This window comes from Curtobacterium sp. MCBA15_012, from assembly GCF_001864935.2.
Taxonomy (GTDB): Bacteria; Actinomycetota; Actinomycetes; order Actinomycetales; family Microbacteriaceae; genus Curtobacterium.
The window spans coordinates 1,949,555-2,007,225 of the sequence record NZ_CP126267.1; the positions used below are offsets into that span (position 1 = coordinate 1,949,555).

49 protein-coding genes and 1 pseudogene (2 of these 50 running past the window's edge) are annotated in these 57,671 nt (G+C 72.9%); 12 read left to right on the forward strand and 38 right to left on the reverse strand.

Features of this window, described 5'->3' with window-relative positions:
• The 3 genes from QOL15_RS08965 to QOL15_RS08975 all read right to left on the reverse strand — a co-directional run.
• Positions 1-485 carry the beginning of a GAF domain-containing protein gene (locus QOL15_RS08965; protein WP_175473869.1) on the reverse strand. Its footprint begins 721 nt before the window's first position, so only the first 485 of its 1,206 coding nucleotides appear in the window; its start codon is at positions 483-485; its stop codon lies off the left edge, out of view.
• A 207-nt stretch (positions 486-692) separates the two neighbouring features.
• Positions 693-2,186 carry an NAD(P)/FAD-dependent oxidoreductase gene (locus QOL15_RS08970; RefSeq protein WP_305404232.1) on the reverse strand — a complete coding sequence of 498 codons (1,494 nt, stop codon included), beginning with the start codon at positions 2,184-2,186 and terminating at the stop codon, positions 693-695.
• Positions 2,183-3,079 (reverse strand): UbiA family prenyltransferase, encoded by an 897-nt coding sequence (locus QOL15_RS08975; protein WP_254780294.1) that lies wholly within the window; start codon positions 3,077-3,079, stop codon positions 2,183-2,185. The genes QOL15_RS08970 and QOL15_RS08975 overlap by 4 nt, the downstream gene beginning before the upstream one ends.
• 62 nt (positions 3,080-3,141) lie before the next feature.
• On the opposite strand from QOL15_RS08975, the gene QOL15_RS08980 reads away from it, so the two are divergent.
• Positions 3,142-4,407 (forward strand): glycosyltransferase, encoded by a 1,266-nt coding sequence (locus tag QOL15_RS08980; RefSeq protein ID WP_083394119.1) that lies wholly within the window; start codon positions 3,142-3,144, stop codon positions 4,405-4,407.
• Between the two features lie 224 nt (positions 4,408-4,631).
• Here QOL15_RS08980 and QOL15_RS08985 read toward each other — a convergent pair.
• Both QOL15_RS08985 and QOL15_RS08990 read right to left on the reverse strand, forming a co-directional pair.
• Positions 4,632-5,066 (reverse strand): annotated as a pseudogene (locus QOL15_RS08985) (DUF779 domain-containing protein); the annotation flags it as partial.
• Positions 5,066-6,607 (reverse strand): aldehyde dehydrogenase family protein, encoded by a 1,542-nt coding sequence (locus QOL15_RS08990; RefSeq protein WP_071249288.1) that lies wholly within the window; start codon positions 6,605-6,607, stop codon positions 5,066-5,068. The pseudogene QOL15_RS08985 and the gene QOL15_RS08990, both read right to left, overlap by 1 nt.
• A 130-nt stretch (positions 6,608-6,737) precedes the next feature.
• Between QOL15_RS08990 and QOL15_RS08995 the strand changes: the two genes are divergently transcribed.
• The 3 genes from QOL15_RS08995 (at position 6,738) to QOL15_RS09005 (ending at position 8,769) form a co-directional block, all read left to right on the forward strand.
• Positions 6,738-7,823: a DUF6177 family protein gene (locus tag QOL15_RS08995; RefSeq protein ID WP_071249286.1), complete on the forward strand. Its 1,086-nt coding sequence runs from the start codon at positions 6,738-6,740 to the stop codon at positions 7,821-7,823.
• Between the two features lies 1 nt (position 7,824).
• Entirely contained in the window at positions 7,825-8,211 is a 387-nt protein-coding gene (locus QOL15_RS09000) for a hypothetical protein (RefSeq protein ID WP_071249284.1), read from the forward strand.
• Between the two features lie 156 nt (positions 8,212-8,367).
• Complete coding sequence (locus QOL15_RS09005; RefSeq protein ID WP_305404239.1) at positions 8,368-8,769, forward strand: hypothetical protein; 402 nt, start codon at positions 8,368-8,370, stop codon at positions 8,767-8,769.
• 33 nt (positions 8,770-8,802) lie between these two features.
• Here QOL15_RS09005 and QOL15_RS09010 read toward each other — a convergent pair whose 3' ends face one another.
• The 6 genes from QOL15_RS09010 to QOL15_RS09035 form a co-directional block, all read right to left on the reverse strand.
• A complete protein-coding gene (locus QOL15_RS09010; protein ID WP_071249280.1) occupies positions 8,803-9,666 on the reverse strand; it encodes an SseB family protein in 864 nt (287 codons plus the stop codon).
• Positions 9,667-9,671: 5 nt separating this feature from the next.
• Positions 9,672-10,274, reverse strand: a complete 603-nt coding sequence (locus tag QOL15_RS09015) for a hypothetical protein (protein ID WP_139266458.1) — start codon at positions 10,272-10,274, stop codon at positions 9,672-9,674.
• A 264-nt stretch (positions 10,275-10,538) separates the two neighbouring features.
• Positions 10,539-13,142, reverse strand: coding sequence for a DNA/RNA non-specific endonuclease (locus QOL15_RS09020; protein WP_305404243.1), 2,604 nt, complete (start codon positions 13,140-13,142; stop codon positions 10,539-10,541).
• On the reverse strand, positions 13,139-13,483 hold the full coding sequence (locus tag QOL15_RS09025) for a DUF6507 family protein (RefSeq protein WP_139197247.1): 345 nt from the start codon (positions 13,481-13,483) through the stop codon (positions 13,139-13,141). Before QOL15_RS09025 ends, QOL15_RS09020 begins: the two co-directional genes overlap by 4 nt.
• A gap of 155 nt (positions 13,484-13,638) precedes the next feature.
• Positions 13,639-13,953, reverse strand: coding sequence for a pore-forming ESAT-6 family protein (locus QOL15_RS09030; protein WP_065959111.1), 315 nt, complete (start codon positions 13,951-13,953; stop codon positions 13,639-13,641).
• A 16-nt stretch (positions 13,954-13,969) separates the two neighbouring features.
• Complete coding sequence (locus QOL15_RS09035; protein ID WP_058742546.1) at positions 13,970-14,305, reverse strand: hypothetical protein; 336 nt, start codon at positions 14,303-14,305, stop codon at positions 13,970-13,972.
• A 215-nt stretch (positions 14,306-14,520) separates the two neighbouring features.
• Here QOL15_RS09035 and QOL15_RS09040 point away from each other — a divergent pair, with 215 nt between their 5' ends.
• Genes QOL15_RS09040 through QOL15_RS09070 form a run of 7 tightly spaced genes read left to right on the forward strand, consistent with a single transcriptional unit; the run spans position 14,521 to position 23,270 of the window.
• Positions 14,521-15,591, forward strand: a complete 1,071-nt coding sequence (locus QOL15_RS09040) for an FHA domain-containing protein (protein ID WP_071245396.1) — start codon at positions 14,521-14,523, stop codon at positions 15,589-15,591.
• Positions 15,584-15,961 (forward strand): hypothetical protein, encoded by a 378-nt coding sequence (locus QOL15_RS09045; protein WP_071245397.1) that lies wholly within the window; start codon positions 15,584-15,586, stop codon positions 15,959-15,961. Before QOL15_RS09040 ends, QOL15_RS09045 begins: the two co-directional genes overlap by 8 nt.
• Positions 15,958-17,286: an EsaB/YukD family protein gene (locus tag QOL15_RS09050; protein ID WP_065959115.1), complete on the forward strand. Its 1,329-nt coding sequence runs from the start codon at positions 15,958-15,960 to the stop codon at positions 17,284-17,286. The genes QOL15_RS09045 and QOL15_RS09050 overlap by 4 nt, the downstream gene beginning before the upstream one ends.
• Positions 17,286-18,140: a hypothetical protein gene (locus QOL15_RS09055; RefSeq protein WP_065959117.1), complete on the forward strand. Its 855-nt coding sequence runs from the start codon at positions 17,286-17,288 to the stop codon at positions 18,138-18,140. The genes QOL15_RS09050 and QOL15_RS09055 overlap by 1 nt, the downstream gene beginning before the upstream one ends.
• A complete protein-coding gene (gene eccCa / locus QOL15_RS09060) occupies positions 18,137-22,087 on the forward strand; it encodes a type VII secretion protein EccCa (protein ID WP_071245398.1) in 3,951 nt (1,316 codons plus the stop codon). The genes QOL15_RS09055 and eccCa overlap by 4 nt, the downstream gene beginning before the upstream one ends.
• Positions 22,084-22,701 carry a hypothetical protein gene (locus QOL15_RS09065; RefSeq protein WP_071245400.1) on the forward strand — a complete coding sequence of 206 codons (618 nt, stop codon included), beginning with the start codon at positions 22,084-22,086 and terminating at the stop codon, positions 22,699-22,701. The genes eccCa and QOL15_RS09065 overlap by 4 nt, the downstream gene beginning before the upstream one ends.
• Positions 22,702-22,730: 29 nt before the next feature.
• The gene (locus tag QOL15_RS09070) at positions 22,731-23,270 is read left to right on the forward strand and encodes an HdeD family acid-resistance protein (protein WP_139197249.1); all 540 of its coding nucleotides are present in this window, start codon (positions 22,731-22,733) and stop codon (positions 23,268-23,270) included.
• 177 nt (positions 23,271-23,447) lie between these two features.
• Here QOL15_RS09070 and QOL15_RS09075 read toward each other — a convergent pair whose 3' ends face one another.
• The 19 genes from QOL15_RS09075 to QOL15_RS09165 form a co-directional block, all read right to left on the reverse strand.
• Positions 23,448-24,545: a VIT1/CCC1 transporter family protein gene (locus tag QOL15_RS09075; protein ID WP_071245404.1), complete on the reverse strand. Its 1,098-nt coding sequence runs from the start codon at positions 24,543-24,545 to the stop codon at positions 23,448-23,450.
• 405 nt (positions 24,546-24,950) lie between these two features.
• Positions 24,951-26,396 (reverse strand): pyruvate kinase, encoded by a 1,446-nt coding sequence (gene pyk, locus QOL15_RS09080; RefSeq protein ID WP_065959125.1) that lies wholly within the window; start codon positions 26,394-26,396, stop codon positions 24,951-24,953.
• Positions 26,397-26,535: 139 nt separating this feature from the next.
• Positions 26,536-27,993, reverse strand: a complete 1,458-nt coding sequence (locus QOL15_RS09085; RefSeq protein WP_071245406.1) for a glutamate synthase subunit beta — start codon at positions 27,991-27,993, stop codon at positions 26,536-26,538.
• Positions 27,986-32,593 (reverse strand): glutamate synthase large subunit, encoded by a 4,608-nt coding sequence (gene gltB, locus QOL15_RS09090; protein WP_139197251.1) that lies wholly within the window; start codon positions 32,591-32,593, stop codon positions 27,986-27,988. The genes QOL15_RS09085 and gltB overlap by 8 nt, the downstream gene beginning before the upstream one ends.
• Before the next feature lie 208 nt (positions 32,594-32,801).
• Positions 32,802-33,794, reverse strand: a complete 993-nt coding sequence (gene lgt, locus QOL15_RS09095; RefSeq protein WP_083393800.1) for a prolipoprotein diacylglyceryl transferase — start codon at positions 33,792-33,794, stop codon at positions 32,802-32,804.
• 274 nt (positions 33,795-34,068) lie between these two features.
• Positions 34,069-34,872, reverse strand: a complete 804-nt coding sequence (trpA, locus tag QOL15_RS09100) for a tryptophan synthase subunit alpha (RefSeq protein WP_071245408.1) — start codon at positions 34,870-34,872, stop codon at positions 34,069-34,071.
• On the reverse strand, positions 34,869-36,083 hold the full coding sequence (trpB, locus tag QOL15_RS09105; RefSeq protein ID WP_065959130.1) for a tryptophan synthase subunit beta: 1,215 nt from the start codon (positions 36,081-36,083) through the stop codon (positions 34,869-34,871). The genes trpA and trpB overlap by 4 nt, the downstream gene beginning before the upstream one ends.
• Before the next feature lie 65 nt (positions 36,084-36,148).
• Positions 36,149-36,949, reverse strand: coding sequence for an indole-3-glycerol phosphate synthase TrpC (gene trpC, locus QOL15_RS09110; RefSeq protein ID WP_065959303.1), 801 nt, complete (start codon positions 36,947-36,949; stop codon positions 36,149-36,151).
• Positions 36,950-36,962: 13 nt separating this feature from the next.
• Complete coding sequence (locus QOL15_RS09115; RefSeq protein WP_065959132.1) at positions 36,963-37,202, reverse strand: HGxxPAAW family protein; 240 nt, start codon at positions 37,200-37,202, stop codon at positions 36,963-36,965.
• A complete protein-coding gene (locus QOL15_RS09120; RefSeq protein ID WP_071245410.1) occupies positions 37,199-37,933 on the reverse strand; it encodes a Trp biosynthesis-associated membrane protein in 735 nt (244 codons plus the stop codon). The genes QOL15_RS09115 and QOL15_RS09120 overlap by 4 nt, the downstream gene beginning before the upstream one ends.
• Positions 37,930-39,480 (reverse strand): anthranilate synthase component I, encoded by a 1,551-nt coding sequence (locus tag QOL15_RS09125; RefSeq protein WP_065959137.1) that lies wholly within the window; start codon positions 39,478-39,480, stop codon positions 37,930-37,932. Before QOL15_RS09125 ends, QOL15_RS09120 begins: the two co-directional genes overlap by 4 nt.
• Positions 39,477-39,929, reverse strand: a complete 453-nt coding sequence (gene hisI, locus QOL15_RS09130; RefSeq protein WP_065959139.1) for a phosphoribosyl-AMP cyclohydrolase — start codon at positions 39,927-39,929, stop codon at positions 39,477-39,479. Before hisI ends, QOL15_RS09125 begins: the two co-directional genes overlap by 4 nt.
• A gap of 149 nt (positions 39,930-40,078) precedes the next feature.
• Complete coding sequence (gene hisF, locus QOL15_RS09135; RefSeq protein ID WP_071245424.1) at positions 40,079-40,864, reverse strand: imidazole glycerol phosphate synthase subunit HisF; 786 nt, start codon at positions 40,862-40,864, stop codon at positions 40,079-40,081.
• A gap of 20 nt (positions 40,865-40,884) precedes the next feature.
• On the reverse strand, positions 40,885-41,724 hold the full coding sequence (gene hisG / locus QOL15_RS09140) for an ATP phosphoribosyltransferase (RefSeq protein WP_071245412.1): 840 nt from the start codon (positions 41,722-41,724) through the stop codon (positions 40,885-40,887).
• Between the two features lie 70 nt (positions 41,725-41,794).
• Complete coding sequence (locus QOL15_RS09145; RefSeq protein ID WP_058742152.1) at positions 41,795-42,058, reverse strand: phosphoribosyl-ATP diphosphatase; 264 nt, start codon at positions 42,056-42,058, stop codon at positions 41,795-41,797.
• Between the two features lie 164 nt (positions 42,059-42,222).
• A complete protein-coding gene (gene rpe, locus QOL15_RS09150; RefSeq protein WP_065959142.1) occupies positions 42,223-42,882 on the reverse strand; it encodes a ribulose-phosphate 3-epimerase in 660 nt (219 codons plus the stop codon).
• Positions 42,879-43,658: an Abi family protein gene (locus tag QOL15_RS09155; RefSeq protein WP_071245414.1), complete on the reverse strand. Its 780-nt coding sequence runs from the start codon at positions 43,656-43,658 to the stop codon at positions 42,879-42,881. Before QOL15_RS09155 ends, rpe begins: the two co-directional genes overlap by 4 nt.
• Positions 43,659-43,848: 190 nt before the next feature.
• Positions 43,849-45,474: an RsmB/NOP family class I SAM-dependent RNA methyltransferase gene (locus QOL15_RS09160; RefSeq protein WP_083393801.1), complete on the reverse strand. Its 1,626-nt coding sequence runs from the start codon at positions 45,472-45,474 to the stop codon at positions 43,849-43,851.
• Positions 45,471-46,406: a methionyl-tRNA formyltransferase gene (locus tag QOL15_RS09165; RefSeq protein ID WP_071245416.1), complete on the reverse strand. Its 936-nt coding sequence runs from the start codon at positions 46,404-46,406 to the stop codon at positions 45,471-45,473. Before QOL15_RS09165 ends, QOL15_RS09160 begins: the two co-directional genes overlap by 4 nt.
• Positions 46,407-46,574: 168 nt before the next feature.
• On the opposite strand from QOL15_RS09165, the gene QOL15_RS09170 reads away from it, so the two are divergent.
• Positions 46,575-47,030: a DUF4383 domain-containing protein gene (locus QOL15_RS09170; RefSeq protein WP_071245418.1), complete on the forward strand. Its 456-nt coding sequence runs from the start codon at positions 46,575-46,577 to the stop codon at positions 47,028-47,030.
• A 161-nt stretch (positions 47,031-47,191) separates the two neighbouring features.
• Here the strand turns inward: QOL15_RS09170 and QOL15_RS09175 are convergent, their stop codons facing one another.
• From QOL15_RS09175 to QOL15_RS09210, 8 genes are all read right to left on the reverse strand, one after another.
• On the reverse strand, positions 47,192-49,411 hold the full coding sequence (locus QOL15_RS09175) for a hypothetical protein (RefSeq protein ID WP_071249550.1): 2,220 nt from the start codon (positions 49,409-49,411) through the stop codon (positions 47,192-47,194).
• Positions 49,412-49,450: 39 nt separating this feature from the next.
• The gene (gene metK / locus QOL15_RS09180) at positions 49,451-50,665 is read right to left on the reverse strand and encodes a methionine adenosyltransferase (RefSeq protein ID WP_065959153.1); all 1,215 of its coding nucleotides are present in this window, start codon (positions 50,663-50,665) and stop codon (positions 49,451-49,453) included.
• Between the two features lie 5 nt (positions 50,666-50,670).
• A complete protein-coding gene (rpoZ, locus tag QOL15_RS09185; RefSeq protein ID WP_071249552.1) occupies positions 50,671-50,934 on the reverse strand; it encodes a DNA-directed RNA polymerase subunit omega in 264 nt (87 codons plus the stop codon).
• A 103-nt stretch (positions 50,935-51,037) separates the two neighbouring features.
• The gene (gmk, locus tag QOL15_RS09190; RefSeq protein WP_253181516.1) at positions 51,038-51,952 is read right to left on the reverse strand and encodes a guanylate kinase; all 915 of its coding nucleotides are present in this window, start codon (positions 51,950-51,952) and stop codon (positions 51,038-51,040) included.
• Positions 51,949-52,842 (reverse strand): orotidine-5'-phosphate decarboxylase, encoded by an 894-nt coding sequence (pyrF, locus tag QOL15_RS09195; protein WP_370692355.1) that lies wholly within the window; start codon positions 52,840-52,842, stop codon positions 51,949-51,951. The genes gmk and pyrF overlap by 4 nt, the downstream gene beginning before the upstream one ends.
• 2 nt (positions 52,843-52,844) lie before the next feature.
• Positions 52,845-56,123: a carbamoyl-phosphate synthase large subunit gene (gene carB / locus QOL15_RS09200; RefSeq protein WP_071249554.1), complete on the reverse strand. Its 3,279-nt coding sequence runs from the start codon at positions 56,121-56,123 to the stop codon at positions 52,845-52,847.
• On the reverse strand, positions 56,123-57,322 hold the full coding sequence (gene carA, locus QOL15_RS09205; RefSeq protein ID WP_071249555.1) for a glutamine-hydrolyzing carbamoyl-phosphate synthase small subunit: 1,200 nt from the start codon (positions 57,320-57,322) through the stop codon (positions 56,123-56,125). Before carA ends, carB begins: the two co-directional genes overlap by 1 nt.
• On the reverse strand, positions 57,322-57,671 hold the 3' portion of the coding sequence (locus QOL15_RS09210) for a hypothetical protein (RefSeq protein ID WP_083394159.1). 193 nt of this gene lie beyond the right edge of the window; only the last 350 of its 543 coding nucleotides appear in the window; the start codon falls outside the window, past its right edge; its stop codon occupies positions 57,322-57,324. Before QOL15_RS09210 ends, carA begins: the two co-directional genes overlap by 1 nt.

Below are 57,671 nucleotides of genomic sequence, written 5' to 3' on the forward strand. Positions count from 1 at the left end.
ACGGCCCGGTCGTCGCCGGTGATGTCGAGGGCGCCCACGACCGAGCCGTCGGCCGCGTGGAGCGGGACCGCCGTGCACGAGAACGCCTTGACGGCGGTGGCGTAGTGCTCCTCCGACCGGATCTGCACGCCGCGGCCGAGTCGGAGGGCCGTCCCCGGGGCGCTCGTGCCGACGTGGTCCTCCGCCCAGTCGGCGCCCGCGGTGAAGCCCATGTCCTCCGCGGCGCGTCGAGCGCGGCGGGCACCGTCGACCCAGACGATGCAGCCCGTCGCGTCGGTCACCGCGACCACGCAGCCCGCGGCGCGCACCTCGTCGAGGAGCAGCCGGCGGACCACCGGCAGGGCGGTCCCGATCGGACCCTCGGCGCGGAGGGCGTCGAGCTGGTCGTCGTCGAGGGCGAGGGCCGGAGTGCCGTCCGGGTCGACCCGGGACGAGCGACGCCACGACGCGGCGACGAGCGGGCGGAGACCGGCGGGGACGGACACGTCGCCTCCCCTCGCAGGTCGCGGCCGCGTCGTCGCGGTCGGTGGGGTCAGCCTACGTCGGCCGAGGGGCGGGGGCCAGGGGGCGGGGGTCGGCCGTGGCTCGGGCGGTCGGGCGCGGTGCTGGCGGTCCGGCACCGGTCCGGCACCGGTCCGGCACCGGTCCGGCGCAGGTCGGGCGAGGTCCGGGCGGGCGGTCGGTCGAGTCGGTCAGGCGCGGTTCGCGCGCAGCAGTCGGTCCACCGCGATCATCGCGCCGCCGACCACCGCGGGGATGCCGCCGCCGGGGTGCACCGACGCACCGACGCGCCACAGCCACGGCCGCCACCGGTCGTTGTACGACGGCCGGTGGAACGGCCCGCTCTGCCACGGCGGTCGCGCCGCACCGTACAGTGCGCCGTGCGGTTCGCCGAGGGTGCCGTAGTGCTGCGGGTCGAGCACGGTCTGTTCGTCGAGCAGGTCCGTGAGGGGTCCGTCGAGCCCCATCGCCCGGGACACACGGTCCACCTCGCGGCGCACGAAGGGGTGATCGACCGAGTAGTGGCCGCCGTCGGCGGGTGCGGTGAGCAGGATGCCGAGGGTGCCGCGCGCGTTCGGGTAGACCTCGCCCGGGCGGTACTGGTTGACGAACACCATCGTGTCGGCCGGCTCGTCGCCCGCCTCCAGGCTGCGGTGGAGCGCGGCCGGCTTCGTCGGCAGCACCACGCTGTGGGTGGCGATCTCCGCCGGGAGTTCCTCGCGCAGCACGCCGTACAGGGCGACGGCCGAGCAGGACAGCGTGCGCGGGCGCAGTCGGGGCAGTGCCGGGATCCGCGACGGGCCGGTCAACTGTGCGAGCCGGTCGGCGTCGAGCGCACTGACGACGAGGTCCGCGCGGTGGTGACCGAGGTCGGTGGTGACCGAACCGCGCTCGATGCGGGTGACGACCTCGCCGGTGCGCACCTCGCACCCGGCGGCCTCGGCCAGGCGCGTCAGCGCGAGCACGATCTCGTACACGCCCCCGCGCGGGACCCACGCCCCGGTCTCCGCCATGATCGCGGGCATGCTCGCGTACAGGGCCGGGGTGCGCGCAGGCGAGACACCGGCGTTCAGCGTGTGGATCGCGATGATCTCGCGCAATCCGTCGGGCAGCCAGGGCAGGCCGTCGAGGTAGGCGCGCGTCGTGAGGCGTGAGCCGTAGACGGCGAGCAGCCGGCGGACGGCCGGGAGCGCCGCACGGTCGAGCGGGTCGGCGAGCAGCAGTCGGGTGACGTCGTCGGCCAGCGGCGCGTGCAGCTCGGAGAACCGCCGCCACGCGGGGTACCAGGGGTGGTCCGGTGCCACCGGTAGGGAGGTCTCCTCGCCGGCGTGGTAGTACCGGCCCACCTCGGGCATGCGGACGAGGTCGAGGTCGGCGTCGACCCGGTCGAGTGCGGCTCCGCCGTCGGCGCGCGACCGGTCGAGTTCGGCTCCGCCGTCGGCGCGCGACCGGTCGAGTTCGGCTCCGCGGTCGCCGAGGCGCCGCAGCAGTTCGTCCCACACGGCGGGGAAGGTCACGAGCGAGGGCCCGGTGTCGATGCGCTCGTCGCCGAGCTGGATGCGGCGGCTCTTGCCGCCCAGCTCGCCGGACGCCTCCAGCAGGGTGACCCGGTGACCGGCACGGGCGAGCAGCGCGGCGGCGGTGAGGCCGCCGATCCCCCCGCCGACGACGACGACGCGGCTCACCGGGTCCCCCCGAGCACGATCGAGACCAGGAGCAGCACCCCGGCGAACGTCCCGGCGATGTACGGGAACGCCACGGACAGCCGGTACAGACGGTGGCCGGTCGCCGGCGTCGGATCGCGGAACAGGCACACCACGAGCACACCCGCGATGAGGAGGTCGACGACGGCGACGGGCACGCTCACCACCGCGAAGAGCGCCACGGACACGAGCCACCAGGCGCCGCTCCAGAGCGCGGTCCCGCGTGGGCCGAGGAGCACGGCGGTCGTGGTGATGCCCGCATCCCGGTCCTCCCCGATGTCCTGCACCGCGTCGAACGCGTGCTTCGCGACGCTCCACGCCATGAGCCCGAGGGCGGCCGGCCAGACCGGCGTCTCCGCGAGGGCCGCTGGGACGATGACCAACGGCAGCGCGTAGGCCGCGTTGCTCAGGGAGTCGAGGAACGGACGCGCCTTGAACCGCAGCGGCGGCGCCGAGTAGAAGACGAAGACGCCGACGTACAGCAGGATCGCGGCGTTCGCGAGCGGCGGCAGTGCGACGAGGAAGTACACCAGGAACGGGACGTTCGTGACCGCGACCGCCCAGGCGATGAGCCGGACCTCGGACTGGCGGATCCGGGCACCCTCGATCGATCCCTTGCGCGGGTTGGTGGCGTCGGTGTCCTGGTCGTACACGTCGTTGACGCCGTAGATGAGCAGATTGAACGGCAGGGTGAGCCACAGGAGCACCGGCAGGGCGCGGACGTCGAACAGCGCGCCGGTGAGCCAGACGCCGACGAGACCGGAGCCGATCGTGTTGATCCACAGCACCGGCCGCGAGATGTGCACGAGTCGGCGCACGGCCGTGGCGGTCCCCGAGGGGGTGGTGCGCAGCATCCACTCACTCCCGTCGGTCACAGGGCCGAGGCTACCCGGTGCACCTCGACAACCGGCGGAGGCGCCCCCGCCACACTGGTCGGATGCGCATCATGCTGCTCACCGCCGGCACCCGCGGTGACGTCGAGCCGTTCGCGGCGCTGGCACGGCACGCCGTCGCGCGGGGTCACGAGGTCCGGTTGGCGCTGCCCGACGACGCCGCGGCGCCCGACGGGGTCGACTCCGTGCCGCTCGGTCTGGACGTGCAGCGGATGCTCACGCCGCGCGGCCGGACCCCGCTCGCACTCGCTCGTCACCTGCGCGTCGAGGTCCGCCCGGCGATGCAGCGGATGCTCGCCGCAGCCGTGCGGGAGAGCATCGCCTTCGCGCCGGACGTGGTGGTGCACCACCCGCTGGTGCTCAGCGCGCCGATGGTGGCGGACGCGCTCGGCGTGCCGCGGGTGCTCGTCGAGTTCGCCCCGGTCGCCACGGCGAGCGAGCGGATCCCCGCGGCCGGAGGGCCCACCGCGACCCGCGACCTCGGTGCGGCCAACCGGTTCACCTACGCCGTCCCGCGAGCCGCGGCACGGCTCTTCGACACCGACGTGGCCCGTGCCGCAGCGGAACTGCCGGGCGGCCGTCGTCCCGCCCACCGGACGGCGTCGAGCGCCGTGCTCATGGCCGTCAGCCCCACGCTGCTGCCGCGTCCCGACGACTGGCCGGCGCGGGTGCACCAGACCGGGGCCTGGTACGACGGCGCTGACGAGGCCGGAGCGGACGCGGCGGTGCGCGACTTCCTGCGGGGCGGTCCGTCCGTCGTCGCCTCCTTCGGGTCGATGGCCGTCGGCGACGCGACGGCCCGTGGTGCGGCGGTCGTCGCAGCCGCACGGGCACACGGGCTCCGGGTGTTGCTCGTGACCGGGTGGGGTGGGCTCGCACTGCCGACGGGAGGACCGGACGACGACGTCCTGGCCGTCCGCTCGGTCCCGTTCGACGCGGTCCTGCCGCACGCGACGCTCGTGGTGCACCACGGCGGGGCCGGGACCTCGCACGCGGTCGCCCGGGCGGGTGTGCCGGCGGTCGTCGTGCCCGTCACCGCCGACCAGCCGTTCTGGGCAGCGCAGCTCCACCGCCAGGGTGTCGCCGCCGCCCCGGTCCCGCTGCGCCGTGTGTCGGCCGACACACTCGGGCGCGCGATGGGCGACGCGCTGTCGCGTCGCGGACGTGCGGCCGAGGTGGGGCGGGCCGTGCGGCGGGAACAGGGGGTGCAGCGGGCGGTCGACGTGCTCGAGTCGCTCGGAGCCGGGTCGGCGTCGGACGTCGTGGGCCCGCCGTCGGGGTCGGTGCGGGCATCCGCCGGCGGGCCGTGACGTCCTCAGCCTCGGGCTGCCGTCCGGGGGTGCGCCGCGGGTTGCGCGGCCGTCGGCTGCTCACCCGCGGGTTGCGCGGCCGTCGGCTGCTCACCCGTGGGTTGCTCTGCCGCCGGCTGCTCACCCGAGGGTTGCCCTGCCGTCGGCTGCTCACCCGAGGGTTGCCCTGCCGTCGGCTGCTCACCCGAGGGTTGCCCTGCCGTCGGCTGCTCTGCCGTGGGCAGGAGCCCGAAGGCGCGGAGCTCGGCGTCGGTGAACATCCGTGACCGGGTGAGGAACCGCTTGCCCTCGGGGACCTCGACGGAGAACCCACTGCCCCGACCCTCGACCACGTCGATCGTCAGGTGCGTGTACTTCCAGTACTCGAACTGGGAGCGCGACATGTACACCTCGACCGGAGCCGTGCCCGCCACCTCGAGCGTCCCGAGCAGCACGTCGCCCGGTCCGGTCCGGAACATGCCGACGGGGTAGCACATCGGACTCGAGCCGTCGCAGCAGCCACCCGACTGGTGGAACATCAGGGGGCCGTGCCGGGCGGCGAGGGAGCGCAGGAGCTCCTCCGCCGCCGGCGTGACCGCGACCCGGTCCGGGACCGTCCCGGCGGCGGGGCCGGTCCCCTCGGACCGGCCGACGGTGGCACCGCCGTCCGGCAGCGGCATCAGAAGAACCCCATCGGACCCTCGGCGTACGACACGAGCAGGTTCTTCGTCTGCTGGTAGTGGTCGAGCATCATCTTGTGGTTCTCGCGCCCGACGCCGGACTGCTTGTAGCCGCCGAACGCCGCGCCCGCCGGGTACTGGTGGTAGGTGTTCGACCAGACGCGACCCGCCTGGATGTCACGGCCGGCCCGGTAGAGCGTCGTCGCCTCGCGGCTCCACACCCCGGCACCGAGGCCGTACAGCGTTTCGTTGGCGATCCGGATCGCGTCGTCGTAGCCGCTGAACCGGGTCAGGGCGAGGACCGGGCCGAAGATCTCCTCCTGGAAGATCCGCATCGCGTTGTCGCCCTCGAACACGGTCGGGGTCACGTAGTAGCCGCCGCTGAGTTCGCCGCCGAGGTCGGCGCGCTCGCCGCCGGTGAGCAGCTTCGCGCCCTCCTGCTTGCCGATGTCGATGTAGCTCAGGATCTTCTCGAGCTGGTCGTTCGACGCCTGCGCTCCGATCATGGTCGACAGGTCGAGCGGGTGGCCCTGCTTCACGGCGCGGACACGGTCGAGGCCGTCGGCGACGAACCCGTCGTAGATCTCCTCCGCGACGAGCGCCCGCGACGGGCAGGTGCAGACCTCGCCCTGGTTGAGGTTGAAGAAGGCGAACCCCTCGAGCGCCTTGTCGTAGAACGCGTCTCGTTCCTGGGCGACGTCTGCGAAGAACACGTTCGGGCTCTTCCCGCCGAGTTCGAGTGTCACCGGGATGAGGTTCTGGGAGGCGTACTGCATGATGAGCCGCCCCGTGGTGGTCTCCCCCGTGAAGGCGACCTTCCGGACGTCGGGGTGCTGCGCGAGCGGCGCGCCGACCTCGAAGCCGAACCCGTTGACGACGTTGAGGACGCCGGCGGGGAGCAGGTCCTCGATGAGTCCCAGCAGCACGTGGATGGAGGCCGGCGTCTGCTCGGCGGGCTTGAGCACGACGCAGTTGCCGGCGGCGAGGGCGGGGGCGAGCTTCCACACCGCCATCAGGATCGGGAAGTTCCACGGGATGATCTGCGCGACCACGCCGAGCGGTTCGTGGAAGTGGTATGCGACGGTGTCGTGGTCGATCTCCCCCGTCGAGCCCTCCTGTGCCCGGATCGCCCCGGCGAAGTACCGGAAGTGGTCGATCGCGAGGGGGATGTCGGCGCCGAGGGTCTCGCGGATCGGCTTGCCGTTCTCCCACGTCTCGGCGACGGCGAGCATCTCGAGGTTCTGCTCCATCCGGTCCGCGATCCGGTTGAGGATGTTCGCGCGCTCGGTGACGCTCGTCCTCCCCCACGCCGGGAACGCCTTCCAGGCCGCGGCGACGGCCTTGTCGACGTCCGTGGAGTCACCCCGGGCGACCTCGGTGAAGGTCTTGCCGGTGACCGGGGTCGGGTTCTCGAAGTACTGCCCACCTGTCGGCGGGACGTACTCCCCGCCGATGTAGTGGTCGTACCGGGGGCGGAAGGAGACGAGCGCTCCGTCCTCGCCCGGCGCGGCGTAGGTGGTCGGCGATGCTGCGATGGTCATGGTGGTGCCCTCTCGACGACGGTGTCGACGGCGCACGGTCTGCGCGCCTCGGTCGGGAGGCTACGACCGCCGAGGTTGCACCCGGTTGCGAGCAGTCCGGTCCGACGGGGGCCCCGGTATGGTCGGGTGCATGGGGATGCAACACCCGCTGGTGGACGGGACCGGTGACGGCTACGTGGTCAGCGAGACCGTCGGGCCGATCGTGGCCCTCACGCCGATGCGTGCCGACCTCGTCGTCCAGGCCACGGCCGCCGGACTGCGGGTGGTGTTCCTCACCCCCGAGACCACCCGGCTGACCGAACCCTTCCGGCAGGTCCTCGACGCGGCCGACGGACGCTGGGTCGTCCGGTCGGCCGAGGGCGCGCTCCGTGACGGGTCGACCGGTACGGCGCTGCTGGGAGTGGCCGACGCCTTCCGCGCTCCGGGGACGACCGACGCCGTCGACCCGCGCTACCTCGAGCTCCCTCGTCCGGAGCAGGTGCAGTTCGTGGTGTCGGCGTCGATCCGACACCGCGCCGACGCCGGAACGCGTCTCGGACGTGCGTGGGAGACCTTCGCGGCGCTCGGACCCGGCTCGACACCGGCCGGGTGGGGCACCCACGAGCCGGTCGAAGCCGACTGGGACAAGGACACGCTGACGGCGGCGGCACGCGGCAGGATGCCGGCGGACGCGCGGTTCGTCGTCGTCGGGGACGCCGGCGCACCACTCGCCGGTTCGGTGACCGCGCGACGGACCGAGCACGGTGTCGAGGAGGTCGTGGCCGGCCTCGTCGGCGTCGGAGCACCGGGGACCCCGGAGGTGCAGCGCGCGCACGACGCCGCGACCGTGCTCCTCGCCGACCTCTGCAGCACGGCCCTCCCGCTCGTCGCGCTCGTCTTCGCGCGGGTCGGGTCACGAGACCTGACCCTCCGACCGGTGCTCGAGCAGGAGCCGGAGCCGGTCGCGATGCTGCTCGGAGCACCCGCCGTGCGGGGGCTCGGGCTCGACATCGACGAGATGCGGGATCGCTTCGGCGCCGAACGCGTCGGTCGCCCGCGCGTCCCGTCGCTCGTCCTGCGGTTCCGGGACGGACCGTCGCGCCCGGACGCCACCGGGTGGGAACGCCTGCGACCGGTCGTCGACCACCTCGGACGCGATGCGGTCGAACGCCTCACCGGCCGCGACTTCGGTGCGGCACGGTCAACCGGACCGGAGGGAGACGACGATGCCTCGTGAGATGACCGTCCTCGGTCCGACGCTCGTCGGCGACGCCGAGTTCCGTCCGGCCGCCGAAGCCGTCGGCCACGGTGTCGGTCTGCGTCTGGCACGCGACGGACTCGTCGGGCGGTTCTCCGACGCCGAGGGCCGTCTCGTCGCGACGGTGCAGCACCCCCGCCGGGTCCGCTCGGAGTCGGAGGTGCGCCGACTCCTGTCTGACATCGTCGAGCTCCCCGCCCAGGCCGAGGGCGGCGGCTGGTGGTGGACCGACGTCTTCGTGCCGCTCCACGACGAGGACGACGGGACGACGCTCCTGGGCGCCGAACCGCTCGGGGTCGCGCTCGCGCGGTCGATCGCCGAGCACGCGGGTGGTGTGCTCTCCGGATCGGACGAGCAGCGCTCCTGAAGGGGAGACCCTCGTCACGGCTGCGGGCGCGCTCTGGCCGTCCGTTCCGGTCGGAGCTGCACCAGGGGTAGCCTCTGCCCCGTGGACCTCACTCCCTCGCACGCCTTCCTGCAGGCCGTCGCGGTCCTCCACCGGCGCGGATGGGAATCCGTGCGCGTGTTCACCGAGCTGTACGAGATCGGCGACTGGCGCTGCTGGCTCCATGCTTCGGGATGGCGATCAGGAAGACGACCGTTCCGACTCGGCCTGTACATCGGCGCCGACGACTGGGAGATGCCGTTCCCCCACGATCCGTCGGCCTCGATGACGCCAGACGAGATCGCCGACGCCCTCGAACTCGACCTCGACGCGCGCGGGCGTGAGCCGGATCCAGAGTACGGCCCCTGGTACGCCGAACTCATCCGACAGTGCTCGCCGAACCTGTTGCCCCTGTGGCGAGGCGGCGGCGTCCGTCCGAACGTCGTTCCGAGTGCGATGAGCGCGGACGGCGAGATCGTCGTGCTCGACCTCCCGCCGGAACCGCCAGAACCAGCCCGTTCGACCGGTACGCGTTCCTGAGCAGACGACCGTCGGCAGGACCGCATCCCTGGGTCAGCGCGCCCACTCCGGGACGTACCGTTCCGCGCGCCCCTGCGCGATGAACTCCGACCGCCAGGCTTCGAGGCCCGGCGCTGGTTCGGCGTCCGTCCGAGCAACGCGCGGATCGGGCGCGCCGAAGTCGAGCCGGTCGTCGTAGACGAACGAGTACGAGAACGACCCCGCTGAGGTCAGGTGCAGTTCGGCACCGATCCACGTCCCCTTGTCCGGGACGGCTGCGGCCTGCCGGAGTGCACGGAACTCATCGACCATCGGGTCTGGGACCGGCACCGCGACGGCCTGGCCGCCGGACTCGACGCGACCCCGCGTGGTGTGCTCGCTCCCGCAGAACGCCACGAAGAAGTCGGCCGTCTCGAACGCAGGCCCCTGCATCAGCCACCGGTGAGCGTTCCCCGCGAGGGTCGTCTGTACTTGCTGCGCGGCGACCAAGGACCCACCCGGCGCGGGCTCGGGCGCCGCAGGCCGCTGATCCGCAGCGCCCGTCGCCGGCGCGAACAGCTCCGCAGGGATCTGCGGGCGCAGGTGTGCGACCAGGCCGATCGGCAGGTGGAGTTCCTGCGGCCCGGGGTTGACGAGCACACCGTGGTCCGGATCGGCCAACTCGATGACCCGCGCTCCGTTCAACACGACGACCTGGTTTGCCGTCGGCAGGTCCACCTGCAAGCTGTGCTGCTCCCCGGTGAAGACCACGAGTGCCGGTCCGTCGTCGAAACGCTTCGCGATCGGGAACGCCGTGTCACCGTCGATGTTCATCGGCACGAGGAGCGGGCTGCTCATGAAGTGGTTCACGAACGCACCGAGCGACGACGGGTCCACGAGTGCCTGCTCGAGCTGGGCGTCGAGCTCCGGGTTCTCCATGCCGCTCACTGCTCGAACCGCCGTGCGAGCTGCCAGTCCACCAGGTCCGTGATCGCGTCCGTCACGTCGTCCTCCGCCCCTTCAGGACCGTTCGACGAACCCAACTCCGCCGCGAGCGCAGCACACGCCGACTCGTCTTCGACGAACCGGGTGAGCAGGGCGTTCGTCGCCGTCTCGGCAACCTGCTCCAACGCACGGTCGTCCGCCTCCCGTCGCAGCAACTCCGTCGCCGGGGTCTCCGCACGCAGTGCCCGCACGATCTCCTCGGACACGGCATCGAACACCGCCGACCACCGCGCCGACGACGCCAACTCGGCGCGCAACGGCGGCCACGTCGGCGCCGCAGCGATCGCCCGCTCGACGGCAGCATGGTCCCCGGATGCTCGCTCCGCGTCCTCGCTGCCGACCAGCTCTCGCAACCACGTCGGCACGTACTGAGGCGACCGAGGGTGCCGCTGCAACTCGTCCGCCCAGGACTCGTCGAGGGGCATGGTCAAGTCCATTTCCGCCGGGTCCAGGTCCGGAACCATCTGGTCGAAGAAGACCCGGTCCTGCCAGTTGTAGGACACTTCGGCCTCCACAGGCTCCCGCATCAGGTTGATCTTCATCGAGAACCACGTCCCGCGTTCCTGGCTCGCACAGGAGTCGTGGAAGGCCCACCACTTCCGTGTGAATGCGAGCGCGGGCCAGAGCACCCCGGTCGATCCGTCTGGACGAACGAACTTGCCGACGACGGAGGCTTCAGGGCCGACGAAGGCACCCTCGAACTGCGCGGAGACCCAGTCCTCCTGGGCCAGAAGGTTCCGGGTTGCTTCCACCAGGGTGGCTTCGTCGTCCGGTGTTCCTGTGCTCACGTCACTCCTGGTCGTTGATCACGGTGTCGGGATGTTGCTGAACGGTCGGACACGGAGCGGTCCGTCTCCGACCTGCCACCTCACATCGTACAAATCGGGTCGAAGGTTCTTGCCCGCATACTCCAAGTTGACCTCGACTCTGACGGACTTCCCTGAATCGATCGCCGCCGCCCACTGGTTCTCGAGTGCCTTGTACGAGCCGAGGTTGACCTTGCTCCACTGCGCGGTGAGGTTGATGCCTTCACCGGGACCACCGAACAGGGTGGCGAAGATGTGACCGCCGTGGTCGACGTCGAGGCGGTCATCGCCACCTGCGGTCTTCTGCTGACCGCCGTGCCGGTTCCGGTCCTCGAGCTGCTTGACCACCTGGTCGAGGTGGCCCTCGGCGTGGACGACCCGCGCGTGCTCGTCGGTCTCGTAGACCCACTTGCCGCCGTCGATCTCGTAGCGCGTGTTCGGCTCGATCGCCTTGTGGTAGAGGTCGGTGTTCCAGCCACCCTTGGCACCCGAATCGAACTGCAGCACCGTCCGCTCGACCCCGTCCTTCCCGACGTGGGTCGTCGGCGACGGGTCGTGGGCGCCGGTCCCGTCCGCGGACTGCGGAGGCTGCGACTCGTCGTGCGCCGACGACGGCGCATCGTCGCGCCCGGTGACCGGAGACTCATCACGAGCGCCCGCAGGACTGTCGTGCTGCCCAGCCGTCGGAGCGTCACCGCGATCCGCCGCCGGAGCGTCGCCGTGCCCGGCGGTGGGGGCGTCACCACGTTCACCGGTCGGAGCGTCACCCCGCTCAGCCGCCGGAGCGTCACCACGACCAGCAGCCGGAGCATCATCCCGCGCGACCGACGGCGCATCGCCCCGCTCAGCCGCCGGAGCGTCACCGCGACCAGCAGCCGGAACGTCACCACGACCAGCAGCCGGAGCATCATCCCGCGCGACCGACGGCGCATCGCCCCGCTCAGCCGCCGGAACGTCACCACGACCAGCAGCCGGAACGTCACCACGACCAGCAGCCGGAGCATCATCCCGCGCGACCGACGGCGCATCGCCCCGCCCCGCGGTCGGGCTCTCGCCGCGCGGCGCCTCGACGTGCGGAGCCGGAGCGGGATCCGCATGCGTCGTCGGCACGTCGACCTTGCCGGCATCGCCCGCCAGGTCGACGCTCGTCGTCGGCAGGTCGCCCTCGCGCGCGATCTTCGCGACGTCGCCCGCGTCGACGCCCTTCCCGAGGTTCGCCAGGTCCCCGACGGTGACGCCCTTCGCCGCGTTCACGAACTCGTCAGCACCACGGGCAGCCCGCGCCGCGTCGTCCGCGAACCCACCGGCGCGCGCGACGTCACCCGCGGCGTCGGCAGCCGCAGCGGTCGCGTGGGCGCCCGCACTGGCCTCGCCGGCCCCCGGGATGAACATCGTGCCGATGTTGAACGCGCTCGCACCGAAGGTGCCGCCGGGGTCGTCGACCCACGACTGCGCCGGGTTGTAGCCGTCCCACGAGGAGGCTTCCCACCACTGCTCGGGCAGCTTCAGCCCGACGAGTCCGCCGACGGTGTCCGCCAGGGCGGTCGTGTCGTCGTGGCCCCAGTCGGACAGGAACTGCTGGGTGTCCTTCGGCAGGAAGTCACCGATCGGGGTGTTGCCGAGGGTGTTCACGACCGTGCCCACCGGGGACAGCGCCGAGGCGAGGTGGCCCAGCCCGAGCCACGAGCCCCCGTAGGTCTGTCCGGCGCGGTCCCAGGCGTCGTCGACCATGTCCTTCCGCCCGACGACCGCACCGACGATCGCCTCGGAGAACCACGGGACCCCGGTGCCGTCCCAGCCGAGGAGCAGCGAACTGAGCCCCTTCGCCATCCCGCCAAGGCCGTCGACGACGACGCCCTTGACGAGGTGCGCCGGGAAGCCCGCGGCCTTCTCACCGCAGGACTCCTTGCGGTCCCCGGTCGAGCCCCAGGGCGTGTCGATGTCCTGCTCGCCCGCCCACGGCATCGACGCCTCGGCCTCGGCCATGATCTGCTGCGGCGACTTCTGGCCGGTCCCGGGCAGCGGTGCGAGGCAGGCGGCGCCGAGGATCGCGTTCGCGCACTGCTGCTGCGCGGCGAGCCACTCCTCGGCCAGGTCGGCGCCGCGTCGGATCAGCCGGTTGTTCTCGTCGACCATGTCGGGGTCCTGGTCCCAGGACGTGATCTCGACCTTGGTCCCCGTGAGCAGGCTGACGCCCATGGTGCTGACCGCCTGGGAGGCGATCACGTAACCGTCCTCGGAGTCCTGCCACCGCGGCTGGAAGTTCTTCGCGCGGTGGACGAAGTCCTCGGCCTCGGTCTTGAGGGCGTCGAGCTTCGTCTTGATCTGCGCGAGGGTCTCGGCGTAGGTGGTGAGCGCCGTGGCCACCGAGGACAGTCCGTCCCCCAGCGTGGTGGTGGCGGTGCCGACGGGCGTCATCACGGAGTACAGGTGCTCGGCACCGTCGGACTGGTACGAGCCGGAGATCGCCTGCCAGGCGCGGACGGTGTCACCGCCGCCCGTGCTCACGGTCGAGGCGAGGGTCGCGAGCGTCGAGGCCCCGGAGGACACCGCAGCGGCGTCGATCTTCGCGCCCGGCAACGCGTCCGGGACGATGAGGCTCACTGCGCGACCCCGAGGATCGAGAGGTCACCGTTCGCCGCCGCACGGCCCGCGTTCGTCTCCATCGTGGCGGCGATGTCCTCGTCGCCGTGGACGACCGCGTTCGTCGCCGCGACGGCACCGTCGATCGCCGCCGGCACGTGGCGCGTGATCGTCGTGACGTTCCCCGACATCGCGTCGAAGAACTTCGACAGCGCGCCGTTGATCAGCTCGGACTGGGCGCCCGTCGCGACGGTCTGCACGGTGCCGTCGATCTTGCCGAGCGCGTCCATCACGGGCTGGCTCTTGGACGCGACGTCCGTCAGGACGCTCTTCACCCCTGCGGGGTCGACTCTGTACGTCATGGCTCACCTCTCACGCCGTCGGCCAGGACGGCCGAAGGACGTGGACTCGCCGTCGGCCAGGACGGCCGAAGGACGTGGACTCGCCCTCGGCCAGGACGGCCGAAGGACGTGGACTCGCCCTCGGCCAGGATGCCGAGGGATGCGGAATCGGGTCGTCAGCCGATGCTGTCGACGGCGCTCTTGGCCTTCTGGACGGTCTGCTGCGCGGTCTGGTCGGTGGACTGCAGCGAGGTGCGGAGGGTCGAGATGATGCCCCGGACCTCGGTCGCCGCGTTCTTCCAGCGGAGTTCCTTCGACTGGTACTCGTCGGACACGCCGTCGGCCTGGTAGTCGCTCATCGCGGCGCGCACGTCGGCGTCGCGCTGGTCGATCAGCGCCTCGAGCTGCGCGGCGAGCCGGTTGAAGTTGTCCTGGGCGCTCTGCGACGCGGCGACGTCGTAGTCGCGGCGGTCTGCCTGGTTCCCTGCCATGGTCGTCCCCCTCGTCTCAGTGACCGGCGCCGAAGCGCGCTGCGTCGAAGTTCACGGTGCCGGCCGCCTGCGTGGCGTCGTCCGCCATCTGCTGGTCGCCCTGGCCGAACGCGGTGTCCATCCCGCCGATGCCGCTGAGGACCGCGGCGAGTGCCGCGTTCAGCTCGTTGGCGACCTGGTCGGACTGTGCCTTGAAGCGGTCGAACGCCGCACGGCCCGCACCGTTGAACTTGCCCTGGAGGGGTTCGGCCGCGGCGAGCAGTGCCTTGACCTGCGCGCCGAGGTCCTGCGAGGCGCTCCCCGTCCTCTTGCCGAGCTGACCGAGTGTGTCGGCCCCCATCGCGAACTTCACGTCGTCTTCCCCTCGATCGGTCGTGCGTCCCTGGTTCAGCGAGCAATTGTCGTCGATCCCCACCCCCCGTGCAAGGGACACACGCTGAACCTGGACGATGGTTCAGGGCGTCCGCGGTCCGGCCGGACCGCGGACGCCCTCGGGGCCGGCCCTGCGCGCGGCCGGACTGCTAACGTCGGACGCCTGCAACCACGCGGATCCACGGGGAGGAACCGATGCCGAGCGCGCTCGTCGGCTCGTTGAGCTGTGCACGGTGTTCCCGCATCCTCGCGTCCGGTGAGCGGTTCTGCACGCGGTGCGGCGCCCCGCAGGTCGCCGCCGCAGGCGGTGCCGCGACGTCGACCGCAGCCGGTCTGCTCACGGGGGTCGTGCCCGCGAACGCGACCCGACGGCGGACAGCGGTCCTCGTCGACGTCCTGGCCACGGTCCTCCCGGCCGTCGCCGTGGCGCTGGCCGCGCCGTCCGCGGAGCCGGCCACGCGCACCGCCTGGGGCGTCGCCACGGCGGTCCTGGTGCTCGTCGCGCAGCTCGTCGCGACGGCCCGGTCGGGACGCACCGTCGGGCTCGCGGTGTGCCGAGCCCGCCGTGTCGACGTCCTCACCGCACTCCCACCGGCACCGCTCACGGCCGTCCGCGGTGCGCTCGTCCCGTGGTCGGCTCCCGCCACCATCACCGCCGACCTGCGGCGTGGGCGCGACCCGCTCACCCCGGCGCGGGTCCCGCTGGACCGTCAGGAGCTCGGATCGGCGGTCGTACCCGTCGCGACGGGGCCGGCCGAGGGGCGCCGCGCCGCTCGGACGCGACCGCCGGCGGGGACCGCGACGCACGCCGCCGGACAGCCGGACACCATCGGACAGGGTTCGGCCGGGAGCAGTCGTCGTGGCGGTCGGGACACCGCCCGCCTGCTCGACGTCCGGCTCGTCCCCGGCACCGGGGACGCGATCGTCGTCCGGGGCACCGTCCTGGTGGGTCGGCGACCCGAGTCCGACGCCCCGGACGTGACGGTGCTGGCGCTCCCGGACATCGCGCGGACCCTGTCCCGGAACCACGCGGTGCTCGAGTGGGCCGACGAGCTGCTCTGGGTGACCGACCTGCACACCACGAACGGCACGACCATCACGTCACCCGAGGGGACCGTGCAACCGCTCGTCCCCGGGCAGCGCACCGCTGCGGCCCTGGGGTGGCGGGTCGAGCTCGGTGAGCGCACCTACACCGTGACCGCCGGCACCCGGGCCGTGCCCGCGGTCCCGCGACCCGACCACGAGGAGACGACGGCACGTGCCTGACAACGACGACACGATCCTGCTCGAGTCCGTCCGGACCCACCGGGTGCGGCTGCGCGGTGCGTTCCTCATCGGTGGGCTCGACGAGCGCCGATCCGTGAACGACAACGTCCGGCGGCTCATCGGGAGCGTGGTCCTCGCGGCCGTGGTCTGCGCGGGCTGCGTGGGGACCGCCTTCGTCCTCGGCGCCATCCGCGACGGGCAGGTCGGGGGTGCGACGACGACGGTGCCGTCGAGCCCCGCGACCCCGGCGAGGGCCGCCGGAGCGGCCACGTCCCACGGGAGCGCGGCGTCCGCCGAAGCCGTTGGGGCGGCCGCAGCCACAGGGTCCGCCGCCCCCGTCGGTCCCGCCACGTCGGGAGGAGACCGGTGACCGACTTCACGCGCCTCACCGTCGTCGGTGCCACGCGCCGCGCGACGCTCGTCATCCCGAGCGACGAGACCCTCGGCTCGCTCGTCCCCCGCCTCGTGGAGCTGCTCGACGAGCGCGTCGCCCCGGTGGCGCGACCGCTGACCCTCCTGCGCGCGACCGGCGAACAGCTCGACACCACCGCGACCGCCGCCGAGCAGGGCGTGCTCGACGGCGAGGTGCTCCGGCTGCTCCGCCTCGACGAGGCACCGCCGCCGCCCGAGGTCAGTGACGTCACGGACGCCGTGAGCGACGCGCTCGGGGCGCGGGCCGGGCTCTGGGACGCCCGGGCTCGGCTCCTCGTCGGCGCCGTCGGGACCGGCGCGCTGACCCTCGCCGCCGGCACCACCGCGCTCGGCGCTCCCGGGCTCGGGGCCGTCCCGGCGGTCGCCTGGCTGGTCTGCGTGCTCGGCGGCACCGGGATCGCCCTCGCCGGCGCCCGCACGGTCGCGTGGACGCTGCTCGGCGCGGCCCTCGGTCTCGCCGTGCCCGCGGCAGCCGACCTGGAGGCGCTGCTCACCTCCTCCGGTCCGTCCGGCTCGGTGACACCCGCCCTCGCCGCGCCGGTCGCGACGCTCGTCTGGCTCGCGTTGTTCCTGGTCGCCGGGCTCGGGCGCCGCTCCGCGTCGGCCGCGCTCGGCTCCGCCGTTGGCGTCGTCGGCGCGGGTGCCGCGACGTTCCTCGCCCTGACACCGATGACCGCGGCCGAGGGCGCGGGCGTCCTCGCCACGGCAGCCGTCGTCGTGGTCGGACTGGTCCCCTGGTACGCGATGTCCCTCTCCGGGCTCACCGGCCTCGACGACCAGGTGATCGCCGGCCGCCTGGCACAGCGCAGCACGGTGCTGACCACCGTCGACCGCGCCTACCGGACGCTCACCTGGTCGACGTTCGCCGTCGCGTCGACGCTCGGGATCGCACTCGTCGGTGTGGCGGGCGGACCGGGACCCTGGGCACCGTGGCTGGGGGTGGCGCTCGTCCTCGTGACCGTCCTCCGCACCAGGGCGTTCCCCCTCGCGACCCAGGTCGGAGCGCTCTGGGCCGCGGTCCTGCCCGGCGTCGTGGTCGGCGTATCCCGGCACCTGCACGGGACCGACGGTGTCCTCGGCACCGCGGTGCTGACGGGGCTCGCGGTGGTCGTCGCCCTGCTCGTGCTCGTCACCCCGGCGCGACACCAGCGTGCATCCCTCCGACGGCTCGGCAACGTGCTCGAGACGCTCTCGGTCGTCGCGCTCGTCCCGCTCCTGCTCGGCGTGTTCGGCGTCTACGAGCAGCTCCTCGGGGCGTTCTGATGGGCGCGCTCGGTTCGCTCGTCCGCTCTGCGCCGGCGGCCGTGTTCGGAGCCACCGCAGCGCGGACCAGCGTGCTGCGGGACGCCGACCGCGCGGTCCGGGCGCCCCTGGCGCTCAGCCGACGGGTCGGCTTCGTCCAGCTCACCGGCGGTGTCGGCGCGTCCACCACGGCCGCCCTCGTCGCGAACCTCGTCGCGCACCGCCGCTCGGGACCGGTCCTCGGGGTCGACGCGGCGGCCGGCGGGCGGTCGATGCTGTGGCACGCCGGGCTGCCCGACACGGCCGCGCAGGGGACGGACCCCCGCCGCCTCGACCCGGTCAGCACCGCCGACGCCACCGCGGGGCTCGTCCGCGCCGGATCCGGGCTGTACGCGCTCGACGTCCGTCCGACGCCGGTCGACGACGAGCAGGGTGCGCCGCCGCGCCAGGCGACCGAGTCGGCGTGGGCCGATGCCGTCGCGCCCGTGACGCGCTTCTTCGACGTGGTGTGCACCGACTGGGGCGTCCGGCCGCCGGGCGTCGACCTCACCGCGGTGGCGTACGCCAGTCACGCGGTCTGCCTGGTCGCCCGGAGCGAGCGGGTGTCGCTCGAGCGCGCGGTCGCCGTGGTCGAGGCCGTGCGGTCGCTCGAGCACGCCCCGGTCGTCGTGGTCGCGGCCGTCGACCTCGGCGGTGGTGGGTCGCAGGCCGTCGACGCCGTCCGCTGGCCGCCGGGCACGGTGTTCGCGGTGCCGACGGACCGTGCGCGCCGCAGCGACGTGCCGCGGTCCAGCCGCGACCTCACCGTCGCGACCCGCACCGCCCACGTCCGCCTCGCCGCCGCGCTGCTCACACCCGGGAGGACCGCACGATGACCCGTCGCCTCGTCCACCGCCCGACGCGCGTGAGCCGACCGCTCCGCGAGGAGCCGACCGAGCACCTCGCTCCCCCGCCCGCGCTCCCGGAGGGGCCCGTCGGCGGCATCCCCATCCAGACGCTGCTGCCGGTCGTCGGCTCGCTGTCCTCGATCGTGATGATCGTGGTGCTCCGGAACGCGAACCCGGTGTTCATGGTGATCGGCGCCGTGGTCCTCGTCGTCGCACTGGTCGGCGGCGTCGGCATGGCGCTCTCGCAGCGCGGCAACCAGGCCAGGACCCGACGGTCCCAGCGTGAGCGCTACCTCGACTTCCTCGAACGGACCCGCACCGAGATGCGGGCGCGGGCGCGCGAGGTCCGGGCGAAGGCGACCGTGCTCAACCCCGAACCCGACGCCCTGGTCGAGGTGGTCCGCGACCCGGCACGGCTGTGGGAGCGCCGCCGCGGCCACGACGACTTCCTGCGGGTCCGCACCGGGCTCGGGGACGTACGGTGGTTCGACCTCGTGCTGCCCGACGACGACAACCCCGTGCAACCGTTCGACCCGATCATGCTCGACGAGGCGAGCACCGTGGTCCGGCACTACGCCACGGTCGCGGGCATGCCGGTCACGGTCGACCTCGACCGGGCCGGGCACGTCGCCGTGATCGGCGACCGCGCCCGGGTCCTCGAGGTGGCCCGCGGCATGATCGCGCAGCTCGCAGCGTTCCACTCCCCCGAGGACTTGCACCTCGCCCTCGTGCACCCGGCGGGGGTCGCCGACGACTGGCGCGGCTTCGACCTCCTGCCGCACGCGGTCGACGACGAACTGCTCGACGGCGACGTGCCCGCGCGCCGCATCGCTCCGGACGTGCCCGCCCTGCTCGGTGTCGTCGGCGGCGAGCTCGCGGACCGGGCGCAGTTCGCGGCGACCGCGAAGCGCAGCGCCGGAACGAGCGACCAGGCCGAGAACTCCCGGCTCGTCGTGTTCGTCGACGACCACGGGCACGTCGCCTCCGACCTGCCGGTACCCGACGCCGACCTCGGGCTCGCCGACCTGCAGGTCACGACCGTGCACCTGCTGTCCGACCGCCTGCACGAGCCGTCGGACGTCACGGTGCGCGTGGTCGTCGACGACGAGGTGGCGACCGTCACCGACGCCCGGCGCGAGGCCGACGGCGAGGTCGTCGAGACGCGCTTCCGCACCGACCGTGTCCCGGCGTCGACCTTCGAGACGCTCGCACGCGAACTCGCCCCGCTCCGGCTCAGCCTGACCGCGCAGGACGCCGCGGAGTCCACCGAGGGCATCGGGATCGCCGAGCTCCTCGGCATCGAGGACGTCACCGAGGTCTCGCCCGAGCAGGTCTGGCTGCCGCGGTCGCCCCGCGATTTCCTCCGCGTCCCGATCGGGCTGGACGACTTCGGCGCCCCGGTGCTGCTCGACCTCAAGGAGTCGGCGCAGCTCGGGATGGGGCCGCACGGCATCTGCATCGGGGCCACGGGCTCCGGCAAGTCGGAGATGCTCCGCACGCTCGTCCTGGGGCTGGCGCTGTCGCACTCGCCCGAGGACCTCAGCATGGTGCTCGTCGACTACAAGGGCGGTGCCGCGTTCGCCCCGTTCGCCGGGTTGCCGCACGTCGCGGGCATCATCGACAACCTCGAGGACGACGCCGGGCTCATCGAACGTGCCCGCGCGTCGATCGCCGGCGAGGTGGTCCGACGCCAGCGGGTGCTCCGCGACGCCGACAACGCGCCGTCGATCACGCACTACCGGGAGCTCCGCACCCAGCGTCCCGACCTCGCCCCGCTCCCGCACCTGCTCCTCGTGATCGACGAGTTCGGCGAACTGCTCACCGCCGAGCCCGAGTTCATCGAGCTGCTCATGACGATCGGCCGCATCGGTCGCTCGATCGGCGTGCACCTGTTGCTGTCGAGCCAGCGCATCGAGGCCGGTCGTCTCCGCGGCCTCGACACCTACCTGTCGTACCGGCTCGGGCTCCGGACGTTCTCCGAGGCCGAGAGCTCGACCATCCTCGACCGCCCGGACGCCTTCCACCTCCCCGCGATCCCGGGCTACGGCTACCTCAAGGTCGACACGTCCGTCTACCGTCGGTTCCGTGCCGGGTACGTGTCCGGCCCGGTCGAGGCGAGCGCCGCGCGGACCGAGGCGTCGACACGCCCCGAGCCGGTCCTCCTGCCCGTCTTCAACACGCTCGCCGCGGAGCAGGACCCGTCGCGGTCCGCCGCCGAGCCGGAGCTGCGCCGACCGCAGACCGGCCGCGCGCTCGTCGACGAGGCCGTCGAGCGCCTGCTCGACGCCGACCGGACGACGCGACCGATCTGGTTGCCGCCCCTGCCCGGCCGGTTGGCACTTTCCCGTGTCGTGACCGAGCGGGTCGAGGGCACCCCGGCACTGCGGATCCCGCTCGGGTTGCTCGACGACCCGTCCGACCAGGCGCAGCGTCCCTGGTCCCTCGACCTGACCCGTGCGGGCGGCCACGCGGCGGTCATCGGGGCTCCGCAGTCCGGCCGGTCGACGATGCTCCGGTCGGTCGCCGCCGCGACGGCCCTGACGACGACCCCGCAGCAGGTGAGCATCTACGGGCTCGACCTGACCGGCAGCGGCCTGGCGCGCATCGAGGGCTTCCCGCACGTCGGCGGCGTCGCGACCCGCGCCGACCCGGCCACGATGCAGCGGCTCCTCGAGGAGCTGCAGCTCATGCTCGCGACCCGCGAGCGGGTGTTCCGCGTGCACGGCGTCGACTCGCTCGACGCCCTCCGTGCCCGACACGCCGACGGTGACCTGCCGGAGCTCCCGAGCGCGGAGGTCGTCCTGCTCGTCGACGGGTACGGCGCCGTGCGGGACGAGTACGAACGGTTCGAGCCGATGATCGCGGAACTGCTGCAACGCGGCTCCGGTCTCGGCGTGCACGTCGTGGTCACACTGACCCGGTGGAACGAGCTGCGCATGGCCGTCCAACCGCTCGTCGGCACCCGTGTGGAACTCCGACTGAACGACCCCGCCGACTCGGTCGTCGAGCGCAAGCTGTCCCAGACGATCCGCCCGGACCAGCGCGGCCGGGCGATCACCGAGGAGCGTCGCTTCGTGCAGCTCGCCCTGCCGGTGATGGAGGACGTCGAGGACGACGAGGTCGCCGACGCGCTCGAGGCCCTCGCCCGCCGGGCGGCGGCGAGCTGGAGCGGGCCCGGTGCCGCGCCGATCCGCCTGCTCCCCAGCGACTACGAGCCGTCCGACCTCCCGGACCCGTTCGAGGAGCCCGACCGCGTGCCGTTCGGCCTCCGGCAGGACACCATGCAGCCGGCGTTCCTCGAGCTCGCGGACCGCGACCAGCACCTGCTCGTCTTCGGCGACTCGCGCTCCGGCAAGACCACGCTGCTGCGCGGTGTCGTCGAGGGTCTGGTCGACCGCCACGCCCCCGACGAACTCGTCGTCGCGGTGATGGACAGCCGCGGCGGCCTGACGGACGTCTGCCCGGACGACTACCTGGGCGGCCAGGCGACCAGCGCGCTCGAGGCGCGGTCCCTCGCCGCCGCCATCGCTGAGGAACTCGCGAAGCGGCAGGCCTCGAGCGACCGCAGCGCCGGTCCGCGGATCGTGGTCGTGGTCGACGACTTCGACATCCTCGCCAGCGGCGGCACGCAGCCGTTGGAGCCGCTCCTGCCGTACCTCCCGTCCGCCCGGGACCTGCGGCTGCACGTCCTCGTCGCCCGTCCGGTCGCGGGACTCCAGCGGGCGTTGTTCGACCTCACGCTCCAGGCGCTGCGCGACACCGGCGGCAGCACGTTCCTCATGTCCGGCGAACGGAGCGAGGGGCAGATCGCGCCCCAGGTGTACGCCGAGCCGATGACCCCGGGCCGCGGACGCATGCTCCGCCGCGGTGAACGCGCGTTCATCGCCCAGGTCGCGCACTTCGGTGCCCCCGACCGGACCGGGGGCGAGGCATGACGACCGCGCCCGTCCCGGTCCGCATCGTCGTCGCCGGCACGGCCGGCGGCGTCGGCACGACCACCGTCGCCGCCCTGCTGTTCGAGGCGCTCCGGCGGGCGTCGACCGTCGGAGCACCGGTGCTGTACGACCACTCCGGCGGTGACCTCGGCCTCCGCCTGCCCAACGGCGACGACGTCTCGGCCGTGGACGACACCGTCGCGGTGCACGACGCCGGCCCGCACGCGATGCGGGGCGGGCTCGACGCGCTCACGTCCCCGTCGGACCTGCTCGTGGTCGTCGCGCCGGCGAACGCCGTGGGTCTCGCCGATGCCGACCTCCTGGTCGAGGCCGCGGCGCGACGGTCGGGCCTGACCGCGGCGACACGGATCGTCGTCGTCGTCAGCGCCGCGACCGGTGATGCCCTCCGCGGGAGCGCGGTCGAGGCGTTCCGCGCGCGGCACCACCACGCCGCGGTGCTGCGACTGCCGGCCGACCCGGCGCTCGCGGTCGGCGGCCGCATCCCGTCCTCACGCCTGACGGCGAGCACCCGACGGGCCCTCGCCGAGTTCGACCGCCGCACGGTCGGGTTGCTCGCGACGCAACGCCGGGGCGGTCCCGCGGGTACCGTCTGAACCGCCGTCACGAGCAGGAGGAGCCCCACGTGGACACCCGTGCCGTCCGGACGTTCCGGGCCTTCGTCGTCACCGCCGCCGTGGTGGCCCTCGTGCTCGGGGTCGTCGCGATCACCTGGCCGCGGCCCACCCTCGTGGTCGTCGCGCTGCTCTTCGGCGTGTACCTCGTCGTGGCCGGAGCGATGCGCGTCTTCGCGGCCGCACGCGGGCACGGGACGGCACCGGTCTGGCGGTGGACGACGGGCGTCGTCGGCGGGGTCGTCGGACTGGCGGGCCTCGTGACGCTCCTCGACCCGTTCGTGCCGCTCGTCGCCTACGCCGTCCTCGCGGGGATCGCGTTCCTCGTCGAGGGCGTGGCGTCGCTCGTCGGCGCGGTGGTGGGGCACCCCGGCTCGTCGCGGCTGCCGACCACCGTGAGCGGGGTCCTGTCCCTGCTGTGCGGCGTCGCGGTGCTCGCGGCACCGGGTGTCGCGCTCAGCGTGTTCGTCGTCGTGGCCGGGACCGCCCTCGTGGTCGTGGGCGCCGCGACGCTGCTCCTGCTGCCACCGCGGGCCGCGGCCCGCCGCTGACGACGGCGGACCGGCCGCCCGGCACGCACCGCGTGGACGGGAGGCACGGCACCAGCCCGCCACGCGCCTCCCGACCGCCGCCCCGTCACCGACGGGAGGCGCGACACCAGTCCGCCACGCGCCTCCCGACCGCCGGTCCGGAGCCTCGGGCACCCCGCGCCGGTCACGCCGCGCAGGTCAGGCCGCGCCGGTCCCGAACAGCAGCCCGAGCAGGTACGTCACGACCGCCGCACCGAAGCCGATCCCGAGCTGCCGCAGCGCCCGGCGGAGCGGCGACGCGCCACTGAGCACCCCGACCACGGCGCCCGTGCCGAGCAACGCGATCCCGACCAGCACCGCGGCGACCGCGATCGCGGGCCACCCCTCGAGGCCGAACAGGTACGGCAGCACCGGGATCACCGCGCCCGAGGCGAAGAAGCAGAAGCTCGACAGCGCCGCGCTCGTCCCGGTCCCGACCGCCTCGTGGTCCTCGGACGTCCGCACCGGACCGGTCGACGCTCCGCCGGTGAGCCCAGCGAGCACGTCCGCCGCGTGCGCCTCCGCCTGCTCCTCCGGCATCCCGCGCGCCCGGTACACGAGGGCGAGCTCGTTCGCGTCGACGTCGAGGTGCGCGACCGCGTCGCCGGCATCGGGGTGCGGTGCGGAGGCGTCGAGCAGTTCCCGCTGCGACCGCACCGAGACGTACTCCCCCGCACCCATCGACAGCGCGCCCGCGAGCAGACCGGCGATGCCGCTGAGCAGCACGAAGTGGCGGTCCGCCCCGGAGGCGCTGATCCCGATGATGAGCGCCAGGTTCGACACGAGGCCGTCGTTGGCGCCGAACACCGCCGCGCGGAACGTGCCGGACAGTCGCATCCGCCCGCGGTTCGCGAGGCCGCGGACGACCTCGCCGTGGATGCGCTCGTCGGCGGCCATCCGGGCGGTGGCGTCGTCGTCGTCGGCGTAGGGCGAGCGGTCCTCGGTGTTCTGCATGAGCGCGAGCACGAACACCGACCCGAACCGCTTCGCCAGGGCGGCAAGTACGCGGGTGCGCAGGCTCCCGCGCAGCGGCCGACCGGCCTCGGCGCCGAGCAGGTCGACCCAGTGCTGCTCGTGCCGCCCCTCGGTCTCGGCCAGGGCGGCGAGGATCTCGCGCTCCTCGCCGTCGCGCCGCGCGGCGAGGTTCCGGTACACGGCCGCCTCCGCCCGCTCGTCGGCGAGGTAGCGGCGCCACCGGCGCACGTCGGCTGCGGTGGGTGCAGAGCGGGTGTCGTCCTGGAGGCTCACACCGGCCATCCTGCCCGCTCGCGGCGGCGTCGGGTCACCACCGGTGCCGTGGGACGCGACGGTCCCCGTCGCGAAAGCGACAGGTCACGGTCGCCGTGCTCGGTCCCTGTCGCGAGAGCGACAGGTCACGGTCGCCGTGCTCGGTCCCTGTCGCGAAAGCGACAGGTCACGGTCGCCGTGCTCGGTCCCTGTCGCGAAAGCGACAGTTCGCCGGGAACCATCGGTGGCGAACTGTCGCTTTCGCGGGAGACAAGGCCATGCCGAGGCGGCGAACTGTCGCTTTCGCGGGAGCCGGACGGAACAGGGACGGACGGCGGCGGGCTCGACGGGGACGCGGAAGGGCGCGGACCGGAGGCGACGTGCGCGTGCTGCGCCGTGCCTCCCGTCCGCGCCCCGTGGCGTGGTGACCGGGCGTCAGCTCCGGACGTAGGCCGGAGCGGCCTCGGCGTGCGCATCGCCGACGCGGTGCACGCGGAGGTCGTTCGTCGAGCCCTCGAGTCCGGGAGGCGACCCGGCGGTGACGATGACGCGGTCGCCGGGGGCGGCCAGGCCGTTCGCGAGCAGCACGTCGTCGACCTGCGAGAACAGCTCGTCGGTGTGCGTCTTCCGGTCGACCAGGAACGAGCGGACACCCCACGTGAGCGCCATCCGCCGGCGGGTGGCCTCGTTCGGCGTGAAGGCGATGATCGGCAGGCCGTGGCGCAGTCGCGACATGCGGCGTGCGGAGTCGCCCGACTCGGTGAACACGCAGAGGTACGACGCCTCGGTGAACTCGGCGATCTCGACCGCGGCGAGCGTGATCGCGCCGCCGAGGGTGCGCGGCTTGGTGCCGAGCGGCGCGATGCGCTCGAGGCCGTGGTCCTCGGTCGACTCGACGATGCGGGCCATGGTGCGGACGGTCTGCACCGGGTACTCGCCGACGCTGGTCTCGCCGGAGAGCATGACCGCGTCCGCGCCGTCGAGCACCGCGTTCGCGACGTCGGACGTCTCGGCGCGGGTCGGGATCGGCGAGGAGATCATCGACTCGAGCATCTGCGTCGCGACGATGACCGGCTTCGCCATGCGGCGGGAGAGCTCGACCGCGCGCTTCTGCACGATCGGGACGGCCTCGAGCGGCAGCTCCACACCGAGGTCACCGCGGGCGACCATGATGCTGTCGAACGCGTCGATGATCTCCTCGAGCGCGTCGACGGCCTGCGGCTTCTCGACCTTGGCGATGACGGGGAGGCGCTTGCCCTCCTCGTCCATGATCTCGTGCGCGCGGTCGACGTCGGCGGCGTTGCGCACGAACGACAGCGCGATGAGGTCGGCCCCCTGGCGGATCGCCCAGCGCAGGTCGGCCTCGTCCTTCTCGCTCAGCGCGGGGACGTTGACGGCGACGCCGGGCAGGTTGATGCCCTTGTTGTTCGAGACCGTACCGGGGACGACGACCTCGGTGCGCACGCGGACGCCGTCGGTGTCGAGCACGCGGAGGCGCACCCGACCGTCGTCGATGAGGAGCGGGTCGCCGGGCTTGACGTCCTGGGGCAGCCCCTTGAACGTCGTGCCGCAGATCTCCTTCGACCCGGGGACGTCCTCGGTCGTGATCGTGAAGACGTCACCGACCGCGAGTTCGTGCGGGCCGTCGGCGAACTTCGCGAGGCGGATCTTCGGGCCCTGCAGGTCGACGAGGATCGCGACCGGCTTGCCGAGCTCCTCGGCGGCGCGGCGCACGTTCGCGTAGTTGGCCTCGTGCACGCTGTAGTCACCGTGGCTGAGGTTGAGTCGGGCGACGTCGACGCCCGCTTCGATGATCTCCTTGACGGTCTCGTACTCCGACGTGGCGGGTCCGAGCGTCGAAACGATCTTTGCGCGTCTCAATGGATTCCTTCGTGTGGTTGATGGTGCTGGTTTCCGCGCTGTGGGGCCGCGCGGAACGCGAGCAGGCCACCTGCACCCTATCGAGTGCCGGTGGCCTGCTGGTCACTGACGGTCGTGCGTCGTCGAGGTGTCCACGGCGTCAGATGCTGATCGCACGGTCGGTCGCCTTGACCGGCGCCGGGAGGATGGTCGAGCCCTCGAGGTACTCGTCCACCTTGGCCGCGGCGGCCCGGCCCTCGGCGATCGCCCAGACGATGAGCGACTGACCACGACCGGCGTCGCCGGCGACGAACACACCCGGCTCGTTCGTGGAGTAGTCGGCCTGCCGGGCGACGGCACCGGCGGCGGTCACCGGGAGACCGAGCTGCGGCTCGAGCGTCTCGGTGTCCGGGCCGGTGAAGCCCATCGCGATGAGCACGAGGTCCGCGGGGATCTCGCGCTCGGTGCCCGACTTCGGCACACGCCGGCCGTCGACGTACGCGGTCTCGGCCACGCGGAGTGCCCGGACCTCGCCGGCGGCGTTGCCGAGGAACTCGACCGTGGACGCGAGGTAGTGACGTTCGCCGCCCTCTTCGTGCGCACTCGAGACCTCGAACACCGTCGGGAACATCGGCCACGGCTGGTCGTCGGGACGCTCGAGCGGCGGCTGCTTGCCGATCGCCAGGTTCGTCACGCTGAGCGCGCCCTGGCGGTGGGCCGTACCGATGCAGTCGGCGCCGGTGTCGCCACCGCCGATGACGACGACGTGCTTGCCCTCGGCGGTCACCTGGTTGTCGACCGTCGTGCCCGCGTTCGTCTTGTTCTGCTGGACGAGGTAGTCCATCGCGAAGTGCACGCCGGCCAGGTCGCGGCCCGGGATCGGCAGCTCGCGCGGGACCGTGGCGCCGGTGGCGACGACGATCGCGTCGTAGCGGGACTTCAGGTCGTCCCAGGTGATGTCGACACCGATCTCGACGCCCGCGCGGAAGCGGGTGCCCTCGGCCTGCATCTGGGCGAGGCGCGCGTCGATCTGGCGCTTCTCCATCTTGAAGTCCGGGATGCCGTAGCGGAGCAGCCCGCCGATCCGGTCGTCGCGCTCGTAGACCGCGACGGTGTGCCCGGCGCGGGTGAGCTGCTGCGCGGCGGCGAGCCCGGCGGGACCGGACCCGACGACGGCCACGGTCTTCCCGGTCAGGCGCTCGGGCGGGTGCGGCGTCACCCAGCCGTTCTTGAACGCGTCGTCGATGATCGACGCCTCGACCTGCTTGATCGTCACGGGGGGCTGGTTGATGCCGAGCACGCACGACGCCTCGCACGGAGCCGGGCACAGCTTGCCGGTGAACTCCGGGAAGTTGTTCGTCGCGTGCAGGCGTTCGATCGCCTGGCGGCCCTCGCCGCGCCACGTCAGGTCGTTCCACTCCGGGATGAGGTTGCCGAGCGGGCAGCCCTGGTGGCAGAACGGCACGCCGCAGTCCATGCACCGGCCGGCCTGGCGCTTCAGGGCACCGGACTCCTGCTGCTCGTAGACCTCCTTCCAGTCCATGAGCCGCACGGGGACGGGTCGGCGGGGCGGGAGCTCGCGCTCCTGCACCTTCAAGAAGCCCTTGGGGTCAGCCACGGGTCACCTCCAGGATGCGGTTCCAGACGACGTCGCCGTCCGGGTCGAGGCCCTCGTCGACGGCCTGCTGACGGGTCGCGAGCACGGCCGCGTAGTCCCGCGGCAGCACCTTCGTGAAGCCGCTCAGGTCGCCCGAGTCGAGCAGGTCGGCCGCGACGGTCGACCCGGTCTCGGCGTGGTGCCGACGGAGCAGGTCGGTGACGATCTCGACGTCGGCGCTGTCGAGCTCCTCGAGCCGCAGCTCACCGCTCGCCAGCGCGTCGGTGTTCACGTGCTCACGCCGGAGGTCCCGCACGTACGCGGTGCCGCCGGACATGCCCGCGCCGAGGTTCCGGCCGGTCTCGCCGAGGATGAGCGCCAGGCCCCCGGTCATGTACTCGAGCGCGTGGTCGCCCACGCCCTCGACGACCGCGGTCGCACCGGAGTTCCGGACCAGGAAGCGTTCACCGACGATGCCGCGGATGAACATGCTGCCCTGGGTCGCGCCGTAGCCGATGACGTTGCCGGCGATGACGTTCTCGGACGCCTCGAACGCCGACTCGGAGTCGGGGCGCACCGTGATCGACCCGCCGGACAGGCCCTTGCCGACGTAGTCGTTGCTGTCCCCGACCAGGCGCAGGGTGATCCCGGCCGGCAGGAACGCGCCGAGCGACTGCCCGGCCGAACCACGCAGCGTGATGTCGATCGACCCGGCCGGGAGCCCGTGCTCGCCGTGGCGGAGCGTGACCTCGTGGCCGAGCATGGTGCCGACCGCGCGCTCGGTGTTCCGGATCGGGAGGTCGAGCGCGACCGACCCGCCGTGCTCGAGGACGTCGGCGGTCTGCTGCACGAGCTGGACGTCGAAGTGCTCGTCGAGCTCGTGGTCCTGGTCGCGCAGGTGGCGGCGCGGCTCGTGGCGGCCGAACTCGGGCCCGTGCAGGACCGGTGCCAGGTCGAGGCCGGATGCCTTCCAGTGCTCGACAGCGCGGTCGGTGTCGAGCGCGTCGACCTGGCCGATCGCCTCGTCGAGGGTGCGGAACCCGAGCTCGGCCAGGATCTCCCGGACCTCCTGCGCGACGAACTCGAAGAAGTTCACGACGTGGTCGGCCTGGCCGGTGAAGCGCTTGCGGAGCTCCGGGTTCTGCGTCGCGACGCCGACCGGACACGTGTCGAGGTGGCAGACCCGCATGAGGATGCAGCCCTCGACGACGAGCGGCGCGGTGGCGAAGCCGTACTCCTCGGCCCCGAGCAGCGCGGCGACGACGACGTCCCGGCCGGTCTTCATCTGCCCGTCCACCTGCACGACGACGCGGTCGCGCATGCCGTTGAGCATGAGCGTCTGCTGCGTCTCGGCGAGGCCGATCTCCCACGGGGTGCCCGCGTGCTTCAACGAGTTCAGCGGCGACGCACCGGTCCCGCCGTCGTGGCCGGACACGAGCACGACGTCGGCCAGCGCCTTCGTCACCCCCGCGGCGACCGCGCCGATCCCGGACTGGCTCACGAGCTTGACGTGGACGCGCGCCGACGGGTTCGCCCGCTTGACGTCGAAGATCAGCTGCTTGAGGTCCTCGATCGAGTAGATGTCGTGGTGCGGCGGCGGCGAGATCAGCCCGACGCCCGCGGTCGCGTGCCGGGTGCGGGCGACCCACGGGTACACCTTCGTCGGCGGGAGCTGGCCGCCCTCGCCCGGCTTCGCGCCCTGCGCCATCTTCAGCTGGATGTCGGTGGCGTGCGTCAGGTACATGCTCGTGACGCCGAACCGTCCGGAGGCGACCTGCTTGATCGCGCTGCGGCGCTCGGGGTCGAGCAGCCGCTCGACGTCCTCGCCGCCCTCACCCGTGTTCGACCGGCCGCCGAGGCGGTTCATCGCGATCGCGAGGGTCTCGTGGGCCTCCTTCGAGATGGACCCGTAGGACATCGCACCGGTGTTGAACCGCTTGACGATGGACTCGATCGGCTCGACGTCCTCGAGCGCGATCGGCTCGCGGACGCCGTGCCGGAAGCGGAACAGCCCGCGGAGGGTCATGAGCTCCTCGGACTGGTCGTCGACCGCCTTGGAGTACTCGCGGAAGACGTCGTACCGGCGGGCACGCGTGGCGTGCTGGAGCCGGAAGACGGTGTCCGGGTTGAACAGGTGCGGCGGCCCTTCGCGGCGCCACTGGTACTCGCCGCCGGTCTGCAGCCGCTCGTGGGAGAGCACCGCGCCGTCCTGCGGGTACGCCTGGGCGTGCCGCTCGGCGTTCTCCTTCGCGATGACCTCGATGCCGACACCGCCGAGGATCGACGACGTGCCGGTGAAGTACCGGTCGACGAACTCCTGGCTGAGCCCGACGGCCTCGAACGCCTGCGCACCGGCGTAGCTCGACACCGTCGAGATGCCCATCTTCGACATGATCTTCAGGACGCCCTTGCCGAGCGCCTTGATGACGTTCTTGACGGCCTGCTCCGGGGTGATGCCGGTGATCATGCCCGAGCGCACGAGGTTCTCGCACGTCTCCATCGCGAGGTACGGGTTGATCGCCGAGGCGCCGTACCCGATCAGGGTCGCGACGTGGTGGACCTCGCGCACATCGCCGGCCTCGACGATGAGCCCGACCTTCATGCGCTGCTCGGTGCGGATGAGGTGGTGGTGCACCGCGGCGAGCAGCAGCAGGCTCGGGACGGGTGCCTGCTCGGCGTTGCCGTCGCGGTCGGACAGCACGATGAACTGCTTGCCCGACTCGATCGCGGCGTCGACCTCGTCGCACACCGCGGCGATGCGCTTCTGCATCGCCTTCTTGCCCGCGTCGACGCGGTACAGACCCCGGATCGTCACGGTCAGGTCGCGGCCGGACGCGGTCTCGAAGTGCTGGATCTTCGCGAGCTCGTCGTTGTCGATGACCGGGAAGTCGAGGACGATCTGCTTCGCGTGCTCGGGTCCGGCGTCCAGGAGGTTGCGCTCCGGCCCGAGGCCCATGCCCATCGAGGTGACGACCTGCTCGCGGATCGAGTCGAGCGGCGGGTTCGTCACCTGCGCGAACTGCTGCGTGAAGTAGTCGAACAGCAGGCGCGGGCGGGTGGAGAGCACCGCGATCGGGGTGTCCGAACCCATCGCACCGAGCGGCTCGGCACCGGTCTGCGCCATCGGGCGGAGCAGGATCCGGACCTCTTCCTCGGTGTAGCCGAAGGCACGCTGCCGCCGCGTCACCGAGGCCGGGGTGTGCACGATGTGCTCGCGGTCGGGCAGGTCGGACAGGTTGATCCGGCCCTCGTCGAGCCACTGCGCCCAGGGACCGGAGGCCGCGAGGCCGCGCTTGACCTCGTCGTCCTCGATGATGCGGCCTGCCTCGGTGTCCACGACGAACATCCGACCCGGCCGCAGCCGGCCCTTGCGCACGACCTTGCCCGGCGGCACGTCGATGACGCCCGTCTCGGAGCCCATCACGATGAGCCCGTCGTCGGTGACGAGGAAGCGCCCGGGACGGAGGCCGTTGCGGTCGAGCGTCGCGCCGACGATCGACCCGTCGGTGAACGTGATCGCGGCCGGGCCGTCCCACGGCTCCATGAGCATCGAGTGGTACTCGTAGAACGCCCGGAGGTCCGGGTCCATCCCGACCTGGTTCTCCCACGCCTCGGGCACCATCATCGACACCGCGTGCGGCAGCGAGCGGCCGGACAGCGTGAGCAGCTCGAGGGTCTCGTCGAACGAGGCGGAGTCACTCGCGCCGGGGCTGACGACGGGCAGCAGCGGTGCGACGTCGCCGAGCAGTTCGCTCTCGAGCTGCGACTGCCGCGCGCGCATCCAGTTGCGGTTGCCGCGGACGGTGTTGATCTCGCCGTTGTGCGCGAGGGTGCGGAACGGCTGCGCGAGCGGCCACGACGGGAAGGTGTTCGTCGAGTACCGCGAGTGCACGATCGCGAGCTTCGAGGCGAAGCGCTCGTCGCTCAGGTCGGGGTAGAACGGCTCGAGCTGGAGCGTCGTGACCATGCCCTTGTAGACCATGGTCCGGCTCGACAGCGACGGGAAGAACACCTCGGTGTCGCGCTCGGCGCGCTTGCGGAGCCGGAAGGCCTGGCGGTCGAGGGCGATGCCGCTCCAGGCGGCCCCGTGCGCGTCGTGCCGCATCGACGCGACGAAGAGCTGCTCGAAGGCGGGCATCGCGGCGCGCGCCAGGGTGCCGAGCACCTCCGGACGAACCGGGACCGGACGCCAACCGAGGACCTTGAGGCCCTCCTCGCGTGCCATCCGTTCGACGGCGCCCTGCACCGCGTGCCGGGCGTCGTCGTCGACGGGCAGGTAGGCGGTGCCGACGGCGTACTCCCCCGCGGCGGGCAGCGCGAAGTCGACCTCGTCGCGCAGGAAGGCGTCCGGCACCTGGCACAGGATGCCGGCGCCGTCGCCGGTGCCCGCGTCGGACCCGACCGCACCGCGGTGCTCGAGGTTGCGCAGGGCGCCGAGGGCGGCGTCGACGATGTCGTGTCCGGCCGTGCCGCGGAGCGTCGCGACCATCGCGAGCCCGCAGGCGTCCTTCTCGTTCGCCGGGTCGTACGCGCCGACGGCGTCGGGCACGGCCGAGAAGCGTCGGTGCGGCGGCAGGAGCGCGCCGGTCGACCGGGGGGCAGTGTGTGGCTGGAGCGCCATGGGGAACCGTCCTCACGAGGAAGTGGAACAGGGACGTCGGTGGCCCGGTGGTGCGTTCCGCCCGAGCGGGCGGGACAGGTGCCCGTGCGCGACGCTGTCGGTGTGGTCGGTGGCGACGCGCGAGGTCGTGCCGTCGCTCGTGGCGACGAGGACCGGTGCAGCGTGGCCGCGTGGCCGGCGGGTGCCGTCCACGCGGGAGGGGTGCTTCCTAGGCGCGGCCCGCTGCGGTGACCGGATCGGCGTCCGTGACGGCTGCCGGAGCGTCGTCGTCGTGTTCCGACCAGGTGTCATCGGAGTCTACATCGGAGGTCCGACGCGGCTCGCGACCCGGGCGGTACGGGCCGGGCTCCTTGCCGGTGTGGCGACGGGTCTGCACGAGGAACACGATCACGCCCACGAGGATCGCCGCGAAGGACATCCAGACGTTCGTGCGGATGCCGGCGAAGGTCTCGCTCGTGTCGACACGGATGGACTCGAGGACCGAACGGCCGGTGCCGTACCAGATCAGGTAGAGGGCCATGACCTTGCCCCACTGCAGCTGGAAACGCTTGTCGAGCAGCAGGATGACGACCACGCCGACGACGTTCCAGATGATCTCGTACAGGAAGGTCGGGTGGAACAGCGTGCCCGCGGGCAGGCCGGTCGGGAACGCCGGGTTCGTCGACTCGATCTGCAGGCCCCACGGCAGGTTCGTCGGCATGCCGAAGAGTTCGTGGTTGAAGTAGTTGCCGAGCCGTCCGAACGCCTGTGCGAGCAGCACGCCCGGAGCGATGGCGTCGATCAGCGTCGTGAAGCGCAGGCCCACCTGGCGGCACCCGATCCACGCGCCGAGCGACCCGAGGATGATCGCGCCGAAGATCGCGAGACCGCCCTCCCACACGTAGAGGAAGGACCACGGGTCACGGCCGGGCCCGAAGTAGTCCTTGACGTGGGTGAACACGTGGAACAGCCGTCCGCCGATGATCCCCAGCGGCACCGCCCAGATCGCGATGTCGATGATGATCCACCGCTCGACCCCGCGCGCGTTCAGGCGACGGTTCGCGAGCAGCACCGCGGCCACGATCCCCAGCAGGATGCAGATGGCGTACGCGTGGATGCGGAAGTCGAGCGGCAGGTTCCAGCCGAAGACGTCGCGCAGCCAGGCGGTCAGGTCGAAGTACTGCCACGCGGTGCTCGGGCTCGGGATGCTCAGGAGGGGCATGGAGGTGCTGTCGCCTTTCGGTGCTGGACGGCCGCGGTTCCGCCGAGGCGGCGGCCCCGCTCACTGTAGCGCGGGAACCGCGCCCGGCAGGAACGCCGGCGGCCGACCTGTGGGAACTGTGACCGCACGCACGGACGGGAGGCGCGGTGCGGGTGAGCGACGTCGGTCACCCGCACCGCGCCTCCCGTCCGGAACGCGGTGACGGCCCGACGCGCGTCGGTCCGGTGGTCAGCGGTGCCGGAGGAGCGGTCGGCCGCGCACCCCGGATCCGTCGTCAGCGGCGCGCAGCGCCGGACGCGAGGTCGGCCGCACGGTCGGCCACGCCCTGGACGCCGAGGTCGGCGAGGGCGCGCACGAACGCCGATCCGATGATCGCGCCGTCGGCGTACTCGAGCACCTCGGCGACCTGGTCGGCCGTCGAGATCCCGAGGCCGACGCAGGTGCGCTCGACGCCCGCGTCGCGGAGCCGCGACACGACCGCGCGCGCGGCGACGTCGACGCCGACCCGGGCACCGGTGACGCCCATCGTCGACACCGCGTAGACGAACCCGCGGCTCGACCGGACGGCCTGCTGCATCCGGGCGTCCGTCGAGGACGGGGCGGCGAGGAACACGCGGTCGAGCCCGGTGCGCTCCGAGGCGTCGATCCAGGCACGAGCCTCGTCGGGGATGAGGTCCGGGGTGATGAGCCCGGAGGCACCGGCGGCGACGAGGTCGTCTGCGAAGCGCTCCACGCCGTACCGGAGCACGGGGTTCCAGTAGGTCATCACCAGGACCGGCACGTCCACGCGGTTCGTGATCTGGTCGACCGCGTCGAAGACCTGGGCGACGCGGAAGCCGTTCGCCAGGCTCTCCTCGGCGGCGCGCTGGATGACGGGACCGTCCATGACCGGGTCGGAGTAGGGCAGGCCGAACTCGATGACGTCGACGCCGTTCTCGGCGAGGGCGACGGCCGCGTCGACACTGGTCTGCACGTCCGGGAAGCCGGCGGGCAGGTACCCGACGACCGCGCCCGCACGCTCGGCGTTGGCGGTGTCGATCGTCGTCGCGACCGAGCGGGTGGTTCCGGGGGTGGTCACAGCTGCACCGCGTTCTCGTCGAGGATGCCGAAGTAGCGGCTGGCGGACGCCACGTCCTTGTCGCCGCGTCCGGACAGGGACACGAGCACGACACCGTCCGGGCCGAGCTCCTTGCCGAGCTTGATCGCACCGGCCAGTGCGTGGGCCGACTCGATCGCCGGCAGGATGCCCTCGGTGCGGCCGAGCAGACGGAACGCCTCCATCGCCTCGGCGTCGGTGATCGGCGTGTACTGCGCGCGGCCGATCGACGCGAGGTAGGCGTGCTCCGGGCCGACGCTCGGGTAGTCGAGACCCGCCGAGATGCTGTGGCTCTCGATCGTCTGGCCGTCCTCGTCCTGCATGAGGTAGGACATCGTGCCCTGCAGGACACCCGTGCGACCGAGCGAGATGCTCGCCGCGTGACGACCGGTCTCGATCCCCTCGCCGCCGGCCTCGAAGCCGTGCAGCCGGACGGACTCGTCGTCGAGGAACGCCTCGAAGATGCCCATCGCGTTCGACCCGCCGCCGACGCACGCGGCGACGGCGTCGGGCAGGCGACCGATGCGGTCGAGCACCTGCTGCCGGGCCTCCTCGCCGATCACCTTGTGGAACTCGCGCACCATCTCGGGGAACGGGTGCGGGCCGGCGACCGTGCCGAGCAGGTAGTGCGTCGACTCGACGTTGGCGACCCAGTCGCGCAGCGCGTCGTTGATCGCGTCCTTGAGCGTGCGGGAGCCGGTCTCGACCGGGATGACCTCGGCGCCGAGGAGCCGCATCCGGGCGACGTTGAGCGCCTGGCGCTCGGTGTCGACCGCACCCATGTACACGACGCAGTCCATGCCGAACAGTGCGGCTGCGGTGGCGGTCGCGACGCCGTGCTGGCCCGCGCCGGTCTCGGCGATCAGGCGGGTCTTGCCGAGGCGCTTCGCGACCAGGGCCTGGCCGAGCACGTTGTTGATCTTGTGCGAACCGGTGTGGTTGAGGTCCTCGCGCTTGAGGATGATCCGGGCACCACCGGCGTGCTTCGCGAACCGCGGCGCCTCGGTGATGATCGAGGGGCGGCCGGTGTACTCGCGCTGGAGCGTGTCGAGCTCCTCGCGGAACGCCGGGTCCGCCCAGGCCTCACGGAAGGCGGTCTCGAGCTCGTCGAGCGCCTCGACCAGGGACTCGGGGACGAAGCGTCCGCCGAAGTCGCCGAAGTACGGGCCCTGCAGGTCACGGAGTGAGGTCACGGTGGGTCTCCCGGGGTGGAGCGGCCGCGCCCGGAGTCGGGCGCGGCCGGTGGGACGGAGCGCGGTCAGGCGCGCGGGCGGCCGAGGCCGTCCGCGGCGGCGATGAACGACGCGAGGGTTGCGGCCGGGTCGGTGCCCGTGACGAGCGCCTCCCCCACCAGGACGACGTCGGCACCCGCGGAGCGGTAGTGCGCGACGTCGGCGGGACCGGCGACGGCGGACTCGGCGACGCGGACGACCCCGTCGGGGATACGGTCGGCGAGCGAGCCGAACAGGTCACGGTCCAGCGAGAAGTCGGTCAGGTCGCGGGCGTTCACGCCGAGGATGCGTGCCCCGGCGTCGAGGCCGCGCGCGACCTCGTCGGCGGAGTGCGCCTCGACGAGGACGCGCATGCCGAGCTCCTCGGCCAGGCCGTGCAGCTCGACGAGCCGCTGCTGGTCGAGGGCCGCGACGATGAGCAGCACGAGGTCGGCGCCGGACGCACGTGCCTCGACGACCTGGTACGGGTCCGCGATGAAGTCCTTGCGGAGCACCGGCACGCCGACCCGGGCCTTGACGGCCTCGAGGTCGGCGAGGCTCCCGAGGAACTTCCGCCCCTCGGTGAGCACGCTGATCGTCGACGCACCGCCGCGCTCGTAGTCGGCGGCGAGTGCGGCCGGGTCCTCGATCGCGGCCATCGAGCCGCGCGACGGGCTCGCACGCTTGACCTCGGCGAGGATCTTCACGCGGTCACCGGGGGCCAGGAACTCCAGGGCGTCGAGCGGCGACGCGACCCGGTCGAGGTCGCGTTCGACGTCGGCGTAGGGGCGGTCGAGGCGCCGGGCTTCGGCGTCCTCGAGCGCACCGGCGACGAGGGTCTCGAGCACGTTCGCCACGGGACTACTCCGCGTGGTGCTTGGCGACGTACTTCGGGCCGTTGACGCCGTAGCCGGCCTTGCCCATGACGGCGCCCACGATCAGGCCGACCACCACGACACCGGCCGAGGCCCAGACGCCCCACGCCATGTCGAACCAGAAGAACAGCGTCCCGGCCGCGAACCCGATCAGCATGATCACGACGGCGGTCCAGGCGGCGGGCGAGTGGCCTTCGCCGAGTTCTGCGGGCTCAGTGTTGCTCACGGTGCTCCTCGTTCGGTTCCGGCGTCGTCGTCCGATCGACGCCCCTGCGATCCTACCGCGCCGGTCGTGGTGGGCTCCCCCACCGCGCCGCCCTGCGCACCGTCGAGGACGGTCGGGTCGTCGCCGGCGCTGAGGTCGTCCCAGTCGGTGATCGCATCGCGCTGCGCCGGTGCCGCAGCCCGTGCCGCCGCGGCCGCACCGGTCGTCTGCGCGCCGTACTTGCGGGTCGGACCGGGCCAGGACCGCTGGAGCACCAGGACCGCGACGCCGAGCAGGACCGCGAGGACGCCACCGACGATGCCGACGGCCGGCCACACGGTCACGTCGACGCTCGCGACGACCCGGCGCACGGCGTCGATGTCGCTCACGCCGGCGACCCCGCCCACGGCGCCCTTCGACGCGGCGACGGGATCGGTCAGTGCCGAGGCGCCGGTGAGGACGACACCGGCACCGAGCAGCACCTCGACGACGCCGAGCACGACCCGGAGGACGCGGCCGGCGATCGTGAGCGCGAGGAACAGCGCGAGACTGGCGATCGCGAGGGCGGTGTACTGCGGCACCGCGGCTGCGCCGTCCGCGACGACCTGCGACACCACGGCGGTCCCGGTGTGGAGCCGCACGGTGAACCAGGTCTGCGTCCACGAGAGCATCACGATGCCGGCCACCGCGAGGCCGCCGACGACCACCAGCGGGCGCGACCGCGCGCGGGTCAGTGACCGGGTGCGGCTCACGGACGCACCTCGCGCATCCGGTTCGCCGTCGCGACCGCGCGCAGCGGGGCCGCCGCCTTGTTGACGGCCTCGACGTGCTCGGTGTGCGGGTCGGAGTCGGCGACGAGCCCGGCGCCGGCCTGCACGCGCGCGACGCCGTCCTTGATCAGGGCGGTGCGGATGGCGATCGCCAGGTCGGCGTCGCCCGCGAAGTCGAAGTAGCCGACGACACCGGCGTACGCGCCGCGCTTCGCCGGTTCGAGCTCGTCGATGATCTCGAGCGCGCGCGGCTTCGGCGCACCGGACAGGGTCCCGGCCGGGAACGTCGCGCGGAACACGTCGATCGCGGACGCCCCGGGCCGGACCGACCCCTCGACGCTCGACACGAGGTGCATGATGTGGCTGAACCGCTCGACCGTCATGAACTCGGTCACGGCGACCGTGCCCGGCTCGCAGACCTTCTGCAGGTCGTTGCGGGCGAGGTCGACGAGCATGAGGTGCTCGGCGCGCTCCTTCGGGTCGGCGAGCAGTTCCTCGCCGAGACGGACGTCCTCGACGGGCGAGGCCCCGCGCGGACGCGATCCGGCGATCGGGTGCGTGATGGCCCGGCCGCCCTGCACCTTGACGAGCGCCTCGGGCGACGCGCCGACGATCCAGAACCGCTCGTCGGCGGTGTCCGCGAGCGACAGGAAGTACATGTACGGGCTCGGGTTGAGCGTCCGCAGCACCCGGTAGACGTCGAGCGGGTCGGCGGTGACCTCGTGGTCGAACCGCTGCGAGATGACGACCTGGAAGACGTCGCCGTCGCGGATGAAGTCCTTCGACCGGACCACCGCGGCCATGTAGTCGTCGGGAGAGGTGCGGTGGGTCGGGGTGGGCTCGGCGATCTCGAACGCCTCGGCCACGGTCGCGACGGTCGGCTGCACGAGGTCGGCCTGCATCCGGTCGAGTCGTACCTGGGCGTCGCTCCACATCGCGTCGGCGTCGTCGGTGCCGTCGTTGAGGACGCTCGCGACGAGCAGCACGAGTCCGGTGCGGTGGTCGAGCGCCGCGAGCTCCGACACGAAGGACAGCGCCTGTCCCGGGACGTCGAAGTCCGCGGGCGGGGCGTCGGGCAGGTGCTCGAGCTGACGGACGGCCTCCCAGCCGACGAAGCCGACCGTACCGCCGACGAGGGGCGGGGTGCCCGGGACGCGCGGGGTCGCCCAGCGCTCGTGCAGTCGTGCGAGCACCTCGAGCGGCGCGCCGTCGAGCGAGCCGACCGCGCGCTCGGCGCTGATGCCGGTGTCGATCCAGGCGGCGCGGTCGCCCTCCTGCGTGAGCACACCGAAGCTGCGCACGCCGACGAAGGACCAGCGGGACCACAGACCGCCCTGGCCGGCGGACTCCAGCAGGAACGACCCGGGACGACCGTCCGCGAGCTTGCGGTAGACGCCGACCGGGGTCTCGCTGTCCGCGTAGAGCGCGCGGACGACCGGGACCACCCGGTGGTCGGCGAGCAGACCGTCGTACGCGGAGCGGGTCGTCGTGCGCGGCTCGTCGGAGCCGTGCGCGGTCGCCGCGGTCACCGTGCCGCTCCGTCCGACGTGGCGGCGTCGGTGAGTGCGGTCCAGGCCGCGACGGCCTCGTCCGCGGCGGACCCGGCGGGCGGCGCGGAGGCCGTGACCGGGTCGAGCGGGTCGACGTCGAAGCAGCGGTGCGCGCCGGTGTGGCACGCCGCACCGACCTGCTGCACGGTGACGAGCAGGGTGTCGTCGTCGCAGTCGAGCGCCGCGGCACGCACGTACTGGGCGTGGCCGGACGTGTCGCCCTTGCGCCAGTACTCCTGCCGGGAGCGTGACCAGAAGGTCACCCGGCCCTCGGTCAGGGTGCGGCGGAGGGCTTCCCGGTCCATGTAGCCGAGCATGAGGACGTCCTTCGTGGACTCCTCCTGCACGACGGCGGGGAGCAACCCGTCCGCACCGAACCGCGCGCGGTCGAGGACCGCGTCCGTGCTGGTGCTGGTGCTGTCGGTCATGAGGCTCCTAGCCTACGGCGTGCCGGACGGGAGGCGCGGTGCGGGCCCGCCCCGCGCCTCCCGGCCGGCCGTGGTCGCGCCACGGGGCGGGGGCAGGGCGGACGCGCCTCCGGTCCACCACGGGCGGGGGCGCGGTGGACGAGGACCGGTCAGCGGACGACGAGACCGTCCGCGCGCAGTGCGGCCTTGACGTCGCCGATGGTCATCTCGCCGCGGTGGAAGACGCTCGCCGCGAGGACCGCGTCGGCGCCCGCCTCGACGGCCGGGGCGAAGTGCTCGACCCGACCCGCGCCGCCGGACCCGATCACGGGGACGGAGGACACCGCGCGGACCGCGGCGATGAGCTCGAGGTCGAAGCCGTTCTTCGTGCCGTCGGCGTCGATCGAGTTGACGAGCAGCTCCCCCGCGCCGCGTTCGACGCCCTCGCGCGCCCACGCGATCGCGTCGAGGTCGGACTCGGTGCGCCCGCCGTGCGTCGTCACGACGAAGCCGGACGGCATCCGGTCGGAGCGCTTGACGTCGAGCGAGAGCACGACCGCCTGCGCGCCGAAGCGGTCCGCGATCTCGCCGACCAGGTCGGGCCGGGCGATCGCGGCGCTGTTCACACCGATCTTGTCGGCGCCGCACTGCTGCAGGCGCGACACGTCGTCGACGCTGCGGACCCCGCCGCCCACCGTCAGCGGGATGAACACCTGCTCGGCGGTTCGCGTCACGGTGTCGTACATCGTCGCGCGGTTCTCGACCGTCGCTCCGACGTCGAGGAAGGTCAGTTCGTCGGCGCCCTGCTCGTAGTAGCGCGCCGCGAGCTCGACCGGGTCGCCGGCGTCCTGCAGGTCCAGGAAGTTGACGCCCTTGACGACGCGACCGCCCTGCACGTCGAGGCACGGCACGACGCGCACGGCGACCCCGCCGACCGCCGCCGGTGCGCCGGACACGCCCGGCTCCGCTGCGTCGGTCACAGGCGTGCGGCGTGGATCGGGCTGACGAGGATGGCGCGTGCGCCGAGGTCGTAGAGCGCGTCCATGATGAGGTTCGCGTCCTCGCGCGGGATCATCACCCGCACCGCCGACCAGTCGCGGTCGTGCAGCGGCGACACGGTCGGCGACTCGATGCCCGAGGCGACCGCGGTGGCCTGTTCGAGCAGGCCGGTGGGGATGTCGTAGTCGAGCATCACGTAGCCGCGGGCGACGAGCACGCCCTGCAGCCGACGGCGCAGGACGTCGATGCCCGGGATCGACTCGTCGGTCGAGATGAGCAGCGCGGTCGACTCGAGGATGACCGGGCCGAAGATCTCCAGGCCGGCGGCGCGGAGGGTGCTGCCGGTCGAGACGACGTCGGCGACCGCGTCGGCGACACCGAGGCGCACCGCACTCTCGACGGCGCCGTCGAGCTTGACGAGGGTCGCGGAGACGCCGTGCTGGGCCAGGAACTCCCCGACCAGGCCGGGGTAGCTCGTCGCGACCCGCACGCCGTCGAGGTCCCGCAGCTCGGTGAAGCGGCCGGGCGTGCCCGCGAAGCGGAACGTCGAGTCGGCGAACCCGAGCGCGTCGACCTCGTGCGCCGCCGAGCCGGAGTCCAGCAGCAGGTCGCGACCGGTGATGCCGACGTCGAGCGCCCCCGACCCGACGTACGTCGCGATGTCCCGCGGGCGGAGGAAGAAGAACTCGACGCCGTTGCGCTCGTCGAGCAGGTGCAGCGCCTTCGGGTCGCGGCGACCGGCGTACCCGGCCTCCTTGAGCATCTCGGAGGCGGTCTCGGACAGCGAGCCCTTGTTGGGCACGGCGATGCGGAGCATCAGGGTCTGCTTTCTGCTGGAGGTCGGGACGGCTGCGGGGGCGGTGGCGCTCGGTGCGCGACACGCCTGCCTACAGATGTCGCCAGACGTCCGCCGGGGTCAGGCCCTTCGCGACCATGAGGACCTGCAGGTGGTAGACCAACTGCGAGATCTCCTCGGAGGTGCGCTCGTCGCCCTCGTACTCGGCCGCCATCCAGACCTCGGCGGCTTCCTCCACGATCTTCTTGCCGATCTGGTGCACGCCGGCGTCCAGTTCGGCGACGGTGCCGGAGCCCTCGGGGCGCGTCCGCGCCTTCTCGGTCAGCTCCGCGAACAGGTCGTCGAACGTCTTCACGGAGGACAGGCTACCGTCCCCGGCCGCCCCGGCGGACCCACCCACCGGGACACCGGCGGTCACGCCGACGTCCGCACCGTCGTCCGCACCGTCGTCCGCACCGTCGTCCGCTCCGGTCGGCCGGGAGGCGCGGGCCGGGTCCGACGCGCCGGTCGCGTCGGCGGTCACGCGCGTGCCGCCGCGGCTGCCGCCCGCAGGTCGGCGATGCGCTGCGACGGTTCCCCGCCGTACACGGCGGACCCCGCGACGAGCGTGTCGGCGCCGCTGCGGACCGCCTCGGGCACCGTGTCGACCGCGATCCCGCCGTCGACCTCGAGCCACACGTCGAGCCCCGAGGCGTCGACCGCTGCGCGGGCGTCGGCGAGCTTCGGCATCACGGACGGCATGAACGACTGGCCGCCGAAGCCCGGCTCGACCGTCATGAGCAGGACCATGTCGTAGGCGTCGAGGTGCCGCAGCACGTCGGTCACGGGCGTCCCGGGCTTGATCGCCACCGCCGCGCGGGCGCCGTTCGAGCGGATCGCCGCCGCGGTCGCCACGGGGTCGGCCGCCGCCTCGAAGTGGAACGTGACGCTCGACGCACCGGTCTCGGCGTACTTCGGTGCCTGCGTGTCGGCGTCGGTGATCATCAGGTGCACGTCGAGCGGCACCGGGGAGACCTCCTGCAGCCGCTGCACGATCGGCAGGCCGAGGGTGAGGTTCGGCACGAAGTGGTTGTCCATCACGTCGACGTGCACCAGGTCGGCGCTCTCGATGCGGTGCAGTTCCCGCTCGAGGTTCGCGAAGTCGGCGGACAGGATGCTCGGCGCGATGCGGATGGTCACCGGACAAGCCTACCGACGCGGCTGTGCAGCGTCGCGTGACGCCCAGAGCGGCGAGGTCCGCCAGTCCGGGGCAGCCGAGGCTGCTTCGCGTAGACGCGGTTGAACACGCGACCGTGGTGGGCGCACACGTTGCGCAGGACGTTGAGCGCTCGGAGCCAGGACACCATCTGCGGCGGCCGGAGGTCGAACGTGCTCGCGACGGACCGCTGCACCGGCGGCGACGCGAAGCTGAACAGTCTCGTCAGCGCTCCCCAGTCCATGACCTCGACCGCGGCCCAGACCGGCAGCCGTCCCCCGTACGACGCGCGATGGTGCTCGACGAACTCGTCGCGCGAACGGGCGACCTCGGCGTGGTGCCGCCGGAGCCACTCGTCGTGGTCGCGTCCGTCACGCGCGAGCGGACCGAGCAGGTCGGGCCGGAGGTGGGCGCACGGGTCGACCCGCCCGAGCGCGTCGCCGAGTCGAGCACGGACGACGAGTTCGACCGCTCCGAGCGCGCCGAGCACGGCGGTTCGGAGGCGTTCGTCGAACGAGTGCAACGCGAGGACGTCGTCGAGGGTCGAGCCGGGGACGAAGGAGTCGGTGCGGCGGTCGCCCTGGAGGACACGGAAGGGGTACCAGTACCCGCTCAGCCGGTAGTAGCCGATCTGCCGGAGTCGGTCGACGGCGATGCCCTCGTCGTCGATGTGCAACCCGCGGCCGCGGAGCAGGACGACCTGTTCCTCCGGAGAGCAGTAACGCTTGACCTCGGACATCGACCCCCACTCGATCCGCACCCCGTCGACACCGTGCGACGGAACCGACCTTCCCTGCGATCAGCGGCCCTGACAGCGGGCCGTCCCCGATGACGGGACGCCCCCGACAACGAAGAGGACCGGCCCTGGACCTGCTGAGCAGGCGGAACCGGTCTTGTCCGACCAACATATCAGACGCCCTCCGACACTGCAACGGGTCGGGCGTGCTGCGTCAGGCGGTCCGGCGGAACAGCGCGACGAACATGGCGTCCGTGCCGGTCCGGTGCGGCCAGAGCTGCACCGTCCGACCGTCGGCGACCTGCGGGTCACGGGCGGCCACCGCACGGACGATGCCCGCGGTGTCGAGCTGTTCGAGCACGTCGCCGTGCCGGGACATCAGCGCGTCGACCTGCCCGCGCGTCTCGGCGAGGTGCGGCGAGCACGTGACGTACGCGAGCGTGCCGCCGGGTGCGAGGGCCCGGACCGCGGCGTCGAGCAACTCGGTCTGCAGGGCCGCCAGCTCGGGGACGTCCTCGGGCTGCTTGCGCCACCGTGCCTCGGGCCGCCGTCGCAGGGCACCGAGTCCGGTGCACGGCGCGTCGAGCAGGATGCGGTCGAAGCGCTCGTCCCCCGGTGCGCCGAACCGTCGTGCGTCGCCCTGGCGGACGGTCACCACGGATTCGTCGGCGACCGTGGACAAGGCCTTGCGGACCAGCCCGGCGCGGGCCGGCACGAGTTCGTTCGCGACCAGGGTCGCGCCGCCGACGCGGGCCTCGGCGGCGAGGAGCGCCGCCTTGCCGCCGGGCCCGGCGCACATGTCGAGCCAGCGTTCGCCCGGCCGCACCGCCGAGGACCGGCTCAGCGCGAGGGCCGCGAGCTGCGAACCCTCGTCCTGCACGCGCAGGCGTCCGGCGGCGACGCCCGGCACCCGGGCGGGGTCGCCGGAGACGCCACGGATGCCGACGGGTGAGACCGGGCTGCGGTCCGCCTCGACCACCACGTCCGGGACGGGGGGCGCGGCGTCCGTGCCGTCGGCGGCTCGCGGCCCCGACGTGGTCACGGACGGGTCCCCCGTTCCGTCGGACGACTGGTCGCGGTCGACGGCGTCGGTCACGTCGTCCTCCGTCGCGGCCGAGGGCCGGGCACGGTCGGCAGCCGCGGAGGCGTCGTCCTCCGGTGCCGACGCGGGTGGGCGGACCGCGGTGCGCACGTCCTCGTCGGTCGCGAGTCCGGGCAGCGCCACGAGCTGGACCCGCGGCGCGACGTTGTCGGCCGCGAGCAGCGCCGCGAGCTCGTCGCGGGACCGTTCCGCCGCCAGGGCGTCCCGCAGGGCCGCGACCACCCACGCTGGGTGTGACCAGCGGGTCGCGAGCAGGGCGTCGCCCGCCCGGCCCTCGGTGATCGAGGCGTCCCACTCGTCGTCGGTGCGGGCGGCGACCTTGCGCAGCACGGCGTTCACGAAGCCCGTGGCCCGGCGCGCGCCGACCTCGCGTGCGAGCTCGACGGTCGCCGAGACCGCCGCGTGCACGGGCGTGCGCATGCCGAGGAGCTGGTGCACACCGAGCCGCAGCACGTCGAGCACGTCGGCTTCGACGTTCTCGACACGGCGTCCGGACGCGACGCCGATGATCGCGTCGTAGCGACCGAGCATGCGGATCGAGCCGTAGGTGAGCTCGGTCGCGAACCCCGCGTCGCGGGCGGACAGGCCGGCACGCCGGATGCGGCTCGGCAGCAGGAGGTTGGCGTACGCGTCGTCGACCTGCACGGCGCGGAGCACGTCGAACGCGACCCGCCGCGCACTCGTGGTGCGCGGACCCGCCGGGCGCCCGCCCTGCGGACGGCGTGGTGCGGCGCTCACGACAGCACCGCCGAGGTGAGGTCGCCGAGCCCGCGGGCCCAGGCGGCACCGTCCATCGCCTTCTTGCCGGCGGGTTGGACCTCGGTGAGCACGAGCGGGTCGTCGGCGGTCCCGACGAGCAGCCGACCGCCGTGGAGGGCGAGCGCGCCGGGGGCGAGCGACGGGACGGGCTCGGACGAGCCTGGCGACAGGCGGGCGCTGCGGAGCAGCTTGACCCGCGTCTCGCCGAGGTGCGCGTACGCACCGGGCTCGGGCGTGACGCCGCGCAGGTGGGCGTGCACGACGGCGGCGGGCGCGGCGAAGCGGACCAGGCCGTCCTCGATCGTGGTCTTCGGGGCGGTGGTCGGGGTGCCGACCTGCTCGTGCGCGACGGCGGTCCCGTCGGCGATCGCGTCGACGACCCGCAGAACGGTGTCGGCGCCGCGCTCGGCCATCGCCGCGAGGACCTCGCCCGCCGTGGCCTCGGCGTCGATCGTGAACGGGTCGCTCGCGAAGACCGGCCCGGCGTCGAGGGCCTCCACGAGCTGGAAGACGGTGGCGGCGGTGCGGGTGTCGCCGGCCATGACCGCACGCTGCACGGGAGCGGCGCCCCGGTAGGCGGGCAGGTCGGAGAAGTGCAGGTTGACCCACCCGTGACGGGGCGTGTCGAGCGCGGGCCGACGGAGCAGTGCCCCGTACGCGACGATGACCCCGAGGTCGACCCCGAGGTCGGCGATCCGGGCGGTCACCTCGTCGTCGACACGGACGGCCTCGATCACCGGGAGCCCGAGCTCCTCGGCGGCCTGGGCGACCGGGGTCGGCGTGAGGACGCGCTTGCGGCCCTGCGGCGTCGGCGTGCGGGTGAGCACGGCGGCGATCTCGTGGTCGGACGCCGCGAGGCGGCGGAGGGTGGGGACGGCCGCAGCGGGGCTGCCGGCGACGACGAGACGCATGGCATCCATGGTCCCACGGGCCGGGCCGCCGCCAGCACTCCTCCACAGCCCGTGACGCCCTCCACAGCAGACCGCTCTGTCCACGGCACGCGCGAACGCGTCGGACTGAGAACGGCCCGTGAAGATCCTGCGTAGCGTCTGCACCACAGCGATCGAAGGAGCACCACCATGTCTGACGTCACCACGTCCACCAACCGCTACGCGGGCTCGTCCGTCCAGAAGGTCGCGCTCGTCGTCGGCATCGTCTTCCTGCTCGTCGGGATCGCCGGGTTCGTCCCCGGCCTGACCTCCGGCGACCTCGCCGGTGCCGGCCACGGCTCGATGGCGATGCTGCTCGGGATCTTCCAGGTCTCGGTGCTGCACAACGTCGTCCACCTGCTGTTCGGCGTCGTCGGCCTGCTCGCGGCCAACCGCGCCAGCGGCTCCCGCATGTACCTCGTCATCGGCGGCATCGTCTACTTCGTCCTCTGGATCTACGGCCTGTTCACCGCCGGCCACAGCACCGGAGCGAACTTCGTGCCGCTCAACAACGCCGACAACTGGCTGCACCTCGTGCTCGCCGTCGGCATGGTCGCGCTCGGGATCGTCTTCCCGCGCGGCCGTCGCACCCCGGTCAGCGCCTGACGCCCGACCGGCTCGGTCGGCCTCGGTCGGTCCGGCCGGTCCGCCCCCGAGGGGCACCCGCGCCACACCACGTCGGCGGTTGCTCGCAGCGACACCTCGCTGCGAGCAACCGCCGACCGTGCGTTCCGGGGCGTTCGGGGATGCCCGGGCAGGGACGGGGGTCAGACCTCGCTGAAGGGTTCGACGTCGTCCATCCGCACCCGGAGCGTCGGGGCGGCGCGGCGCCGGTTGCCGCCCGGCAGCACGCGGCGGGTCGACGACCGCCGGATGACCTCGGCCTTGAGGGTCGCCGCGACCTCGGCGCCGTGCGCGTACGGGAAGCGCACGATCGCCCGGACCGTCCCCGGGACCGGGTCGTCCGGCGCCGGGACCGGGCCGAGCACGGGGCCGGCCGTGGCGTCACCGAGTGCCTCCACCGCGGCGGTCACCGCTTCGTCCGTGCCCGTCAGCGTCGCCACGCGGACCGCCGGCGGGAAGTGCAACGCCCGGCGGTCGACGAGTTCGTCGTGCGCGGGGCCGTCGAGCCGCCAGAGCGCCATCGCGGTCGCGAGCCGTCCCCCGATGCCGACGAGGTACACCTCGGCGCCCGGTGCCCCCTTCGCGGCGGCGCCGGTCCAGAAGCGCAGCACGTCCTCCTGCACGCGCAGGCCCTCGCGGGCGAGCATGCGCTCACCGTCGAGCAGCAGTACGCAGGCGTAGCCCCCGGGCACGTTCGGCTCGGCGCCGCGCGTCGCCACCACGACGGACGGGCGGGCGGGGACCTCGTCGAGCGGGCGTGAACCGTCCGCGACGACGATGCGCGTGCCGGGGAACGCCCGACCGAGCTCGTCGGCCGTGCGCTGCGCCCCCTGTCCGACGGCCTTGACGGTCCCGTTGCCGCAGGTCGGGCAGCGGAACCCGACCGCGAGGGCGCCGCAGAACCGGCACTGCGGTGTGGCGCCGCGGTGGGGCTGCCCGAGCGGGCCGCCGCACACGCGGCAGTGCGCACGCTCCCCGCACTGCGCGCAGACGAGTCCGGTGCCGAACCCGGGGCTCGCGACCTGCACGAGCACCGGTCCCTCACGACTGGCCTCACGGGCAGCGCGCCATGCGGTGCTCGGGATGCGGGCCTGCGCGGCGTGGCCCTCGGCCGCCGACTGCTGCACGGTCGGGATGACCTTCGGCGTCCGCACGCGGTACGGCGTCACCTCGTCGAGCCAGTGCAGCTCGACGAGGCGTTGCACGTCGGTGCTCCGCGCGTGCGAGACGAACAGCAGACCGGCGCCCGACTGTGCGGCCCGGATGAGGGCGACGTCGCGCGTGTGCACGTACGGCGCGCGCGGCTCGACGAACGAGGCGTCGCCGTCGTCCCACAGCACGACGAGTCCGAGCTCCGTCGCCGGCGCGTAGACGGCGGTGCGGTTGCCGATCGCGACCACCGCGTGCGTCCGGGCCTGCAGCAGTGCCTTCGCACGCTGCCCGTTCGTCTGCTTCGCGTCGAACCGCACGACGCGTTCCGGCGGCAGCACGGCGAGCAGCGCCCGCTCGAGGTCCTGCACGTCGCGGAAGTCGGGGACCGCGACGACCGCGGACCGCTCGGCGGCCAGCGCGTGCGCGGCGGCCTGGGCGACGGTGGCGGCCCAGCCGGGCACCCACACGTCGTCGGGGCCCGCGCCGAGCGGTGACGACCCGCCCGGGGTCGAGGCCGGCGCCGGTGCCGTCGCGGCCGGCACGTCCGCCGCCGCGGACGGCGCGTCCGCCGTCGCAGACGCCTCGGGGTGCGTCGCAGACGCCTCGGGGTGCGTCGCAGACGGCTCGGCGTGCGCCGAGGGCGGGGCGCCCGCCGTCGCAGACGCGACATCTGGAGTCGAGGACGGCGCGGCCGCCGCCGACGGACCACCCCGGACCGGGCGGAGCGCCACCGGGTGCGGCACCGCGGCCACCGCAGCCCGACCGCGCTCGGCGACCAGCGCCTCCAGGACGCCCTCGGCGTAGCCGGTGACCGGCGGGGCGACGACCGGCGGCGGCGACCACGACGTGTCCCGGGCGAGCCAGGCCTTCTCGGCACGGACCTGCCGGGGCGGGACCGCGAGCCGGAGCACATCGGACGCCACCCCCGCCGCACGGTCGGCGACGGCACGGGCGAGCGTCCAGATCTCGGGCGCGAGCACCGGGACCGGCGAGAGCACCTGCTCGATCGGACTCAACTCGCCCGGCCAGTCCCCCTCGGAGACGAGTTCGACGACGTAGGCGTCCGACATCCGGGCACCGGTGCGCAGCGGCACCTTCACGCGGACCCCGGGCACGCAGTCGTCCTCGAGCTCGGCCGGCACCCGGTAGTCGAACAGACGGTCCAACTGCGGGAGCGGCGAGTCGAGGACGACGCGCGCGACGGTGGTCACACGGTGCCCGGACGTCGGCGGGACGGACGCACGCGGTGCCTAGACGGCTGCGGCGACGAGCCCTGCTGCAGCGCGGAGGGCGTCGACACGGTCGAGCTGCTCCCAGGTGAACCCGGGCAGCTCGCGGCCGAAGTGCCCGTACGCGGCGGTCTGCGCGTACCGCGGCTTGAGCAGGTCGAGGTCGCGGATGATCGCGGCCGGACGGAGGTCGAAGACCTCGAGGATCGCGGCCTCGATCGTGGCGTCGTCGACGTGGCCGGTGCCGAAGGACTCGACGTACAGCCCGACCGGCTTCGCACGGCCGATCGCGTAGGCGACCTGGACCTCGAGGCGGTCGGCCAGGCCCGCTGCGACGGCGTTCTTCGCGACCCAACGGAGCGCGTACGCGGCCGAACGGTCGACCTTCGACGGGTCCTTGCCGCTGAACGCGCCACCGCCGTGGCGGGACGCGCCGCCGTACGTGTCGACGATGACCTTGCGCCCGGTGAGCCCGGCGTCGCCCTGCGGACCGCCGATCTCGAAGCGGCCGGTCGGGTTCACGATGACGTCGACGTGCGACGAGTCGAGGTCGACCAGGTCGAGCACCGGACGGATGACGTGCTCGGTGATCTGCGCGGTGAGCTCGGCGAGCGTGACCGCCGGCGAGTGCTGCGTCGAGAGCACGACGGTCTCGACCGTCTTCGGCACGACGCCGTCGTACCCGACGGTGACCTGGGTCTTGCCGTCAGGACGCAGGAAGTCGAGCTGGCCGGTCTTGCGGACCTCGGCCAGACGCTCGGCCAGTCGGTGCGCCAGCCAGATCGCGACGGGCATGTACTCGGGCGTCTCGTTCGTCGCGAAGCCGAACATGATGCCCTGGTCGCCGGCACCCTGGCGGTCGAGCGGGTCGACGCCGGCACCGGAGCGCGAGTCGAGCGACTCGTCGACCCCCTGCGCGATGTCCGGGGACTGCGCACCGATCGACACCTCGACACCGCAGGTGCGGCCGTCGAAGGACACCTCGGACGAGTTGTACCCGATGCCCGTGATGACGTCACGCACGAGCTTCGGGATCTCGACGTAGCCCGAGGTGGTGACCTCGCCGGCGACGTGCACCAGACCCGTCGTCACCATCGTCTCGACAGCGACGCGCGCGTGCGGGTCGACCGTGAGCAGGGCGTCCAGGATCGTGTCCGAGATCTGGTCGCAGATCTTGTCGGGGTGCCCCTCCGTCACCGACTCGGACGTGAAGAGGCGCAGGTTGGTGCTCGTCACCGCGATCAGTCGGCGGGCTGCTGCTGCTTGGTGACGGTCAGCTTGTCCTCGTTGATCTCGTGGAGAGCGACGGACAGCGGCTTGTCGTCGATCGTCGAGTCGACGAGCGGGCCGACGTTGTCGAAGAGCGAACCCTCGTGCAGGTCGGCGTAGTAGTCGTTGATCTGGCGCGCGCGCTTCGAGGCGAAGATGACGAGCGCGTACTTCGACTCCACCTTGGCGAGCAGGTCGTCGATGGGCGGGTCGATGATGCCCTGGGGGTTGGCCATGGTGTCTCCTGTCGGCAGCGGATGCGTGGGGCGCGACGCCGACCGGGGCCGGACTCGCGGGACGCGCTGCCGGAGCTGGCCGGCGGGCGCGGGGACGCCCGTGTCAGGGCGCAGAGAACAAGTCTACGACCTCGCGTGCCGCGGTGCCGACATCGGAGTTCACGATCCGCACGTCGAACTCGTCCTGGGCGGCGAGTTCGACCTTCGCGGTCTCGAGCCGTCGCGCCTGTTCCTCGGCGGACTCGGTGCCGCGGCCGATCAGTCGACGGACGAGCTCGTCCCACGTCGGCGGGAGCAGGAACACGAGCACGGCCTCGGGCATGGCGTCGCGCACCTGCCGGGCGCCCTGCAGGTCGATCTCGAGCATCACCTTGTCGCCGGCGTCGAGCGCACGGTCGATCGGCGGACGGGGTGTGCCGTAGCGGTAGGAGTTGTGCACGACCGCCCACTCGAGCAGCTCGCGGTCGCGGATCATCCGGTCGAACTCGGCGTCGTCCACGAAGTAGTAGTGCACGCCGTCGACCTCGCCGGGACGCGGCTTGCGGGTCGTCGCCGAGACGCTGAGGTTCACGTCCGGGTACTGCTCGCGGATGTACGCGCTCACCGTGCCCTTGCCGACGGCGGTCGGTCCTGCGAGCACGACGAGCTTCGACGCCCCGCGCTTGCGGCCACGTGCGGCGAGCCAGTCGGCGAGGGCCGTCCGCTGCCGGGACCCGAGTCCGCCGAGGCGCTTCGACGGCGCGATGCGGAGCTCGCCCATCACGGCCTCGGCGCGCGCGGGTCCGATGCCGGAGATGCTCGTCAGCAGGTCGCGCACCCGCAGGGACTTCTCGGCGGGCAGGTCGGCGTCCGACCAGGCGGCCCGCGCCACCTCGAGGGGGCTGCGCTCCCCCGAGGCGACCTGGGCCTTCACCGCGGCCCGGGCGCGTCGCGCGGCGACGGCTGCACGGGCGGCGGCGACGCGGTCGACCTCCGGCGGGTTGCGGTGCGCGGGCAGGGCGTCGCGGTCGTCGGTCACGCGGCGACCGCCAGGGCTGCGCGGATGCGGTCCGAACGGTCGCACACGAGCGCCGCGACACCGTCCGGCCCGTCGACGAGCAGCCCGCGCGACTCGCTCACCAGGACCTGCTCGGCACGCGCGCCGTACAGCGACCGGAGGTCCTCGATGCGGGCGCCCTGGGCTCCGAAGCCCGGGGCGAGCACCGGCGCGGAGCCGATGGCCTGCGCGTCGATGCCGAAGTCGTCGAGGTCGAGGGTGGCGCCGAGCACGAGCCCGACGTCCCCGAGCGGCTGGTCGCCGCCGGTCCGGTTGTCGTCTGCCACGTCCAAGACGATACCGGCCGCCACGCTCCGTCCGGCACGCGGGCCCTCCGCGACGACCGCGGTCTGGAGCAGGCGCGCCTCCGGGTTGCTCGTCGCGGCGAGCACGAAGACCCCGGCGCCGTTCCGGCGCGCGACGTCGACGGTGCCGGCCAGCGATCCGTAGCCGAGGTAGGGCGACACGGTCATCGCGTCCGCCCGGAACGGCCCGTCGCGGCCGAGCCACGCGAGCGCGTAGTCGTCACCCGTCGAGCCGATGTCGCCACGCTTGACGTCGGCGACGACCAGGAGGCCCGCATCGCGTGCCCGACGCAGGGTCGCGTCGAGCGCACGGTAGCCCGCCACCCCGGCCGCCTCGAAGAAGGCGACCTGCGGCTTCACGATCGCCGCGCGGCCGGCGGCCGCGTCGACCAGGGTCGCGCCGAAGGCCGTCAGGCCGGCCTCGTCGCGGCCGAGCCCCCACGCCGCCAGGGTGGCGGCGTGGGGGTCGATGCCGACGCACAGGGGGGAACGCTCCCCCACGGCGGCGGCGAGCCGCACGCCGAAGGGGGTCGCGCCTCCCGGCCGGTCGGTGACCACGTCGGTCACCGTCACCAGCTCGCGCGCTCGAGTGCGTAGTCCTGCAGGCTGCGCGCGCTGAGCGGGGTGCCGATCGTCTCGATCGCGGCGACCGCCGCGCCGAGCTGCGCGATCGTCGTGAAGAGCGGCTTGTCCGCGGCCACGGTCGCCGCGCGGATCTCGTAGCCGTCGGCACGACCGGCCGCGCCGGACGGGGTGTTGATCACGATGTCGACGGCGTCGCGGGCGAGCAGGTCGACGACGCTCTCGCCGCCCTCGCTGTACTTGCCGACGAGCGTGACCTCGATGCCGTTGCGGCGCAGGACCTCGGCGGTCCCCTCGGTCGCGGTGATCGTGAAGCCGAGCTGCTGCAGCCGGTGCACGGGCAGGACGACCTGGCGCTTGTCGGTGTCCGCGACGCTCACGAACACGGTGCCGCTCGTCGGCAGCCCGCCGTACGCGGCGTCCTGCGACTTGAGGAACGCGCGCGGGAAGTCCCGGTCGATGCCCATGACCTCGCCCGTGGAGCGCATCTCCGGGCTGAGCACCGAGTCGACGACCTGGCCGTCGTGGGTGCGGAACCGGCGGAAGGGCAGCACGGCCTCCTTGACGGCGACCGGGGCCTGCGGCGGCACCGAGGAACCGTCGCGCTCGGGCAGCATGCCCTCGGCGACGAGCGCGTCGATGGTCGTGCCCGTCATGATCCGCGCAGCGGCCTTGGCGAGCGGGATCCCCAGCGCCTTCGACACGAACGGGACCGTGCGGCTGGCACGCGGGTTCGCCTCGAGGACGTAGAGCACACCCGCGCCGATGGCGAACTGCACGTTGAGCAGGCCCTGCACGCCGATGCCGCGGGCGATCTTCTCGGTCGCCGCGACCACGCCGCGGATCTCCGCCTTGCCGAGGCCGACCGGGGGCAGGGTGCACGCCGAGTCACCGGAGTGGATGCCGGCCTCCTCGATGTGCTCCATGATGCCGCCGATGTACAGGCGCTCCCCGTCGAACAGCGCGTCGACGTCGATCTCCACGGCGTCGTCGAGGAACCGGTCCACCAGCAGGGGCAGGTCCGGCCCGATGATCGCCTGGTCGGCCATCCGGTCGAAGTAGTCGGCGAGGGCGCTCGGGTCGTAGACGATCTCCATGCCGCGGCCGCCGAGCACGAACGACGGCCGGACGAGCACCGGGTAGCCGATCTCCTCCGCCACGGCGGTCGCGCTCGCGAGGTCGTGCGCCGTGCCGTTGCGCGGCGCCAGCAGCCCGGCCTCCTCGAGGATGCGCGAGAACTGGCCGCGCTCCTCGGCGGAGTCGATCGCGGTCGGCGTCGTGCCGAGGATCGGGATGCCAGCGGCCTCGAGCGGCTTCGCGAGCCCGAGGGCGGTCTGGCCCCCGAGCTGCACGACCACGCCCACGAGCTCGCCGGACGCCGCCTCGGCGGCGATGACCTCGAGGACGTCCTCGGTGGTCAGCGGCTCGAAGTAGAGGCGGTCCGAGGTGTCGTAGTCGGTGCTCACCGTCTCGGGGTTGCAGTTGATCATGATCGTCTCGAACCCGGCGTCGCTCAGCGCGAAGGACGCGTGCACGCACGAGTAGTCGAACTCGACGCCCTGGCCGATGCGGTTCGGGCCGGACCCGAGGATGACGACCTTCTTCCGGTCGCTCGCGGCGACCTCGGTCTCGGTGTCGTACGACGAGTAGTGGTACGGCGTGAGGGCCGGGAACTCGCCGGCACAGGTGTCGACGGTCTTGAAGACCGGGCGGATGCCCAGCGCGTGCCGGGCGTCGCGTGCCTCCTGCTCGGAGATGCCGCGCAGGCTCGCGATCTGCGCGTCGCTGAAGCCGTGTTCCTTGGCCCAGCGCACGGTGTCGGCGTCGAGCGTCCCCGCTGCCGCGACCTCGGCCGCGACCTCGTTGATGAGCACGATCTGGTCGATGAACCACGGGTCGATCTTCGTGGCCTCGAACACCTCGTCCGCGGTGGCACCGGCGACCAGGGCCTGCTGCACCGTCACGATGCGGCCGTCGGTCGGGATCCGGGCCTTCTCGAGCAGGGCGTCCTTGTCGAAGTCCGCCGCCGGGGTGTCCCAGTGGAACGACGAGCCGCGCTTCTCGAGCGAGCGGAGCGACTTCTGCAGCGCCGTGGCGTAGTTGCGGCCGATGGCCATCGCCTCGCCCACGCTCTTCATCGTCGTCGTGAGCGTCGCGTCGGCGGCCGGGAACTTCTCGAACGCGAACCGCGGGGTCTTCACGACGACGTAGTCGAGCGTCGGCTCGAAGCTCGCCGGGGTGACGCGGGTGATGTCGTTCTCGATCTCGTCCAGGCGGTAGCCGATCGCGAGCTTCGCGGCGATCTTGGCGATCGGGAACCCGGTCGCCTTCGACGCCAGGGCCGACGAGCGGGACACGCGCGGGTTCATCTCGATGACGATGAGCCGGCCGTTCGACGGGTCGACCGCGAACTGGATGTTGCAGCCACCCGTGTCGACGCCCACGCGGCGGATGATGTCGATGCCGATGTTCCGCATGTTCTGGTACTCGCGGTCGGTCAGCGTCAGCGCGGGAGCGACCGTGATCGAGTCACCCGTGTGGACGCCCACCGGGTCGACGTTCTCGATCGAGCAGATCACGACGGTGTTGTCGAAGTTGTCGCGCATGAGCTCGAGCTCGTACTCCTTCCAGCCGAGGATCGACTCCTCCAGGAGCACCTCGGTGGTCGGGCTCGACTGCAGGCCGTCGCCCACGAAGCGGATGAGCTCCTCCTCGTTGTACGCGAAGCCGGAGCCGAGGCCGCCCATCGTGAAGGACGGGCGCACGACGAGCGGGTAGCCGAGGTCCTTCGCGAACTCCTTCGCCTCGTCCAGCGTGTGCGCGATGTGGCTCCGGGCGACGTCGGCGCCGGACTCCAGCACGAGCTCCTTGAAGAGCTGCCGGTCCTCACCACGCTGGATCGCGTCGACCTTCGCGCCGATGAGCTCGACGTCGTACTTCGCGAGGATCCCCTCGGCGTCGAGCTTGATCGCGGCGTTCAGGGCCGTCTGGCCGCCGAGCGTCGGCAGGACGGCGTCCGGACGCTCGATCCGGATGATCTCCTCGAGCGAGGCGCTCGTGATCGGCTCGATGTACGTCGCGTCGGCGAAGTCCGGGTCGGTCATGATCGTCGCCGGGTTCGGGTTGACGAGGATCACGCGGACGCCCTCGGCACGGAGGACGCGGCACGCCTGGGTGCCGGAGTAGTCGAACTCGGCGGCCTGCCCGATGACGATCGGACCGGAGCCGATGACGAGGACGGACTCGATGTCTGCGCGCTTCGGCATCAGTTGGCTTCCTTCGTGACGTCGGCTGCGGGGGTGGTCGCGGTGGCGGTCGCCGCGTCGAGCGGCTCGCCGGCACGTCGTGCGCGGACCATCTCGGCGAACCGGTCGAACAGGTACATGGAGTCGTGCGGACCGGCCGCCGCCTCCGGGTGGTACTGCACGCTGAACGCCGGCACGTCGAGCGCGCGGAGGCCCTCGACGACCTGGTCGTTCAGGGAGTAGTGCGAGACCTCGACGCGGCCGAACCCGGCCGGCGACTCGAGCACCTCGCCGAGGGGCGCGTCGACCGCGAAGCCGTGGTTCTGGCTCGTGATCTCGACCTTGCCGGTGGCCGTGTCCAGCACCGGCTGGTTGATCCCGCGGTGGCCGAACGGCAGCTTGTACGTGCCGAAGCCGAGCGCGCGGCCGAGGAGCTGGTTGCCGAAGCAGATGCCGAAGAACGGTCGCCCGGTCCGCAGCGACTCCTGCAGCAGCGCGACCTGCGCGTCGCTCGCCGCGGGGTCGCCCGGGCCGTTCGAGTAGAAGAGCGCGTCCGGGTCGAGCGCCGAGAGCTCGGCGGCGGTGATGTCCTGCGGCACCACGTGCACCTCGAAGCCGCGCTCCGCCAGGTACCGCGTGGTCGACGCCTTGACGCCGAGGTCGAGCACCGCGAGCCGGCCGATCTGCTCGCCGACGGCGGGGACGACGTACGTCTCCGGCGTCGACACGACCGACGAGAAGCTCGCCCCGGCCATCGTCGCCTGCGACCGGACCGCGTCGAGCTGCGCGTCCGGGTCGAGCGCTGCGTCCGCACCGCTGAACACGCCGCCCTTCATGGCGCCCGCGTCGCGGATCCGGCGGGTCAGCGCGCGGGTGTCGATCCCCGAGATGCCGACGATGCCGTCGCGCACCAGGTGGTCGTCGAGCGTCGCGTTCGCACGGTGGTTCGACACCACGCGGCTGGGGTCGCGCACCACGTACCCGGCGACCCAGATGCGACGGGACTCGGGGTCCTCGTCGTTGACGCCCGTGTTGCCGATGTGCGGCGCGGTCTGCACCACGATCTGCCCGGCGTAGGAGGGGTCGGTGAGCGTCTCCTGGTACCCGGTCATGCCGGTCGCGAAGACGACCTCGCCGAGGGATCGGCCTCGTGCGCCGTACGCCCAACCGTCGTACCGTGTGCCGTCCTCGAGGACCAGTACAGCCCGTTCGCGTGTCATCAGTTCGTCCCTTCGCCCGCGCTCTGCGGGTGGTCGTTCGTCGTCGTCAGTCCCTGCAGGGCGGCCAGTGCGGCCTGGTCTCCCTGCGGGAACCGGAAGTAGGTGTCGAGGTCCGTCGCACCTGCGGCGCCGGTCGCCGTCCATCGCAGACGGACCAGTCCCCCCGGCTCGACCACGCGGTCGATGGCCGTGGTCGCTCGGTCGGCACCGCGGACGTCGCCGGCCGCGATCCAGCGGTCGGCCACCCCGGCGTGGTGCAGCACCACACCGGTGTCGTGCACGGTCACGCCGCCGCGGCCCCGGAAGCCGAGTCCGCCCGCCGTGATCCGCTCGAGCGGCTGGTCGGCAC

What these genes read in the sequence shown, in the direction of transcription:
- QOL15_RS08980 (WP_083394119.1), top strand. Translation starts at nt 3,142, where the DNA reads ATGCGCATCATGCTGCTCACCGCCGGCACCCGCGGTGACGTCGAGCCG.
- QOL15_RS08990 (WP_071249288.1), bottom strand. Translation starts at nt 6,607, where the DNA reads ATGACCATCGCAGCATCGCCGACCACCTACGCCGCGCCGGGCGAGGAC.
- QOL15_RS08995 (WP_071249286.1), top strand. Translation starts at nt 6,738, where the DNA reads ATGGGGATGCAACACCCGCTGGTGGACGGGACCGGTGACGGCTACGTG.
- QOL15_RS09000 (WP_071249284.1), top strand. Translation starts at nt 7,825, where the DNA reads ATGACCGTCCTCGGTCCGACGCTCGTCGGCGACGCCGAGTTCCGTCCG.
- QOL15_RS09010 (WP_071249280.1), bottom strand. Translation starts at nt 9,666, where the DNA reads ATGGAGAACCCGGAGCTCGACGCCCAGCTCGAGCAGGCACTCGTGGAC.
- QOL15_RS09015 (WP_139266458.1), bottom strand. Translation starts at nt 10,274, where the DNA reads ATGAAGATCAACCTGATGCGGGAGCCTGTGGAGGCCGAAGTGTCCTAC.
- QOL15_RS09025 (WP_139197247.1), bottom strand. Translation starts at nt 13,483, where the DNA reads ATGACGTACAGAGTCGACCCCGCAGGGGTGAAGAGCGTCCTGACGGAC.
- QOL15_RS09030 (WP_065959111.1), bottom strand. Translation starts at nt 13,953, where the DNA reads ATGGCAGGGAACCAGGCAGACCGCCGCGACTACGACGTCGCCGCGTCG.
- QOL15_RS09040 (WP_071245396.1), top strand. Translation starts at nt 14,521, where the DNA reads ATGCCGAGCGCGCTCGTCGGCTCGTTGAGCTGTGCACGGTGTTCCCGC.
- QOL15_RS09055 (WP_065959117.1), top strand. Translation starts at nt 17,286, where the DNA reads ATGGGCGCGCTCGGTTCGCTCGTCCGCTCTGCGCCGGCGGCCGTGTTC.
- eccCa (WP_071245398.1), top strand. Translation starts at nt 18,137, where the DNA reads ATGACCCGTCGCCTCGTCCACCGCCCGACGCGCGTGAGCCGACCGCTC.
- QOL15_RS09065 (WP_071245400.1), top strand. Translation starts at nt 22,084, where the DNA reads ATGACGACCGCGCCCGTCCCGGTCCGCATCGTCGTCGCCGGCACGGCC.
- QOL15_RS09075 (WP_071245404.1), bottom strand. Translation starts at nt 24,545, where the DNA reads ATGGCCGGTGTGAGCCTCCAGGACGACACCCGCTCTGCACCCACCGCA.
- gltB (WP_139197251.1), bottom strand. Translation starts at nt 32,593, where the DNA reads ATGGCGCTCCAGCCACACACTGCCCCCCGGTCGACCGGCGCGCTCCTG.
- lgt (WP_083393800.1), bottom strand. Translation starts at nt 33,794, where the DNA reads ATGCCCCTCCTGAGCATCCCGAGCCCGAGCACCGCGTGGCAGTACTTC.
- hisI (WP_065959139.1), bottom strand. Translation starts at nt 39,929, where the DNA reads ATGACCGACAGCACCAGCACCAGCACGGACGCGGTCCTCGACCGCGCG.
- hisG (WP_071245412.1), bottom strand. Translation starts at nt 41,724, where the DNA reads ATGCTCCGCATCGCCGTGCCCAACAAGGGCTCGCTGTCCGAGACCGCC.
- QOL15_RS09165 (WP_071245416.1), bottom strand. Translation starts at nt 46,406, where the DNA reads ATGCGTCTCGTCGTCGCCGGCAGCCCCGCTGCGGCCGTCCCCACCCTC.
- QOL15_RS09170 (WP_071245418.1), top strand. Translation starts at nt 46,575, where the DNA reads ATGTCTGACGTCACCACGTCCACCAACCGCTACGCGGGCTCGTCCGTC.
- rpoZ (WP_071249552.1), bottom strand. Translation starts at nt 50,934, where the DNA reads ATGGCCAACCCCCAGGGCATCATCGACCCGCCCATCGACGACCTGCTC.
- carB (WP_071249554.1), bottom strand. Translation starts at nt 56,123, where the DNA reads ATGCCGAAGCGCGCAGACATCGAGTCCGTCCTCGTCATCGGCTCCGGT.
- carA (WP_071249555.1), bottom strand. Translation starts at nt 57,322, where the DNA reads ATGACACGCGAACGGGCTGTACTGGTCCTCGAGGACGGCACACGGTAC.